Origin of the sequence: Haloarcula vallismortis ATCC 29715 (assembly GCF_000337775.1) — an archaeon.
In the GTDB taxonomy this organism is placed as follows: domain Archaea; phylum Halobacteriota; class Halobacteria; order Halobacteriales; family Haloarculaceae; genus Haloarcula; species Haloarcula vallismortis.
This window is the reverse complement of the sequence record NZ_AOLQ01000065.1, coordinates 163478-219945: the sequence shown is the minus strand read 5'-3', so window position 1 is coordinate 219945 and position 56468 is coordinate 163478. Positions and strand designations below refer to the sequence as shown.

Here is a 56468-nt window from a genome sequence, read left to right as displayed (position 1 = left end):
GCGAATCTTCGAAACAGACCCCGTACCGGTCGCGCGGAGTTCCCAGCGGCCGCCGTCGAGTTCCCGTCGACCGGTCGGCTCGAGGTCGATGAGTGCGCGGTCGTTGTCGGCCCGCTCCTCTGGCGTCTGTTCCCAGAGCTTCGCGTACTCGCGGTGGACGGCCCGGCGCTCGGCCTCGATGGCCGTGTAGAACTGCTCGAAGTAGTCCAGTTCCTCGTCGGGCACTGCTCGACCGACCGTTCCCGCCTTCGATTCCTGGTCGAGGCGGCCGGAGACGGCCATGCAGGTGTCCTGCTCGAAGCAGTACTCGCATTTCGCGTTGGCCTCGTAGCCCGTCGGCACGCCCGAGCCGTACTCCATCGCCGCAATCGCGTTCCGGGTCCGGACGACGTAGTTCAACAGCCCGCTCCCGATGGAGAACTCCTTGGCCGGCGAGAGATCGCCGCTCTCCTCGTTACGGTCGACGGCAGCGTTCTTGGTATAGAGGAGCGTGCCGGTGTCCGGGGCCGCGTCGACGGCGCTGCCAGCGCCGGCCGTGCGCTCGCCGAGCATCAGCGCGTACGCCGTGGCCTGGATCTTGTCCTGAAACCGGGGCTCCCGCTTGGTGTTCTTGCCGGTCTTGAGTTCGACGGGCATCCCGCGCCGGACGGCGTCGGCCCGCCCCTTCATGCCGAACCGCTCGGAGATGAGCGTCATCTCGGAGCGCCATTCGCTCTCCGCGGGACTGAAGTCCCGCTCCGAGTTGTCAGCGGCTGTCGTCGCTCCATCTGTCTCGGTCAGCGTCCCCTGCTGTAGCCATCCTTGAATCGCCGATGCGTGATCGCGCACGTCGCCGGCCACTTCGCCGGCCTCCCGGCCGAGCAGCCCGATGTCAAGCCCCGCGGCGTCGACCTGTTCTTCGATGGCGGTGTCGAGGTCCCGACCCCGAAGCAGGTCGCCGAACACCTCGTGGACGACGGTCCCTTTCACCAGCGGGTAGGCATGCTCCGCGCCATCGAGTTTCCGGAGGTAGTACATCCGCGGGCACTGTACCCACGCCCGGATGTCGGTCACGTCGACGAGGAAATCCGGCTGGACGACGAGTGTGGCGTCGCCACCGACGGAGTACTGCTGTTCGCCCTGGTACTCCCGCTCGTCGGGATTGTAGACAGCAATTTCCATCCCCGTCTCGATGACTTGAGCGTTCTCGGTCCACTTCCCCCAGAGCGTCACCGTCGTCGGCTCGCCGGCCCCGCGGTCGGGGCGTATCGTCACCTCACAGAGCTCGCTCTCGCCGTACTGGGTGTTCACCGTCTTCGGCTCCTCGACGTCGACGACGACGCCGCGAACGCGGTCCGCGCTCATCGCTTGGCCCTCCCCTGTTGCACGGCCCAAGCGACGGGGCAGCCCCGCAAAAGCCGTTCGCGCCGCAACTCACTCACTGGCTGTGTCGGCATTAGTCTCAGTATCAGCAGCGTACTGCTTCAGCGTCTCCAGCGACACGTCTTCGAGGACGTCCTCGCTCGTCGCTTCGAGATTCACCGGCGGGGCGTGCCCGGCCTCGTGGGCCTCTATCCAGCGCGGGACGCAGACACACCAGCTGTCACCGGGGTCGAGGCCCGGAAAGTTCAGCTCCGGCCGCGGCGTCACGAGGTCGTTGCCCTGTGCCTTGCTGTACTCCAGAAATTCGGCGGTCATCACCGCACAGATTTCGTGCCGCCCCGGGTCGCGCTGGAGCGGGTAACAGTAGCCGTCGCGCATGAACCCTGTTTCCGGGTCCATCGAACAGAGGGCCAGCTCCCCGCCGAGGACGTTGCGCTCGTTTTCCATACCACGTCTGGCTGTTCCGTGGAGTAAAGCCGTTCGGCTGTAAGGCTGGCTTCCTGATTGTCACGCGGCTATCATCAGCTGCCGCTGTGCCACTCAGGACCGATGGGTTCATTCTGGCCCAGTCCGAACAAGAGACTGACAATGCGCGTTCGCGACTGGCAGGACATTCTCGAAGACGTGATGGAGAGCAATGCCAATCCGGGGGACTGGCGTGCCGTCGGGGGCGACCGCGCGAACGGAATCGGCGAGGACATCTACTTCGGTCACCCCGACGCCGGCGTCTACCAGCTCAAGACCTACGCGAAGAACCCCTTCGAGGTACAGGGCGTCGGGTCGCAGGTGGCCCGCCGCATCGACGACGACATCGACCCGCTGTTTCCCAACGACGGCTCGGGCATCTTCGGCGTCCAGCAGGGACCGGAGGACGAGGACGACGCCAAGGAGAAGGCGAAGAACCTCGAAACGGTGCTCGAAACCCACGCGGACGCACCGACGTCGCCGCAAGCGCTGCTTGAGGATATGATGGATGCGATGGACTCCCCGGCCTACGGCCCGATGGAGTTCGACCACCACGACCGCCCCGACCAGATGACCGAACTCACCGAGACGTTCGAGGAGGCGGAGGAGCTACTTGATGCGGAGTTCGAGGATGTCATCGAGGAAGACGTAGAACGGGGCTTTTACTGATGGCCGAATCGACAGACGCTGTCCGGCTTGGGGGCCGCTGATGGTCGGTCCCTCGATGACAGACGCCGACCGAAAACGGTTTCTCAGATACACACAGGTCGGGTTCGCGCTCCTCATCGGTGGGTCGATGGGACTGGTGACGTTGTACGGCGGTGCCGAACTGTTGGTTGTCATCGGCGTTTTTGCCGGCGGCACTGCTGTCGGCGGCGGCCTCGCGTGGTACCTTATCCCAGAGAGCATCGCAGAGACCCCATACGAGTCGGTCGACAGAGGTCCGAAACCCGGGGCAAAAATGAAGCAACGTCGACAGGAAAACGACGGCTCCGGACAGCGGGCAACCGAGGACGACGGCCGACTCTCACAGAACCGCGACTAGAGGAAGTCGTCCTGCATTGCCGGGTCCTGCTGTTCGGAGGCCGTCTGGTCGAAAATCTCTTCATCGAGTGTCTCGGTCTCTTCCGTCGTGGTATTATATGCCGAAATCCCTCGCTTCAGGAGGTCTTCGACGGCCTGGTCGCGGTTGAGGAACTCGCCCTGTTCGACGAGTCGCTGGATATCCGAGTCCACCTGGTCCGGGAGTGACACCTTGATCTTGCTCACACTTGCCGCCTATACTGTTCGGACATAAAAACCCACCCCTGATTTTGGGAGGGTTCAGAGAGGCGCACGCGTGGATGCGCAGAACCGTCACACACTTGCCGGCGGCCGACACGAACCAGAGTGTGAACGCGAACGACCGAGCGATCACCGCGCTGGTCATGCTCGCACACGGCCTGGTCCACACGTACGAGATGGCGGTCCCGATATTTGTCGTCATCTGGCTCACCGAGTTCGACCTCATCAACCTCGGCGTCGCACAGTTCGACGTGACGACGGCGACCGTCGGCGTCATCGTGACGCTGGGCTATGGCCTGTTCGGAGCCGGCGCGCTCCCGGGCGGTATCGTCGTCGACCGAATCGGCTCCCGGCGGCTCATCACGGGCTGTCTGCTCGGCATGGGCAGTTCCTACATCCTGCTGGGACTGGCTCCGAGCATGGTCGTCATCGCGCTGGCGCTTGTCCTCTGGGGCCTCTCTGCCAGCGTCTACCACCCGGCCGGGCTCTCGCTCATCAGCAAAGGCGTCGAACAGCGCGGGACCGGACTGGCCTACCACGGTGTCGCCGGCAACCTCGGCATCGGCCTCGGCCCGCTCGTCGCCGCGATTCTCCTACTGGTCGCCGAGTGGCGGACGGTCGCACTCGTGCTTGGCGTCCCTGCGTTGCTCGCCGCCGTTTATGCCTCGCGGGCGAGCTTCGACGAGACGGCGGCGGTGACGACCGCGACCGACGGGGGCTCGAAAGCCAGCAGCGGCATCGACTCGCTCGGGGAGTTTTTCACGGAGAGCAAACACCTACTGGCTGGGAGCTTCCTGCTCGTGTTCGTCGTCGTCATGTGCTCGGGGCTGTACTACCGCGGCGTCCTCACCTTCCTTCCGGAACTGCTTCGGAGCCTGCCGGGCTTCGAACCCATCCCGATTGAGAGCCTGTTACCCCCCAACGTCCTGTCGGCGCTCGGTATCGAGGCCGGGACGGGGCAGACGCTCAAGCCACAGGACTACTTCTACGCCGGCCTGTTGCTCATCGGCGTTCTCGGCCAGTACGCCGGGGGCAAACTAAGCGACCGTATCCCCGTCGAGTACGGCATCGCCGGCTCGTTCCTCGTGCTTGCGCTCCTTGCGGTCCTGTTCGTCCCGGTGTCGGGGATGGGCTTCGGGCCGCTAGCGGTGCTTGGTGCGCTACTGGGCGTTGCCCTCTTTGTCGTCCAGCCGATGTATCAGGCCGCAGTCGCGGAGTACACGCCCGCCGGAACGCGCGGCCTGTCGTACGGCTTCACGTATCTGGGTGTGTTCGGGGTTGGCGCGCTCGGCGGTGGTCTCGCGGGGTCGATTCTGGCCTTTGCGAACGCGACGGCGCTGTTCGGGACGCTCGCCGGCATCGCCCTCGTCGCCGTCCTCGCGGGGACTGTCCTCGCGCGGCGTTCGTGACAGGCCGGCGCATCGCTTGCTATTTCTGTCTGTGCGGTGTACCTGACTCTCAGATGGACGCCGCAGTCATCGTCCCGGCCTACAACGAGGCGGAGTCGCTTGCCCGCTGTCTCGCTCCCTTCGAGTCACAGCCAGTGGAACTGGTCGTCGTGGTCGGCGGCGACGACGGGACAGAACAGGTGGCCCGCGAGACGCCCTTCGTCGACACCGTCGTTCGGTGTGACGAGGGCGGGGCGGGGCTCGCCAGGAACCGCGGAGCAGCGGCCGCGGAAGCCCCGATTCTGCTGTTTACCGACGCCGACACTGTCGTTCCAGACGACTGGGTTCGCCTGCATCTCAGGCACTACACCGACGACAATGTAGTGGGGGTCGGTGGCCCCGCACGTCCACTCGAAGACAGCCGCAAACACCGCGTGCTGTTCAAACTGCTGTCGGACTACTGGTACCGGGTGTCCTGGCCGCTGGGCTTCGTCCAGCAACCGGGCTTCAACTGTAGCTTCCGGGCCGAGGCGTTCGAGGCCGCGGGGGGCTTCGACGAAGACATCCCGTTCATGGAGGACACGGAGCTCTCCCTGCGGATGAAAGACTACGGCCGAATCGTCTACGACGCCGACTCCTGTGTCGATACATCTGCTCGCAGAGAGGCCGACGAGGGATATGTCTCACTGTTCGCGAAGTACGTCCGTGGCTACGTGAACCATTACATCCTCCGTCGGGAGTTCGATGCCGACTACTTCTGAGAAGGGCAACCTTTTCAACGCACACCCCGGAGCGATGACAGGATGAGTGGCTGGCGGTCACTGCCCCGACGTGCTGTCGAACAGGTACGGGCTGACGTTCGAGAGGACCCGTATCTCCGGTATATTCTGCTTGTATCGACGGTCATGGTCGGGTTCTGGTTCTGGCACCGAATTCCGAACTTCGCGACCCGCGACGAGTACAGCCGCTTGCTAGACGCGATGGTCACCTACGGCGCTGTCCTCGAAGACCCGAGCTTCGAAGGCCTCAAAGCCGGCGTGGAGTGGGGCCGGGCTCCCTTCGGCGCGACGCTGTACCTCTACGGGCTGGCTATCCTCCCTGTCGTGCTCGTCGCCGTGGTCACTGGCGACGGAGGCGCGTTCACGTCACTGCCATTTCCGGGCTGGGAGTTCGGACACTACGAGGTCTGGGCCGCCACGCCAGAGTGGATCTGGACCTGGAGCCTCATCGCTATCCGCCTGACGAACGTCGTCGCCGCACTCTGTGCCGTCTACCTCACATATCGCCTCGGCGTCATAATTGAGGGACGGAACGCCGGCCGACTGTCGGCTGTCGTGCTCTCGCTGACGTTTGGCTTCCTTACTATTTCGAAGGAGGCCGGCGAGGATATGCCGGCACTAGTGTTCGTCCTCCTCACGCTGTACCTGTTAGTCCGGTATCTCCGGACGGACGACAGCACACTGTTTCTGGCGGCTAGCGCCGCCGGCGGCGTCGCTATCGCGTTCAAGCTGACGGCCGCGCCGGTTATACTGCTTATCGGCGTTGCCTTCCTGCTGCGTGCCCATGCTGCTGATGCGCCGCTGACAAAGACGCTGTACCGGCCGAAACTCCTGCTGGGTGGCGCGTTACTCGGGTTCGCGATGATCGTCCTCGGGTTCCCAACCGCGCTTGTGGCGGGGCCCGAGCCGTTCATCCAGCGGGTGTTCGGCGGTTCGACCTCGCGGATGAGCCATCCGACGGGACCCGATGCCCCGATGTGGTGGTGGTTTCTCCGGGGCTACTTCAGTGCGCTGGGGCTGCCGCTGTTCGCCGCGGCCGTGGCCAGCGTCGTGGCATCCGTCGCCACGTTGCGCGACCGCGGTTCCGCATTCCACGGCACTGTCCTCGTCTTGACTGGACTGGTGGCCTACGTCGCGATGTTCTCCCAGTGGCACGACTTCCGTGTGCATCACCTCCTGCCGACGTTCCCGCTCATCGCCGTACTCGTTGGCGGGCGACTGGTGCAACTCCGCGAGCGCTCGTCGTCGCTGGCCCGGCCGGTAATGGCTGTTCTGTTGGTCACAACGGCGGTCTACGCCGGTGTCGGGACGGCGCAGTTCGCATCCATGCCCCGGGACGAAGCGACGGCGTGGCTGGAGGACAACAGTGACGACGGCGACGTGGTGGAGACGTACCGCGTCCACATTCAGGACACCGCAATCCCGCACTCGCTGACCGCCCGACACGTCGCCGGTCAGGACTCGGCGGCCGAAGAAGCGATGGCGTGCCCGCGATACATCCAGATCGGCTACCGGGACCTCCTGTATCTCAAGGAGGACACCTACTACCGGAACGGCGACGCACAGGCTGCCTACCTCCGTGGCCTCCTGAACGAGGAGTCTAACTACGAAATCGTCGCCGAGTTCGGGGAGCGACCGACGAACTTCGTCCCTCAGCGACCGACGCCCGGCTCGTTCACCGACCTGCTCAGGCTCGGGATCGTTCCGCATACGGACCAGTTCGCCGACGAGCAGGAACTCGCAGCGAACCAGTACACGCTCATTCTGGAACGCGACGGCGAGTGCGACCCGGACCGTCACCCGCCGTTCTGAATCCCTGTTCGGGTCTGCCAGTTTCCGGCTGGCTACTCCGCCGTCAACGACGAGAGGTCAAGCTGAACGGAGGGATACCAGCCCGCAAGCGACGGCAGATAGATGCCGAGGAACCGGTCGACGAAGATGATGGGGATGATGACCTCTGCCGGGATGCCAAGCGCGACGAACACCGCCGTCGCCGTCGCCTCGGTGACACCGATGCCACCGGGCGTCAGCGGGAGGAGCGTCACCGTGTACGCAACGAGGAGATACAGCGGCAACGCAACCAGTGGTTCGAACGCCACGCCGAAACTCCCCAGCAACAGGCCGACGCGGACGCCGGGAGCGAGGACGAGGTCGACGGTCCAGCCGACCGCGTAGCGGAGCCATACTGCCGGCTCACTCACGAGCGTTCGAAACGTCGTGGTCGAGCTGTCGGTAAATTCGAGCAGGCCGTCGAGGCGCGACGCGAGCCCCTCGCCGATGCGTGGAATCCGGACGGCCGCCCCGGACAGCCAGTCGATGAGCCGGTCCAGATAGGCGAGGTTGAGGCCGCCAAACAGTATGGCGAGGCCGGCCACAAGGTAGAGACTCGTCGCGAGCGCCAACAGCAGGAGGAGTTCGACCCGCAGGAGTGGAATCGCCAACAGAAGACCTGCTGTGGCCGCGACGCCGTAGTAGAGCGCAAAGATACTGGTGTGCAGTGCCGACGCGGCCGCGGCGTCGCTGTAGGCCATCCCGGTCTGGCTCCGGAGGACGAACGGTGCGGCCAGCCGCCCGGAGAGTCGAGAAGGGAGCAGCTGATTGACGAAGTTCACGATGAGCGTCGTCCCGGCGGCGGTCCGGAACCGGACGGGTGCAAGCGGGGTGATAACCGCGTACCACGAGTACACGCGGCCACAGATACCGAGGGTGCTGACGGCAATAATCGCAAGTGCTGTCTCGATGTTAACGTCCGCGAGCAGGCCGACTGCTCTCCTGATATCGAACTGTGTGAGCAGCCACGCCACCGCCGCGACGGCGAGAGCGTACTGGGCGACCGTGATGGCAAGGTCACGGACGCGGTTCGTCACGCCGTCTCGCCCCTGTGTCGCTGTGTCGCGGCTGTTTCGCCGTCCTCAAGCACCGCCCGCGCGGTCGTGAACTCGAAGTCCTGCTGCAGAATCCGCTCGACGGCCCGGCGCATCCAGTCGCCGGTCCTGACGTACACCCGCGTCGGCACCCCCTCGACAGCCGGCAGGTCCACCAGTTCCCACGGGTGGACGTACAGCATCGGCGTGATACCCCGGCGGGCCAGCAACTTCATGCCCAAAATTGTGTAGCGCGGGCCGAAAAACCGGAGCCAGGTCCCGGTGAGGGGCAGCTGTAGCCCCGGCATGACGCTCGCCGGGAACTCGGTAATAGTGTCCGGCGCGTTCGGGTGTACCGTCGACGCCGCAACCGGCTCGTGAACGTCGTGCTCGCCGCCGTACCACCCCGGAATCGACCGGCTGGAGACCACGCTGGAGTCGTACGTGTACCCGATATCGGCAAGCAGACCGAAGTGGTCGTCGGTGATGTCGAAGGCGGGTGCGCGGAACCCGGACACGCGTTCGTCCGTGACTCGCTCCAGCATGTTCTTCGACCTAGACAACTCCTCTCGTCGCCCCTCGCTATCGAGGGCAGAGAGCAACTGGTGAGTGTGCGTGTGGGAGGCGATTTCCAGTCCCGAATCGGCGAGCGCCCGCACGGCGTCGGGATGAGACTCGGCGACTGCCGACACGACGAACGCGGTCGCCGTGGCGTCGTACTCCGCGAGTGTCTCCCTGAAAAACCGGCCGCCGTCGAGGCCGACGCCGTCGCGGTCGGTCGTCCCCGAGGCGCTCCGGTAGGCCGGTGTCTGGGTGAACAGTTCGAAGTCTATCGACAGCACCGCCCGGTCAGTCATCCTGCTCGTCCTCGGTCTGTAGCTGGTGTTCCTCCAGTTCGCTCCGCAAGAGGCTCAGCTCCTCGTTCAGCCGCGACAGCCGGTCGTACATATGCCCGATTCGGTTGAGCAGGTACGTCACCGCGACGAACAGCGTCAGGTTCGAGATAACGAGGATGGCCCGGGCTTTCCACTCCAGGCCCAGCAGCCGCGCCACCACCTCGAAGACGTTGGGGACGATGGCGACGACGATGAGCCCCGCCCCGAGCAGTAGCGACATCACAAACAGCTCCAGCGATTCGCGTTCGCTTCTGACGATGATGTACCCGTTCGCGAGGAACGCCAGGCCGACGGCCAGCGACAGGAGATTGACCAGTGAGTAATCGAATCCAAAAACCATGATTAGCGAAAGAGGAGGACGCGAAACACGGTGTCAGTCATGCGGAGCGGGTAGAGCACGAGCGTATCGAGGCTGAACTGCGACTCGCCCTCGTCCCGAATCGGCATCTCGATCGATACTTCTTCGATGCGCTGGCCGCGCTGGGCCGCCTCAAGCGTCTGTTCGACCGCCCAGTGGTTGTCCGAGCGGTGGAGGATATCCTGTAGCGCGGAGACGCGGTAGACGCGGAAGCCACTGGTCACGTCGGTGATGTCGATACCGCCGAGTTTGCGAACGACGGTCGTGAAGAACGTGATGCCCAGCCGCCTGATGAGCGGGTAGTCGTCGATGCTCTCGTTCAGGTAGCGGCTGCCGATGACCATGTCCGCGTCCTCGGCGTGTTCGAGCAGGGTCGGAATCTTTGCCGGGTCGTGTTGCCCGTCGGCGTCGACCTGGACGACGAAGTCGTAGTCGTGCCGGATGGCGTACTGGTAGCCCGTCCTGACGGCCCCGCCGACACCGGTGTTAAAGACGTGTGTGACGACGTGTGCGCCGTGCTCCCGGGCGATAGCCGCGGTACCGTCTGACGACCCATCATCGACGACGACGACTTCGTCAACGTAGCGGCTCGTCCCATCGACCACCGACCCGATGGTGCTCGACTCGTTGTACGCAGGGATGACGGCGACTGTTCGCACTGGTGGAAACGCCGCCGGCGGCGAACTTAGAATTGTCGTTCCGTGAACTCGTCTTGACGTGGTTCACTCGCTCGCGCTCTACCGAGTACGGTCGGGCAAACCGACCGCAGTGGCGGTTGCTGGTAAATAACATGGTTCATCATGAACATGGTAAGAATGAAAACACGCCGCGCGGTACGTACTGCCATGAGTGTCGAGCAGGAGCAGACGGAACGGACCATCAGGTGTCTGGTGGCGAAAGTTGGACTCGACGGTCACGACCGGGGCGCACACGTCATCGCGCGGGCGCTCCGTGACGCCGGCTTCGAAGTGATTTACTCAGGGCTCCATCGAGCGCCCGACGAAGTCGTGCAAGCCGCCGTCCAGGAGGACGTTGACGTCGTCGGCATCTCCATTCTCTCGGGGGCACACAACACGCTCGTCCCGAAGATTCTCGACGGGCTGAAAGAGTACGACGCCTTCGACGACCGGCTCATCCTCGTCGGCGGCATCGTCCCGGACGACGATCAGGACGAACTCCGCGGGCAAGGTGTCGACGAGATATTCGGCCCAGGTGCGTCGATGGAGGAGATGATCGACTACATCCACGAGAACGCGCCCGAGCGATGAGCGACCTCGTCGCTGACCTGCTCGCGGGCAAGCACAGTGCCCTCGCCAGAGTCATCACACAGATCGAGAACCGCTCGCCGGGGTACCGGGAGGTGATCTCTGACCTCCACCAACACACCGGGACAGCTGACGTTATCGGCGTCACCGGGAGTCCCGGCGCGGGCAAGTCCACGCTGGTCGATAAGGTCGCAGCGACCTACCGCGAGCAGGACCAGACTGTCGGTGTCATCGCTATCGACCCGTCCTCGCCGTTCTCCGGCGGCGCAGTGCTCGGCGACCGGATACGGATGGCCTCGAACGCGGGCGACATGGACATGTTCTTCCGGTCGATGTCCGCCCGTGGCTCGCTGGGCGGGCTGTCGACGGCAACGACCGACGCCGTGACCGCGCTGGACGCCTTCGGCAAGGACAAGATCATCGTCGAGACGGTCGGTGCGGGCCAAAACGAGGTCGACATCGTTCGCACGGCCGACACCGTCGCCGTGCTCGTCCCGCCGGGCAGTGGCGACGACGTGCAGATGCTCAAGGCCGGTATCCTCGAAATCGGCGACGTGTTCGTGGTCAACAAGGCCGACCTCGACGGGGCCGACCGGACGGTCCAGCAGCTCCGGGAGATGCTCCAGGGCCGGAGTGGACGCCCGGACGCCGGCCATCACGGCGCGACAGAACTCGCCGGGGACCACGGTGACGCACACGCCGGCGATTCCGATGACGGGGACGACGAGCCGGAGACGTGGGACCCGCCAATCGTCGAGACGGTCGCCAACCGGGGCGAGGGAGTCGAAGACTTCCTGAACGCGCTGGCCGACCACGGGGACTATCTGGACCGGACCGGCCGCCGAGAGGGGCAGGCACGGGAGCGATTCGCCGCCGAAATCCGAACCCTGCTTCGGGAGGACGCCAACGAGCTACTGGTCGAGGAACTCGACCGCCGCGGCGGCATCGAACAGTACGTCGACGCCGTCATCGAGCGCCACACTGACCCGTACACCGTCGTCGATGAAGTCCTCACGCCGCTTCGTGAGTGTGTCGACCAGCGGCGTGACGAGAGCTGAGTTCGGGACTGTCGCGTCCCCGGAACTCCGTCTGCCCGGGCCGATAGCGACAGCCATCTAACAATCTTCCAGCATGTATAACATACTCCGGGTTCCAAGTTAGCAGTATGAAACTCCGCAAGGCGTTCGGTGCGGTCGTCGGAGCGGTCGGCGCGACAGCCGCTGCCAACCGCGTGCTGCAGTCACGAGCCGGCGCGTTCGAACCGATGCTCGACGGTGAACAGGGGACGTACCGCTGGCGCGGGTTCGATATCGCGTACACTGAGGCTGGCGACCCCGCAGACCCGGACCTCGTGCTGTTCCACGGCATCAACGCCGCTGCCAGCAGCCACGAGTTCCACACGGTGTTCGACGCGCTGGCTGAGGACTACCACGTTATCGCGCCGGACCTGCCGGGCTTCGGGCACACGGACCGGCCGCCGCTGCTGTACTCAGCGTCGCTGTACACGGCGTTCGTCCGTGACTTCATCGAGGACACCACCACCGACGCGACCGTCGTCGCGTCGTCGCTGACCGGAGCCTACGCCGCCAGCGCGGCCCAGGAGGTGGCGGTCAAAGAACTCGTCCTCATCTGCCCGACGGATACCTCGATGGGCAACCGTACTGTCTGGCTCCGTTCGCTGCTGCGCGCCCCCGTCGTCGGCGAGGCCATCTACAACCTCACCGTCTCGAAACCCTCCATCCGCCACTTCCACGCCGACCACGGCTACTACGATATGGACAACCTCACTGAGGCAGTCGTCGACTACGAGTGGCAAAGCGGTCATCAGCCCGGCGCGCGGTTCGCGCCGGCATCGTTCGTCTCCGGCTTCCTCGACCCCGAAGACGACCTCGGCGAAACACTGGCCAGCCTCGACGTGCCCGTAACGCTGGTGTGGGGTGAGGACGCCGACATCACACCGCTGTCGAAGGGTCGCGACATCGCCGACAAGGCGGACGCGATGCTCGTCGTGTTCGGTGACTCGCTGCTCCTGCCCCACGTCGAACACCCCGGGGAGTTCGTCGACGTGGTCCGCGACAGAGTAACGTCGGTAACGGTCGAGAACTAAGCGCTAACGCGGCCGGAACACGACGGCCCTGTCGCCGGTCGTCACGCGCTCGCCGACGTCGAGACCGACCACGTCGCCGATGGCGACGTCGTCCGGGTCCACGTCACGGACAAGTCCCGTAACCGAAACCGGGCCGAAATCGGCGATAGCGGTGACGTACGGCGCGTCGTCTTCGAACTGCGGCGTGGGGACCGTGATCGTCGTGTGACTCGCGATTTCGCCGGATTCCGGTAGGTCGACCGCCGAGAGGTCCTGGTCGTGACAGCGCGGACATACCCGCCGGGGCGGGAGCCAGCCGTGGCCGTTGGAACATTCGAGGTAGTAGCCCTCACCCGATTCGATGCTGTCGAGCCACTCGTCGTACTCGCCGTCTTGTGCGGATTCCGTCATTCTTGTACCTCCATCACGTGGACGGTCGTAGACGCGACCGTGCCGCCCGCGTTGTGTGCGACGCCGACGGTGCTGTCCGGGACAGCATCGGCCCGCGGATGCGACCCGTCCAGAAGCCAGGCGACCGTTGCCAGCTGTGCGACGCCGGTCGCGCCGACCGGGTGGCCCTTGGCTTTCAGCCCGCCCGAGAGATTTATCGGGCGGTCGCCGTCGCGGGTCGTCTCGCCGTCCCGGGCCGCGGCGATACCCTCCCCACGCTCATAGAAGCCAAGCGATTCGATTGCGAACACTTCGGCGATCGTGAAACAGTCGTGGACTTCGGCGAAATCGACATCGTCGGGGCCGACGCCAGCGTCGTCGTATGCCTCTTCGGCGGCCTTGTCGGCGGCTGGCGTCTGTGCCAGATGCGGGCGGTCCTGTAACGCGAGATTGTCGCCGCCCTGACCAGTCCCGGTGATTGCGACCGGTGCATCGAGGTCGTGCTCCTCGGCGTAGGCTTCCGTCGTCAGGACAGCGGCCGCAGCGCCGTCCGTAATCGGGCAGGAATCGTACAGACCGAGCGGGGTCGCAATCGTCGGCGCTTCCAGCGCGTCCTCGACCGTGATCTCCTGTTGAATCTGTGCGTGTTCGTTGACCAAGGCGTGTTCGTGGTTCTTGACGGCGATGTGAGCGAGGTCCTCGTGGGAGCCGCCGTACTGGTCGAAGTACGACCGGGCCATCAGCGCGTACGCCCCGGGGAACGTCATCCCAGCGCGGACCTCATAGAGGTCGTCGGCGGCGATAGCGAGCGCGTCCGTCGCGGCTGCGGTCCCGATGTTAGTCATCCGCTCCGCGCCGCCGACGACGACGACCTCCGCCTCGCCGTTCCGAATCGTCTTGACGGCCTCACGAACGGCTGTACCGGCGGATGCACAGGCCGCTTCGACGCGAGTCGCTGGAACGTCCAGCCCGATGGCCTCGGCCATCAGCGGCCCCTGATGGCCCTGATGTTCCGCGAGCTCTCCCATGAAGTTGCCGTAATAGAGTGCTTCAGCGTCCTCCGGATCTATTCCAGCCTGCGATAGCGCTTCGAGTCCCGCCTCGGCGAACAGGTCTCGGCCGGTCCGTTCGGGGTGTTTCCCGAACTTTGTCACGCTGGCCCCGGCGATACGTGGGTCTGACATTATCACCCAGTGTGCGCTGACGGCTTAAATGCCTACTGCTCGGATGCTTAATTAGCGCATATTCGCCTGTTTAAACGCCTACAAACAGGATATTGGTTTTCAGCAGGGATTAATTCTCACAACGGAATTGCAGCCTTCGAGGGAACTACTTCACGTCAGTTCACGATTTCGGCGATGCGCTGTGGCTCGCCCGACAGCGCCGGTTCCGGTTCGACCATCTGCAACACCTCGTGATCGGTTACGTTCGGATACGACTTCTGGATAGCATCCTCGATGAGGGCTTTTTCGAGGCGGAACTCTGTCCCCTCGTAGACGACATCCACGCCCTGTTCGTCAAACGATAGTACAGTCATACCGCGAAGTACGCACGGCACGAATAAAAGGATAGTCTCTCGGGCGGCCACTCCAATCCGGTGACTGCTCGGGGAAACACGCGTTCAGAGCGGTTAGACAGGACAGTTACGAGTCGCCGTCGCTCCCGACTCGGATAACCTGCAGCAGAGAGTACACTGGGACACCGCGGATGTCGCCGACGCCACGCTTGTCAGCCAGCACGACGCAGGCCACGGGGTTGCCGCCCTGCTCGTGGATCGCGTCGATGGTCTCGCCCATCGTCTTCCCACTCGTGATAGTGTCGTCGACGACGTAGCAGTCGCGGTTCCGAATCTGCGCGAAGTTACGGGAGAACGAGCCGTCGCTCGTCTCACTCTCGTCGTCGTCCCACTGGTGTTTGGTCGGTGCGTACGTCCCGAGGTCGGTTTCCAGTTCCCGAGCAACAGTCGTCGCGAGCGGCGCACCGGCCTTCTCGATGCCGATAGTGAGGTCCACGTCGTCGCCTTTTTTCGACAGGAGGTCCGCCATCGCCGCTCCCGCGTGGTACAGCCGGTTGCTGTCACGCCCAACGGCGGACCAGTCGACGTGGATGTCGTGGGGGCCGCTGTCGTCGCTCGTGTCCGGTTCCGTCCCGGTGCCGCTGCGTTCGACAAGCCAACTCGCTGTCTCCCGGGAGACGTTGAGCTCGTCAGCGATTTCGCCCTTAGAGAGGCCACGCTGTGCCAGGTCGGACGCGCTGTCGACGAGGTCGTCGATGTTCTTCATACCACCATCTCCGTGTGCGAGGATTTAATAGGCAGTGTTCTACAGCCACCGGAATCTATTTACAACAGCAGTTGTACTATTCTTGTGGCTGGGTACGTTTCCCCTGCAATCCGGGACTATGTGAGGCCGCTGTTCGGTCGCCATCGTTCCCACCACCCGACCCGGCCGACGCCAACTGTCTGCCACGCAGCATGGTTGTCCACGAGACCGCACGCACCAGCGGTCCAGGCGGGGCTTCTCCCCCCGTTCGTCGTCCGGTGTCGCTTAATTCGAACCCCGAGAGCGTCCCGAATGCCGGATAGCCGGTGGGTCGCCGGCTTTGAGTGACCGGTTTCAGGTGTCGTTCACTTCAAACGTGTAGAGTCGCTGCTCGCAGGTCGGACAGACCAGCGTCTCATCGGGGTCTTGACGCGGTCCAAGGTGGCCGCCACAACACGACACCGACGACGACTCGACCAGTTCGGCGTCACAGACCGGACACCTGTCGAGAAATATTCGGAACGCTTCCGCGCCAGCGACTCTGACCCGGTCGTCGTCGAGACGCTCGCCGAGGGTCTCGTAGGCTGCGAGTTCGGCGACGACCACCGGACGGGGGAGGAGCTGCTTGTGGTCCGAGCCGAGAGCGACCCACTCCGTGTCGTCGACGTACGGTTCCGCATCGTCAACGCTCGGGAGCGATTCCTCCAGCGCCGCGGCGAGGGCGTCAAGCGAGTCGCTGGCCAACTCGTCCATCCGCTCGTGCCACGCTGCGTCTACAGCCGTCGTGAGAAACAGTTGCTCCCCCTCGACTTCGATGACGCCGGCTGCCGAGAGCTCCCGGAAGACGGTTTCGCCGTCAATCTCTACGTCGTCGGCCAGCGATTCGTTTTCCCGGCGAGTCGTGTCTTCCCGGGACGTGTCTCTGTCTGGTGGCTCCCCGTGGAACCACTCGTCAGGGACCGGTGACGCCGCCACCAGCCGCGGGGCAAATCTGGGCGTGTACGGGACCAGATACCCTCGGAGATAGACCGCTGTGACACCGACAGTGGCGACCAGTAGGCTCGACCGCGGACGGTTGCGCCCGCGCAGGAACACGGCAAGCGCTCCAACGAGGCCGAGATTCAGTACCGTGCATGGCCAGCATCTGTTCGCTCCGGTGTGTGACTCGTCACGGAGGGCTTCAACTGGCTCCATCGGACTCGGACCCTGCGGTGGTGATTCCCGGCTCACGTTCGGACAACGGTACGCAGTCCCAAAATTCTTTAACAACAGCTGTGGTATGAGGTGTCATGAGCGATTCGCCGGTGACATACACCACGCTCGGGTCGACAGGGCTCGACGTGTCCGAACTCTGTCTCGGGACGATGAACTTCGGGAGCGCCGAGCCGTGGATGTTAAACGACGAGGCCGAAAGCCGCCGGATACTCGAACAAGCACTCGATCTTGGCATCAACTTCTTCGACACGGCCAACGCGTACTCGAACGGCGAAAGCGAGCGAATACTGGGTGACGCCATCGACTCCGCTCGCCGCAGCGAACTGGTTCTGGCCTCGAAGGTGTACTTCGATATGCACGACGGACCAAACGGCAGCGGGCTTTCGAAGAAACACATCATCGACCAGTGCCACGCCACGCTGGACCGCCTCGGCGTCGACTATCTCGACCTCTACCAGATTCACCGGTGGGATGACGACACGCCCATCGAAGAGACACTGGACGCGCTGACGTATCTTGTCGACGAGGGGCTGGTACGCTATATCGGCGCAAGTACGATGGCCAACTGGCAGTTCCAGAAGGCGCTGTACACCGCGGACATCGAAGGGTACGAGCGGTTCGTCTCGATGCAGCCGGAGTACAACGCCGTCGACCGCCACGAGGAGGCGAACCTTCTGCCGGTGTGTGAGATGGAAGGGGTCGGCGTCATTCCGTGGTCGCCGCTGGCCGGCGGCTTTCTGGCCGGGAAGTACGAGCGCGATGGCGACCCATCTGAGGGCCGCGCGAGTTCGGACGAGTACACCGCAAACCGGTTCAGCGACGAAAACTGGGCGGTCCTCGACGAGATACGAGCGATCGCCGACGCGAAGGGCGCAACGCCGGCACAGGTCAGCCTCGCGTGGCTCTGCCACCAGGAGGTCGTTGACTCACCCATCATCGGTCCGCGGACGATGGACCAGCTTGAGGAGAACGTCGGCGCGCTCGACGTCGACCTGACCGACGAGGAGTGCGCCCGAATCGAGGCCCCGAAACACCCACAGTGGCCCGTCGAGGGCAAAGACTGACTCATGATCTCGATGGATAACCATGCACGTTAACTGCGTACTCAGTTTCCCTGTACACACATGGACGACAGCGAACTAACCGATGTCCTCGAAGATGCCGGTCTCTCCCCGTATCAGGCGGAGGCGTACGTGGCGTTGCTGGGGCTGGGGACCGCATCGGCGACCGACATCGCTGACTCCTGTGACGTTCCAGACCCGCGGATCTATGACGTGCTCAGGGACCTGGAAACGAAGGGGTATATCGAGACGTTCCAGCAGGATAGCCTGACTGCTCGGGCGCGAAATCCCGACGTAGTGCTCGAGGATTTGCGGTCACGGTCGAGCAAGTACCTCGACGCGGCCGAAACGATCGAGGAACGCTGGAACCAGCCCGAGATATCCGAGCACGAGGTCAGTATCGTCAAGCGGTTCGAAACGGTCGTCAGTCGGGCCCGGGAGCTCATCGAAGCGGCCGAAAACCAGATTCAGGTCGGTGTGGACCCGGAGCAGTTCTACGCGCTTCGTGAGGAACTCATTGCTGCCCACGACCGCGGTGTGAACATCAAACTCAGCATCTGTACGAGTCCTGGCGAGGACGTTCCGCCGCTTTCCGACATCGAAGGGACCTGTACCGAGGCCCGGAATCGTAATATTCCGGCCCCGTTTTTCGTGCTCGTCGACCGGACCTGGACCTGCTTTGCGCCCCATCACGACTCAGTCAACGAGTACGGTGTGCTCGTCAAGGACCGGACCCACACCTACGTTTTCCACTGGTTTTTCCTGACCTGCCTGTGGGAGATCTGGGACACACTGTACACCGAGCGGACGCCGGAAACCCCGACGACGTACGTCGACCTCCGTCACGCTGTCCGCGATATCGAACCGCTACTGAACGAGGACGCGATTATCGAGGCTGTCGTCGAGGGGTACGAAACGGAAACGAAGGAGTCAGTCGAACTGACCGGGCGTATCACCGCCGTCGACTACACCGGGAGTAGCATCGGACGGACGGACCCGGTCCCGCTTGCACAGATGGCCGGCCGGATCAGTGCGACGCTGGTCACCGACAACGGGACATACGAAGTCGGCGGCTGGGGGGCCGTCATCGAAGAAATCGAAGCTACCGAGATTACCATCACGGACGTCACGTACGAATGACAGAGACGCCGCTTTTGTCGACCAGTAAACTCACACTCAGTTTGCGCGTTTGAGAACCTCCGTGTGGCAAGCGGGTGTTTGACCTATCCCTGCGTATATATACTGAATGATTTATGCAATTCCAAACAGTCAACAACATATCACGTCTACGGGGCTGAGGGCGACCGTTAACAACACCTGTGGTTAATTATGGACAACCTTTAAGGTGTGTCCGGGATAGCTCAGAATAGATATGTCGGACAATGGCACAAGCGGCGAGCGGAACTCGACAGGCGTCTCCCGGCGACGGTTCGTCCGTGCTGCCGGAGCAGCAGGTGTCGTCGGAGGACTAGCAGGCTGTGCTGACTTCGTCGGCGGTGGCGAAGGCGGCGACGGTGGCGGTGACGGCGGCGACGGCGGGTCGACCGGTGACGGTAGCAGCGGTGAGACGACGACGGTCCAGTGGGGCTTCGACCCGGTGGCCGTCCAGAACAACGGCGACGCGATCAAGCAGGCACTGCACGACAACGGACTGTCGGACAACATCGAGATAGAATTCGTCCCGCGCGACCAGGACACCGGTGCGGCCCGGGCCAACTACAACCGACTGCTCTCGGCCGGCGAGACGAATCCCGATATGTTCCTGATGGACAACGGCTGGACGAACATCTTCATCCAGCGGGGACAGCTCCAGAACCTCTCCGAGACGCTGCCGGAGGACCTTCTCTCGGACGTCTCGGACAACTACTTCTCGGCCTTTACCGACACGGCGCGGAACCCGAGCAACGGGAACCTGTTCGGCGTCCCGGTGTTCCCGGACTTCCCGACGATGCAGTACCGCAAGGATCTCGTCGAGGAAGCCGGCTACAGTCCAGAGAGCAACAACTGGGCGACCGAGCCGATGACCTGGGAGGAGTGGTCGAACATCGCCGCGGACACCTACGACAACGCCGATGTCGACTTCGGATTCACCACTCAGTGGGACATCTACGAGGGAACCTCCTGCTGTACATTCAACGAAGTCATGTCCTCGTGGGGCGGCGCGTACTTCGGCGGCCGCGACAACCTGTTCGGCCCGATTGGCGAGCGGCCGATCACGGTCAACAACTCCGAGGTCCACAACGCGTTGAACATGATGCGGAAGTTCGTCCACGACGAGGACTTCGGCGGCCAGTTCGAGGGCTATGGCGGCGGCTTCACCCCGACCGAAATCCTCGGCTGGAAGGAGGAAGACGCTCGCGCGCCGTTTGTCAACGGTAACGCCGTTTTCCACCGGAACTGGCCCTACTCGCTGGCACTCGGTGGCCGCAACCCGGACGAAACCGATGATCCGGCGCTCGGCGAAAACCTCGGTGCGATGCCGATTCCGTACGCTGTGTCCGAGAGCGAAGCGGCACAGCCCGGTACGGGTGGCTCCACGGCTGCACTCGGTGGCTGGCACATGACGGTTAATCCCAACAGCGAGAACATAGACGCCGTGACGGAGGTCATTCGAGCCGCCATGCAGCCGGACTTCCAGCTCACGTTGCTGTCCGTTCAGGGCTGGCTGCCGCCGCGGCCTGAACTGTTCAACTCCAGCGAGGCGCAGAACGTGCCCGTCGTTGGCCGGTACATGGACACCCTGCAGGTCGCGGGTGACAACTCGATGCCGCGCCCGGTGACGGCTGTCTGGAGCGACCAGTCCAGCAAGATCGCACAGCAAGCGAACCGCGCAGTCGGTCAGGAAGCCTCCTCGGCCGACGCGATGGCGACGCTCGAGTCCGCGCTGGAAGAGACCGAGCAAACCTGAAGCCACGGGCAAGCGTTACAAAACCATCCCTGTGATTATTTACCATGACACATTCAAACGACGGACGGAGGTAACCAAATGAGCACAGAAACCGGCCGTGAATCCAGACGCTCGGGGGCACTCGTCAGCGTGATGCGGTGGATGGAGAACCTCAGCGACACGCAGTACGCGTATCTGCTGTTGATACCCGTGTTCGTGCTTTTGGGTATCGTCGCGTTGTACCCGCTGTTGCGGACCTTCGAGCTGTCGCTGTTCAAGCTCTCGGCGGACTTTTCGAGCACTACCTTCGTCGGCGCTGGAAACTACATCGAGCTGTTCACCGGCGAGAAAAACCGGTTCCTCCCGGGCGGAACGACGTTCCTCCCCGATGGGTTTAGCATGAGCGCGATGCTGAACAGCGCACTGGTCGTCACGGTAATTTTCGCCGTCGTGAGCGTGCTTTTCGAGACGCTTATCGGCCTTGGGCAGGCGCTCATTCTCGACCAGGACTTCTACGGCCGGCGGTGGATTCGCGCGGCTATCATCATCCCGTGGGCCGTCCCAATCGTCATTCAGGGGATGATCTTCTTCCTGATGTTCAACGCGAATGTCGGGTTCCTGACGCCACCGCTTGCTGACCTCGGACTGCTCGCGCCGACGAACACGCTCAACGACACGGCGAGTGCGACGTTCATCATCATCGTCGCCGACATCTGGAAGACATCGGCGTTCATGGCCCTGCTCATTCTGGCGGGGCTACAGAGCATCGACCGGGGCCTGTACGACGTGGCGAAGGTCGCCGGCGCGACGAAGTGGCAGCAGTTCAAGCTCATCACGTTCCCGCTCATCCTGCCGACTATCGGCGTTGCCGTACTGTTCCGATCAGTGCAGGCGATGCGGGTGTACGGCATCATCGATACGGTGTCGAGCTGTACTGTTGTGCCGTCGCTGTCGTGTATGGTTGTCGCAACGTTCACCACCCGTGAAGGGACATCCGCGGCTATCGCGTTTGTGACGGCCGCTATCATCGGGGCGGTCGTGATGGGACTCATCGTCTGGCAAGGGGAGGACGCGATCTAACATGGCGACGCCAACTGACACCCAGGAGCAGCCAAGCGACGGACCGCTACAGCGCTGGACCCAGAGCGCCATCCAGGACCCGGAGAAAGTGTACCGGGCGCTGTTCTATGCGGCGATGGTGTTTTTCCTGGTGACGACGCTGTTCCCCTTCTACTGGCTCGTCGTGCTGGCGGTGACCCCCGAAGGGAGACTGCTATCGGGCAGTTTCCTCCCGACTGTGGATCTCTTTGGCGTCAGCGGAACGTTCCCGCTCCCGGTTCCGAAAGGCTTCAACCCGGGCGCGTTCGTCACGGTCTTCGAACAGGTGCCGTTCCACCTGTACATGCTGAACAGCTTCGCGCTGGCGGTCACGACGACGGTCATCGTCCTGTTCGTGGCGAGTCTCGCCGGCTACGTGTTCGGGCGGCTCCGCTTCCCCGGCCGCGCACTGCTGATGCTGGGGATTCTGGCGATCAGCTACTTCCCGCCGGCCGCGTTCGTCATCCCGCTGTTTCAGGCGTTCGCCGGCAACGCGCCGATTACGGTACCGTTTACGTCTATTCCGCTGTTTACCCCACCGCGGCTGCTGAACACGCCGGGGTCGATGGTACTGCCGTTCAGCGCGCTGTTCATGCCGCTGTCCATCTTCATCCTGACGACGTTCTACGGCCAGATTCCGGACGGGCTGGAGGACGCCGCCCGGGTCGAAGGAACGACACGACTGGGCGCGCTGTTCCGCGTCATCATGCCGCTGTCCGCGCCGGGCGTGGCGACCGCGGCCGTGCTGACGTTCATCGCCGTCTACAACGAGTACTTCTTCAGCTCGATTATGGCGACTTCCCCGGAGGCAGCCAAGTGGTCGCCTATCGTCGGCGGAATTCTCAGCTACCAGACCCAGTACACGACGCAGTTCAACCTCATGGCGGCCGCGAGCATCGTCGGGGTCCTCCCCGTCGTCATCCTCGTGATCGTCGCACAGGAACGCATCGTCAGCGGACTGACCTCAGGCGCACTCAAGGAGTAACACAATGGCACGAGTACAACTCGAACACGTGACGAAACGCTACGACGACCAGGGTGACGTGGTCACCGCGGTCGACGACATGAACCTCGACATCGCCCACGGCGAGTTCATCTGTTTCGTCGGCCCATCCGGTTGTGGGAAGTCGACGACGATGGAGACCATCGCCGGGCTCACCATCCCAACCGAGGGTGAGATTTATATCGGCGACCGCGAGGTGACGAACCTCCCGCCGAAGGACCGCGGCATCGCGATGGTGTTCCAGAACATCGCGCTGTTCCCGCACATGGACGTGTACGACAACATCTCCTTTGGGCTGCGGCTACGGGACTACCCACAGGACGAGATCGACCGCCGGGTCGAGCGGGCAGCTGACATTGTCCAGCTAGAGGGGATGCTCAACCGGATGCCCGAAGAGATGTCCGGCGGGCAGCGCCAGCGCGTCGCCATCGCCCGCGCTATCGTGCGCGAGCCCGACGTGTTCCTGATGGACGAGCCGCTGGCGAACCTTGACGCGAAGCTCAAGGTCCACATGCGGACGGAGCTCCAGCGCCTGCACAAGGAACTGGACACGACCATCATCTACGTGACCCACGACCAGGAGGAGGCGATGACGCTGTCGGACCGCATCGCCGTCCTTGATTCGGGGCAGCTCCAGCAGATCGACCCGCCACTGACCTGTTACAACGAGCCGGACAACCTCTTTGTCGCCGGGTTCATCGGCTCGCCGTCGATGAACTTCGTCGAGGGGCAAGTCACCGAGAACGCGCTGGAGACGCCGAACTTCGATCTTGAGTTCAATCCGTCGTCTATCGAGGGCGTCGGAGTGGGTGACAGCGTGACACTCGGCATTCGCCCGGAGGACATCTATCCAGGCGAACTCAAGTCGGAGGTCCCGGACCCGTCGGGAATGATAACTGCCAAAGCCGACATTCTCGAACCGATGGGCGACGAGATATTCGCCTACCTCCTGCTGGGTGAGGGCGAGACGTCGATGTCGCAGGAACTGGCGACGAACGACCAGTTACTGATGAGCATCGACCCCGACTCTGATCTCGAAGAGGACGATGAGATCGGGGTCGTCATCGACCGACGAAACGTTCACCTGTTCGACTCAGCCAGCGGCGAGGCGATTGTTCACGACCTCATTCCGTACGAGGCGGGCAGCACGGCTGCCGGCAGCGAAGTGGAGACCGACGACTGATATGAGCAGTCATCTCGCGATGCTGTACTGGAGCGGGATGCTCGTGCTGTTTTTCTTCTGGGCGTACGGCATCGTGTCGTTCATCCTGGACCTGAAAAACAAGATTGTCCCGGGCATCATCCAGTATCGGCGCGGCCGACGCCGCGAGAAGGCAAAGCAAGAACACGAAGAGGAACGCGAAGAGCGTGAAAAGCAGTTGTATTAACCCGACACCGGGCGCAGTCTTCGAGAACAATGACTGAGACAGTTCGGATAGGCATCGTCGGACTGGGCAACATCGCGGACATCCACTGTACGAATCTCCGCCAGCTCGATCAGCCGGTTTCGATAACGGCGGGCGTCGACATCGATGCCGATGCGCGCCGCCGGTTCGCCGAGACGTACGACGCGGCAGTGTACGAGGAGGCCGCGGCGATGTTTGAGACGGTCGATGCCGTGCTGGTGACGACGCCGAACAGCTACCACGAGCAGTACGTCGTGGCGGCGCTCGAAGCGGGGCTAGACGTGCTCGTCGAGAAGCCGCTAGCGCACACGTTCGAAAGCGCTGAGCGAATCGCCGCGGCCGCTGACGCGGCTGACGGGTTCTGCATGGTCGGCTTCCACAATCGGTTTGCTGACCCGGTCCAGACGCTCGTGGGCTACCGCGACGCGGGCGACATCGGTGAGGTGTCACACATCGAAGCGAACTACATCAGGCGTCGCGGCGTCCCCGGACGAGGGTCATGGTTCACGCGCAACGACGTGGCCGGTGGCGGCTCGCTCATCGACATCGGAGCTCACGCTATCGACCTGTCGCTACACGTCGCCGGCCACCCGGAAGTCGTCGAGGTGTCCGGTGACACTCGCGCCCAGTTCGGCGTCGACGAGGAGTATGCCTACGTCCAGATGTGGGGCGAGGACAAGGGTGCAGACGAGTTCAGCGTCGACGATTCCGCGAGTGCGTTCATCCGCTGTGATGACGGCACGACAATCTCTCTAGAGGTTGCGTGGGCAGCGAACCGGCCGGACAGTCAGGCGTACTATGTCCGCGGAACAGACGCGGGCGCGAAACTCGACCTCACAGACCAGTCGCTGGCACTGTTCGAAACGGCTGACACTGGCCGGATGCATCATCGGACGACCGACATCGAGACACAGCAATCGGACCCACAGCGAAAAGAGCAGGCACGGTTCGTCTCGGCGGTCCGGGACGGGACGCCACCGTCGGTGAACACCGTCGAGCAGGCATTGCGGGTCCAGCGCGTGATGGACGGTATCTACCGCTCCAGCGAATCTGGCGCGGCGGTCACCGTCAGCGAGACAGAGACCTGAAGAAAGACTTAATCCCCAGTGTTCTCACTCTCTGCCTGGCATGAAAGTGATTGGTGTTACGCGGGACGACGACGGCCCACAGCTCTTAGAGCGGGAGCGACCGTCGCCTGACCCGGGCGAGGCGCTTGTCCGGACCCTCCGCGTTGGTGTTGACGGCACAGACCACGAAGTCCTGAACGGCTCCCACGGTGGGTTTCCCGACGGGACAGACCACATGGTTCTCGGACACGAGGCGGTCGGCGTCGTCGAAGAGCCCAATGGCACGGGGCTTGAGACGGGGCAGGTCGTCGCGCCGACCGTCCGGCGGAAGCCGAACGGCGAAACGAACGAGTATTTCCGCCGGGGCGAACCCGACATGGCTCCGGACGGTGAGTACACGGAACGTGGCATCGTCGGCGACCACGGCTTCATGGCCGAGTATTTCACGTCGCCGGCGGACTTCCTCGTCCCGGTCCCCGAGTCAGTCGCGGAGTACGGCTTCCTCGTCGAACCGCTTTCGATCACGGAAAAGGCGAACGAGCACGCGTACGCGACGCGGGAACCGTTCGACTGGCGACCAGAATCGGCCTGCGTGCTGGGCAACGGCTCACTCGGCCTGCTGACGCTGTGGATGCTCGAACAGGAGTACGACCGGACCTACTGTGTCGGCCGGCGGGATCGGCCCGACCCGACGGTCGACATCATCGATGACATCGGGAGCACGTACGTCGATTCCCGTGAGACGCCAGTAGACGAACTCCCGGACGCACACGAGGCGATGGACTACATCTACGAGGCGACCGGGTTCGCCCCGCACGCGTTCCAGACCGTCAAGGCGCTCGACCAGAACGGGGTCGGCGTGTTGCTCGGTATCCCGGAGCCATGGGAGTTTGAAGTCGATGGCGGCTCGCTGCACAACGAAATCGTCCTGCACAACAAGTGTCTCATCGGGACGGTAAATTCACACGTCTCGCACTTCGAGGACGCCGTCGAGACCTTACAGGAGCTTCCGGAGTGGCTGCTCGACGATCTGGTCACGACGGTTACCGACCCGGAGCATGTCGAGGCCGCCTTTGAAGATGGAGATGACCAGATAAAAGCGGTCGTCGAGTTCGATTCGCTGTAAGTCCCCGGGTCGAACCGCGCCCGAGCTTTTTGTCGCAATATGGGCTTGATATACCCCTTCTTACAGGGGTGATTTCGGGGACATATAAGATAATAGATGTAAATTAGCTAGGTATTTACTCACATATGATTAATTTGTTCCACCGCTCAAACACGGAAAATCGGGAAATATGGATGATTTACCGGGATTGACCCGAATGTCAAATGCTGACTTTCCCTATACAGAAGTATTAAGTGCGAATCTTCAATAAGGAATTATGAGGTATTGGTGCAACCATGACTGACGACAATTCAAATAAACGGTTGACGCGGCGTAACGCTCTTCGGATTGCTGGCGCAGCAGGTGCGGCCTCGCTGGCTGGCTGCGGTGGGAGTGACGGTGGTGATGGCAGCAGCGGCGACGGCAGCAGTGGTGACGGTAGCGATGGCAGCAGTGGTGACGGCAGCAGTGACGGCGGCAGTACTGACAGCGGTTCGCAGTATAGCACACTTGAAGTCGCCCACTGGTGGGGTGAAGGCGACGGACTGGAAGCGATTCAGTCCGTTATGGAGGCCTTCAAAGAGCAGCACCCGGACGTTCCGTTCGACGAGAACCTCATCGCCGGCGGTGCGGGTGACAACCTGCAGGCGAACATCCGGACACGGGTACAAAACGGCAACCACCCGAGTACGTGGCAAGCCTGGCCCGGAAACAATCTGCTCCCCTTCACCGATGCGAACCTGCTGAAGGATATCGGTGACTCAGTGTGGTCAGAGAACAGCATGGAGGACGCGTACCTTCAGGGTGTCAAAGACGCGGCCCAGCCTGCCGGAAACTACGTGACGGTGCCGCTCAACATCCACCGGATCAACAACCTCTTCTACAACGTCGAGGTCGTCGAAGACGCCGGAGTTGACCCGGCATCCATCGAAACGCCGTCTGACCTCGTCGACGCGCTAGCGACGGTCGACGACGCCGGCTACACCGGAATGGCACACCAGACGGGTGCGCCGTGGTCCAGCTTCCAGATGTTCGCGACTGTTCTCCTCGGCGAAACGGACGCCGAGACCTACAGCGCTATCTTCGTCGACGGTGAAGTCGACGCCAACAGCGACGCGCTGGAGTCAGCAGTCGAGACCACACAGGCCTATCTCGACTACATCCCGAGCGACGCCGGTTCGATTTCCTGGACCGAGGCCAACAATCAGGTCATCAACGGCGAAGCGGCGTTCCTCCACCAGGGTGACTGGGCGGCCGGAACGTACATCACGAACGACCTCACCTATGGTGAGGAGTGGGACCATGTCCCGTTCCCGGGAACCGAAGGGAACTACGCGCTCAACATGGACTCGTTCCCGTATCCGGTCAACAACCCGTCGCCTGAAGCGACCACGCTGTGGTGCCAGTTCGTCGGTACGACTGAGGCACAGGAAATCTTCAACCCCAAGAAGGGGTCGATTCCGCCACGGACTGACGTGAACACCGACCCGTTCAACGACTTCTCCAAGGACCAGATAGAGGACTTCCAGAACAGCGATGCCCAGCCGCCGTCAGTCGCACACGGCCTGGCCGCACCGCCGGCAGTCAAGTCCTCGCTCGAGTCCGCTATCTCATCGCTGAACTCCGGTGCTTCGCCCGCGGACGTCGTCTCCCAGATTTCCAACGCCTACTAACACCGCACCGACAGCGCACATTTTTTCGCCGTGGTGACTCGAACTGGCGAATCGACTCGAACAATCGGAGTCACAGGGTAAGCAGCCGCTGTGACAGGACAGTGAACAGTGGCAGACACACGCGACCGATCCTGAAACTGTCTGCTGAATAGAGTGCCGAAGTTCTTAGTACTCGACTCGCAAACGCCCAACCATGTCTAGTGACGACTTGGAAGCATCGCTCGAACAGGTAATTGCGCGGTTCAATCTCGGCGAGTACGAGATTTCAGCCTACCTGGCCGTGTTGCAACACGGCGAGCTGACAGCGTCGGAGATATCGGAGAATACGGACATTCCACAGCCGCGGGTGTACGATACGGTTCGAAGCCTCAGCGACGTCGGGCTGGTTGAACTCAAGGAGTCCCGGCCGATGAAAGTCCTGGCTATCGACCCGCGGGAAGCCTTCGAGGGGATACAGGACTCACTCGATGACCTCGTTGACGACCTGTCCTCGCGCTACACAGCCCCCGCACGGGAGCCCGAGGCCGTCTCGCTCGTTAAATCCCGGCCGACAATACTCCGGTACCTCGAAGATATCATCGAGACGGCCGAGTACGAACTGACGCTGTCCCTGACCCCAGCCCTGTTGGAGCGGTTCGAAGACAGACTCGCGGCTCGGAAGCAGTCCGGCATCGCTATCGAAATCCTCATTTCGCCGGAGGTGGACGCCCCCGACCCGGCACGGTTCGATTACGAATCCATCGCGACTACGGTGAAGGCACGCCGCGGTATCACGACGCCGGTCGTCGCCGTCGCCGACGGGAACTACTCGATGTACGCGACCCGTGAGAGCGTCCGCGGTGACACGGACCGATACGGCGTCATCTTCAACCGGTCGGAACTCGGGTTCCTGGTGTCCGGGTTCCTCAACACGGTGCTGTGGACGACTGCTGAAACGATTGCTAGTGACGGAGAAGGGCTGCCGTTCCCGCGCCGCTACGGGACGATCAGACGCTGTATCTCCGATTTGGTGACGCTGGACGGTGAGTTCTATGCGACCATCGAGGGTCGGGATGTCGAGACGGGCGACCACCGAGTCGTCGAGGGCAAGGTAGACCAGGCGTCGTTCAGTTCGAACCGCGAGGTCGCGACGCTGGTCGTTGAAACGGCCGACGGGCCAGTCGAAGTCGGTGGCCAAGTCGCTGCGTTCGAAGATATCGAAGCGTACGAGATCCGGATTGGGACGGACGAACCCCCCGAGAACTGATTCGATACCGTCGGTTGTGGCTGTTTTTCACGATGACTGCCCGTGCGCGGACGGGCGAGACGGAACTGAGGGACGGTAGTCTCTGTTACGAGGACGCAACTGGACGAGTCGACAGCGGAGACAATGAGCACCGTGGATGGGCAACCCACGGTGATTGCATGACCCTTCGGGCTGGCGACATATGTCAGAGGCACGACATCGCCTGACCCGAACGTGGCAACTCCACAAGACCAACGTGCTCCATTGCGTTCAGCGGGGACGTGGCCTTAGGTGGACAGCAACAGTCACTGCGTCGTGAGCGATAAAAAAGATGGACACATTGGCTGCAATAATATCCAATGCCCGAGAGAATAGTGTCCTATCCAAAGAGAATTCCATTACAAATGGAAACTGATATGTGGGAAAAATATGAGCTACACAGTATGGGGACAGTATGGGCGTAGAATCGCTAATACAGTACGTCCGAACGTCGTCCGTCCGGACGGACATCATCGGCTCGCTATGTCCCGGAGCCAAGGCCACCAACGAACTGCTGTCAGCGGTGACTGCAAGCGAATCAGCGATTTACGATGCGCTCTCGAATCTCGAAGGCTGCGGTCTGGTCACATCGATGGATGACGGGTGGCAACTTACCGGTACCGGCCGCCTCGTGGCAGATACGATTCACCGCCAACGGCGGCTTGAGGAACTCTTTGCCGTCGACTCCCGGTACTGGGAGTCTCACGATACGTCAGTGTTACCGCAGCCGTTCCGGTGTCGCCTGCCTGAACTTGACGACTACACGGTCATCCGTGGCACACAGACCGATATCAACCGCCCCGTCCGCGAGGTCGTCACTCGCGTCGAGAGCGTCCGGAGCTGCGATGTGGTCTCGCCTGTGTACCACCCCGAATACGAGGCGGCTATGCCAGACAATGCCGATTCGAGGCTAGTGGTCAGCTGTGCTGTAATCGACGAGATGCGCGACAAGGAGTCCGTCTCCCTCGATATGAATCGCTACGAGGAGACGACTGTTCGCGTCACGCCAGTCCCGTACGCACTCGCCGTCGCCGACGACTGGATGATCCTGACGCTTCCAGAACTCGACGGGGCCTGGCCGTCGGCGAAGATTGTCTCCGAAACCGATGGCGCTATTTCGTGGGCACGGGACCTGTTCGCGCATCTCTGGGCGGATGCAACCCCGATAGAAATGTATCTCGCTGATCACTGATTTTGGTAAACCTAAACATTCAAGAACCGTGGGTGCTGACGGATGAGCAATGGCTATTCAGGGCACACGGGCTGACGATTCAGCCGGGTACACGTTTGACGACCTCGCAGTCGTCATGGGGACGTACAACGAGGAAGAAGCAATCGGCACTGTCCTCGACGATATCGCGGCGGTGACCGACAGGCGTGCCGAGGTCGTCTGCGTCGACGGCTCCAGCGACCGGACGCCGGAGATCGCCCGCGAACACGGTGCGACAGTCATCGAACAGGAACCGCAGGGATACGGTGTGGCGGTCCGCGAAGCCGTGCTGACGCCGGATCGACCGGTCGTCGTCACGACGGACTGTGACGACACGTATCCGATGGAACGTCTCCCCGACTTCCTCGCAGAAATAAACGACGGGGCCGATGTCGTCAGCGGCGACCGGCTGTACTACGGGGCCGAACAGATGCCGTCGATGAACAAACTGGGGAACGAACTGTTCGCCTTGCTTGCAAGCGTCCTCATGGGCAAGCGCGTCCACGACACGACCACCGGAATGCGCGCGTACCGCCGCGACGTCCTCCAGAAGATCGTCTGGACGGAAAACACCGGACTCTCGGCGGAGCTGCTCATGCGGCCGCTGATGCGCGGATACGACGTTCGTGAGCGCCCCATCGAGTACGACGAGCGGAAAGGCGAGACGAAACTCGATCCGTTTTCCGGCGGGGCCGCCATCGCAAAGTCAATCGTCCGAGTCGCGCTTGAAGAGCGGTTCCGATAACACCGCCGACGCAGTCGGCGACGGACTCCGGCTTACCGCTCGTCCGGTGGCTGCTGATAGCTACTCGCCCCGCCAGGGTAGCCCTGCGGATTCTCGATACCAACGAGCGTTCCGCCGGTCGGCGAACTGTACAGCGCAAACAGAAGATCGTTGACGAGGTAGTAGCGGACGCGGTGCCGCGGGTCGCCATGTGGGTCCGGGTCGGAGGCCTTGACGCCCATGCCTCGCAGCGTTTCCTCTTGCGTTTCTGTGTCCAACGCGGCGAAGACTGTGTCCTCCCATTCTTGGGCGTACGCGTCGAGGTCTGCAACGGCGGTCGACATTTCTGTTGCCCGCTCAGGGTCTGCCTCGACTCGCCCGGTGACGTAGCTGTCGACGAATTCCTGTACGCCCGTTACCTCGCTCGGATAGACAATAGCGGCGACGGCGCGGTACGTCTCGCGCTCGTGGTCGCCGAACTCTGATTCGGCTGTAGCAGTGTCGTTTTCGGCTGAATCGGCCGTCTCATCGTCTCCCGATTCGTTCCAGACGAGCGCCGCCGCGCCGCCGGTAACGGTAACACCCGCCGCACCGAGCGCTTTCAGCGCGTCACGTCTGGTGAGTTCGTAGTCAGTCATCGTTGCGTATCACGTCCCTTCGGCTGTCGTTGTCGCGTTCATGCTGATTCCGTCGCGGTGTGTGCCCGGCACGTAGGCTGCTTCGCCGCCGCAGCGGCGCTGATCCTTACACACTTCGAGCCGTGGCGTCAGCGCCCGCACGCCGTCGTCCGTCTGGGTGACCGGGGTTTCCGTCCGGTACTCGAACCCCGCGCCGGTGCCGTAGTCGACGAACATGACCAGCGTCACCGTCCCGTTTTCGGGCGTCGGCACGCTGACCTGCTCGTCGATTCCGTCGCCGGTGAGCCGCGTCCGCTCCCGGTCCATCGAGAGCTGCAGATTCAGCCTGTCTGCGCCGGTGACGGTCGCGTAGTCGTTCTCGTCCTCGCTTGTGAGCCGCATCGAGACCAGCTCGGCCTGCGCCGGAACTGACGCCGACACATCTGTCCGGACCGTCCCGCCCTCGGCAACTGACACCGGCTGGAGCCGCGGCTCGACCGGCAGGCCCAGATAGGGGACCCACTCGCCGCGGAACACGTAGCGGTAGTAGGTCCGGTCGGGATAGGCGTCGACCACGTCGAACTGTCGGTGTTGCATCGCGTAAACGGTATCGCCGTCAAATCCGGGGTCGTTGCGGACTGACTGGAACGGGTGGTTGAGCCAGTCGCCGTACGGCGTCGGAAGCAAGATGAGGCTGTCGTCGAGGTCGCGCTCCTCGAAGGGCTCGTAGGCCTGTGCTAACTGCTGGGTCGTCTCGTAGTTGTCCGAAACCGGCTCGGCCGCTGTCGCGGCGGTCACGCCACCGCCAAGCGCCGCGCCACACAGCGCTACCGCGAGCAGGACCGGACGCGCCCGGTCGGCGCTGATCCGCTCGGTGACCAGCCGATGAGCCCGCTGGGCGACGGCGACGACACCGACGGCACCGAAGGCCGAAAGCGGGACGAGCATATCGACGTGGTAGAACGGTCCCAGAAAGGTGACCAAGCCGTCTGTCGGGTCCGAGAGGTCCCCGAGCATGTTCACGGTGCCCCAGAAGTAACCGTTGCCGAGCGGGACCGTCAGGAGGACGCCGGCCAGCGCTGCCTGTCGGCTGTCTATCCCGCGGCGCACGACGGAACCGAGGCCGACGGCCGCGGCGACTGTCCCCAGCGGACCGGCGACGACCCACTGGGTGAGGAGCTTCCAGAGGAGTTCGGCGTTCGCGTCAAGCGACATCGCCGGCGTGAACTCACGCGAGTAGCCCTGAATCTCCCGATAGCCAAAGCCCGGCCCGTCCAGTGGGGCGAACACTTCGTACGGGAACAGCAGGGCGGAACCGGTGACCACGCGGTTGTATGCGAGCGTCGCGGCGACACCGGTGAGCCCGCCGACGGCGGTCAGCGACAGGCGCGTGAACCGTGTCGGGTCGCGTGTCCGAAGTGACCACAGGGCATGGGCGATAAACGGCGACGCAAACAGCACGGCCGTGTACGGCCGCGCGAAAAAGGCGATGCCGATAGCGAGGCCGGCACAGGCCGCCGTCTTTCGGCTCCCGGTCCGGTCGGCGTGGAGGTACGCCGCGGCGAACCCGAGATTCCACAGCGTCGTCGGCACGTACGAGAGGAACACCGAGGCCTCGACGAGGAACAGCGGCGACCCGAACATGAGAAGTGTCGCCACCACGCCCGTTCGTGCGTCGAAGGCTTCGCGGACGGTGTGATAGGTCAGTGCCAGCACGCCGGTCGAAATCAGGCCGAGCGCGACGCGGTAGCCGCCCAGCAGTTTCCCGACGGCGAACATCGCCGCTGGAACCGGCGCGTACTTCGGATACAGCCGTTCGCCGTCGGCCACGAAGAACCATGGGCGGAACGCCTCCTCGACCGGCGGGTAGATGAACAGTTGCCCCTCAAGCAGCATGGCGGCCTGCTGGAGGTAGACGCCCTCGTCGTGGTTGGTGGTGTGATGTGGAAAGACGACGTGGGCCAGCGTGAAGATGACGAGCCCGCCGAGCAGCGCCACCAGCCCCGCCTGTACCCCCGGCCGGCGCAGCCGCGTCATTCCGTCGGATACCAGGCCAGGTCGTGGTCGGCGACCAGATCAACTTCGACGGGCTGGCCCGGTTCGAACGTCTCGACGTGGTTGTGCATGCAGTGGACGACGTCGCCGCTGTGGAGTTCGACCCGGTAGACGAACGAGGGGCCGTTGTACTGGCGGTGGACGACGTAGCCGTCGGCCTTGGACTCGTTTGTCGGCATCGCCTGCAGGTCGTCGGGCCGGACGAGCACATCTACCATTGCCCCGTTGTACGCTGCGACTGGCCCGTTCAGCAACTCGACATCGAACGAGCCCAGCCCTGTCTCGATACGGTCGTTGGTCACCCGGGCCGAGAGGAAACTCGCCTGGCCGAGGAAGCTCGCGACGAAGCGGCTCTCGGGGTTCTCGAACACCTCCGCGGGGTCACCAATCTGAGCGATGGTTCCATCGTTCATGATGGCGACGCGGTCGCTTATCGAGAGGGCCTCCTCCTGGTCGTGGGTCACGGAGATGGCCGTGACGCCGGCCCGCTTCAGTATTTTGCGGACCTCCTCGCGCATCTCGACGCGCAGGCGCACGTCCAGGTTCGAGAACGGCTCGTCGAGCAGGAGGACGTCCGGTTCCGGGGCCAGTGAGCGTGCGAGTGCGACGCGCTGCTGCTGGCCGCCCGAAAGCTGGCTCGGCATCTTGTCGTGATGGGCCGAGAGGTCGACTAGTTCGAGCAGTTCGTCGACCCGTTCGCCGACGGCCTCCTCGTCCATCTCGGTCAGGCCGAAGGCGATGTTCTCGGCGACGGTGAGGTGCGGGAACAGGGCGTAGTCCTGAAAGACGATGCCGACGTTGCGTTCCTCGGGCTTCCGGAACGAGGAGCCGTCGGCGATGACCTCATCGGCGATTGATATCTGCCCGCCCGAGGGGCGTTCCAGCCCAGCAATCATCCGGAGCGTCGTCGTCTTCCCGCAGCCAGACGGCCCCAGTAGTGTCAGCAGTTCGCCATCTTTCACGTCGAGCGAGAGGTTCTCGACGGCGAGTTCCTGCCCGTAGTCCTTGGAGACGCCGTCCAGTTCCAAGACGGTCCGGTTCGGGTTGGCTACCGCTGCGTCCACGTCGTCGAAGTCCGATGTTTGCTGTGTGCGTGTTTGTCGAGACATTAGCTTGTGTCCTCCCGTCGAAGAATGACCAGCATGGAGAGTCCGGAAAGGCCAACGAGCACGAGAGCCGGAACCGCAGCCTGTCCGTAGTAGCCGGCACCCTGGACGAGCCAGATGTACGTGACGAAGGTTTCGAAGCCCGTCGGGCGTAACATCAGCGTTGCCGGCAATTCCTTCATGGTCGTCAGGAACACCAGCGCGGCTCCGGCGGCGATACCCGGCGCGACGAGCGGTAAGACGACCTTCCGAAACGCCGAAAGTGGGTGGTAGCCAAGCGACCGCGCCGCCTCGATGTAGCTCGGATCGACCTGAAGAATCGAGGATTCAGTCGTCCCGACGGCCTGCGGGAGGAACCGAATCACGTAGGCAAACACCAGCAGGATGACGCTCTGGTACAGGAAAGGGACGTACCGGAGTCCGAGATACACGAGCGCCAGACCGAGCACGACACCCGGGACGGCGTAGCCGACGTACGTGGCCCGCTCGGGAAGCGACGAGAAGCCCGAACTCCCGCGGGCGGAGAGATACGCTATCGGGAGCGCTGCCACGACACAGATGGCGGCCGCGGCGGCCGCAAGGCCGACCGAGTTCCAGGCATAGGCGGCATCGAACGCGAAGCCACCGCCACTGTAGCCCGTCCCGGACCGGAGGAGCCACTGAACCAGAATACCGATCGGCAATACCAGACACAGCGACGCGATAGTACCGCAAAACAGCAGTGCCGGGACCTTCCAGTACCCGAGCCTGATGAGTCCGGGCCGGCGCGAACCGCTGCTGACGTAGGCACCGTCTCGCCCGGCATTGAGGCGGGACTCGACAGCGAGGATACCGAGCGCCATCACGAGCAACAGCATCGAAAGCACGGAGGCGTAGTCCAGTCGGCGGGCCCCGAACTCGTTGTAGATCATCCGGGTAAACACGTCGTACTGCATAATCGCTGGTGTCCCGAAGTCCGAAAGCGCGTACAGCGCCACCAGCAGGGCGCCGGCGGCGATACCCGGCGCGATCTGTGGCAACGTGACGCGACGGAACGCCTCCCAGCGCGTGTGATTCAGCGTCCGGGCGGCCTCGACGACGGTCCCGTCGAACGACAGCAGCGACGCGCGCGTGGTCAGGAACACGTACGGGTACGTAAACAGTGTCAGCACAAGTATCGCGCCGTGCAGGCCGTATATCGTCGGTATCTGATCGATACCGAGCGGCGCGAGTAGGTCCGCGAGGACGCCACGGGGGCCAAAGGCCGAAACGAACGCGAAGGCCCCGATGTAGCTCGGGACGACCAGTGGCAGCGCGGACGTAATCGTCCAGAACCGCTTGAACGGCAGGTCTGTCTGGGCGGTGAGAATCGCCAGCGGGACGCCAATGAAAATCGACGCGACGGTGACACCAGTCACCAGCGCCAGCGTGTTCAGCGTCACCGAAACAGTCGTGTCGCTGGTCACCAGTTCCATCGCACGCGCGAACTCGATTTCGCCTGCTCGGAGAAACACCCAGACCAGCGGTGCCAGTAACAGCAGCGAGATCGCGAGCGAGACCACTGCGAGCAGCGTCTGCGGAGACGAGTCTCGTTCCGACGCCGTCGCCTGCTCCCGAAGCCGCTCGTAGCGGTCCTTGGTGCCCATATTAGAGGACGCCTGCGTCCCGTAGTAAGTCGACTGTTCCGGCCACGTCAGCCAGTTCGGTCAGGTTGATGTCCGGCGGGTTCAGCTCGTCGATACGCGGCAGGTCGCCGACCGGTGCAACGCCCGGAATCATCGGGTACGCGAACGTTCGGGTGGCGAAGAACTCCTGTGCCTCAGCTGAGAGGACGTGCCGGACGAAGTTCGATGCCAGGTCCGCGTTGTCGGTTCCGTTGATGATTTCGAGGCCCGAGACGTTGACGAGCGCGCCGGCGTCCCCCTCGGTGAACGCGAGGCCGATCGGCGAGCTTTCGCGGGCGGACTGGACTCGAAGCGTGTAATAGTGGTTGGCGAAGCCGGCGGTGAGTTCCCCGTCGGCGCAGGCGTTGGAGACGCGGAACTCGTCGTCGTAGGTGGTGATACCGTGGTCCTGCATCGCCTGGAGCCACGACATCGTCTCGTCGTCGCCGCGGATGAGCCGCATCGCGGTGACAAAAGACTGGAACGCGCCGTAACTCGGCGCCCAGCCCATGCTGTTTTCGAGTGCGGCTGCCTCGGGGAACTCCTGGACCGTCGACGGGATATCCGATTCAGCGACCTCGTTCGTGTTGTACGGAATCGCTCGGGCGCGGCCGGCGATACCGACCCAGCGGCCCTCGCTGTCCTGATACGCTTCGGGGACCGTCGAAAGGGCCTCCTCGGGGAGGCTCGCGGTCGCGCCGGCGTTCGCCACGGCACCGAGCGAGCCGGCGTCGATGGACATGAACACGTCGGCGGGGCTTGCACCTGCCTCGTTTTCCTCGATAATCGTGTTCGCGAGGTCGCCGGAGGCTTCGAGCCGGTGGTTCGCCGTGAAATCCGGATACCGCTGTTCGAGCAGTTCGATGAGATCGAGATACAGTCCACCTTCACCACCGCCGAGATACAGCGTCAGTTCGCCGCTGAGGTCCGGAAGCTCCTCGATAGAGGTGCCGCCGGGGGCGTCCCGCTGTGCCACTAAGGGGCCGGAGCCCCGGAAATCAGATAGGGAGACCTGACCGACCCCGGTATCAGTTTCACCACTTCCACCGTCACCGCCGTCACCACCACCGAGAATACTGGAACAACCGGCAAGCGCTGCCGCGCCAGTTGCACCGCCCAGCGCAAGGAAGCGTCGTCGTGACTGCGTCGAGTTACGTTCCGTCATATCGTTAGAATCACTCATTGTTTGATTTAGGGTTGCCTAAACAACTTAGGCCTTTCTAGTCGTCGGCGGTCGCGGGGACCTGTTCTGCCGCAGCGGCGTCCAGTTCGTCGAGACATTCCAGCCAGTCGAGCATGAATTCGCCGCAGTAGTTAAGGAACGCACCGTTTTCCCAGTCGCTGAAATCGCCGTTGGCCATCGCCGTGGCGATTGCATCGAACACCTCGGCGTAGGAATCGGCACCGGCGCCGGCATCGTCGACGATCTCCCAGACGTGCTCGTTGAGTTCGAGCCCGTGAACCTCGTTCGTGAGGTCCGAGAACGTCGAACGGGGCGCTTTATTATGCTCGCACAGCGGGTCGCCGTTGTAGATCTGTTTGCCCAGCACGTCACAGGCCCGCTTGAGGAACACACCCGACCAGATGTCGTCGAAGCGGCCGACGTCCCACTCGTTGTCGTCCATCGGGAGCTGGTAGAACGCCGGGATGACTTCGCGGCGGAACGCGAGGTTCATCGAGCAGACGGTGAGGTACTGGCCCTCGGCGGCGACGAAGTCCTCGCCGAAGTCCGCTCCGCTAGTACGGGTCTGGGCCTGTCCCTTGAGGTCGCCGTCCATCAGGATGCGAACGGCGTCGAGGTCGGGCACGTTCGTCCAGAGGCCCTGTGAGGCGACCACGTCGTCGACCTCGGTAGTTTCGGTCTCGACCGCCTCGTCCATCGCGGCGTAGGGGTACCCGCGCGGGTAGAGGCCGTGCTCGTCTTCGTTCTGGTAGAGAACGTTGACCCACTGTTCGTCAGAGCTGACCGTCTCGATCTCGCCCTCGTAGGCGAGGTTCTCCATGTGCGTCCCGAAGAAGTCAGCGTCCTCGTGTGGCAGCGTGTCGTCGTCGATGAACACGCCGTACTCGTAGTCGTTGGCCCACATGTAGAGGAGGCCAAACGAGGTCTGGGCGTGACTTGCTTCGGGGATAAGATGCGAGTATTCGCTCGCGCCGTGGGTTTCGAACCACGTCTCGCGCGCGGTCCCGTCGTAGACGGCTCCGTCGACGCCCTCCTCGTCGAGCATCTGTGCCATTGCTTCGGTGTCACAGAAGTCCTCCGTGATGAGTACGACGAACAATCGGTCGAGATCGAAGCCGTGGTCCCGGGCGTTCTGGAAGTACGACCGCATGCATTCGTGATTTCGAATCGTCGGCACCATTACGCAGATGTCGGCTGTCATGTACTGACTCCACCTCTTTAGGCCATCCTAAAAGATTTGGCGTTCTCACTTTGCTTCCCTCGTGAGTTTGTCTTCTGGCCGTCATTTCTCCTGTAATAGGGATATCATTATATTCTAAATCTGTCGTTTAATGTTGTATTAGGAGAACTATTATCTGGCTGTGCTTTGCCAGATTAGGTGATGAGCGTACGAAGCAACAGGGCTCCTATCAATCACAAATGAACCTGGATAATCAAACCTGTGTCGTCACTGGGTCCTCACGCGGTATTGGCCGCGGCATCGCCAAAGATCTCGGTGCTCACGGGGCTAACGTCGTCGTCAATTACCGGTCCTCGGAGGCGGAAGCCCGTGCCGTCGTCGAGGACATCCGCGAAAGCGGCGGCACTGCTATCACGGCGCAGGCCGACGTGGCGAAACTCGAGGAAGTCCGGGCAATGCGTGAGAGGGTGGCTGACGAGTTCGGTTCCGCGGACGTGCTCGTCAACAATGCTGGTATTACTATCGATAAGAAGTTCGAGAACATGAGCCGTGACGACTGGGAGACGGTGATCGATGTCAACCTCGGTGGTGTGTTCAACGGGACAAAAGCCTTCTACGATGACATTCGCGACGCCGAACACGGCCGACTCATAAATATCTCTAGCGTCGTCGGCCAGCAGGGCAACATCGGGCAGGCTAACTATGCGACGACGAAATCCGGGTTGTTCGGATTTACACGGACGCTTGCACTTGAATTAGCACACACGGGCTCAACCGCGAACTGCGTCGCGCCGGGCTTCGTCAAGACCGATATGTTAGAAGAGGTGCCCGAGCGCGTTCAGGAGAAGATTCTACGGGAGATTCCGCTCGACCGGTTCGCACGCGTCGAAGACATCGCCGGTATCGTGCGGTTCGTTGCCAGCGAGGAATCGAGCTACATGACAGGACAGGTACTTGGTGTCAACGGCGGGATGGAGTGGTAGGATGAGTCAACAGGAAGAACCAGAGGACGAGACTGGGGTGCCTGACGACGCAGTCGAAGAGTTGCGACAGAAACGAGCCGAAGCCGAACTCGGGGGCGGTGAAGCACGTATCGAGTCCCAGCACGAGAAAGGCAAGATGACCGCCCGCGAGCGCATCGACTTTCTCGTCGACGACGGCACGTTCAACGAGGTTGATCCGTTCGTCGAACACCGGTCGACGAACTTCGGCATGGAGGAGAAGCGTTTCGCCGGTGATGCGGTTGTCACCGGCTACGGTGAGGTCGACGGTCGGAAGGTGTTCCTGTTCGCCCACGACTTCACCGTGCTCGGTGGCTCGGTCGGCGAGGTCGTCGCCGACAAAATCTGTAAGGTGATGGACCGGGCAATCGAGAACGGTGTTCCGGTCATCGGACTCAACGACTCCGGTGGCGCACGCATTCAGGAGGGCGTTGACTCGCTCGTCGGCTTCGCCAAGATCTTCGAGCGCAACACCAAAGCCAGCGGACTTATCCCACAGATTTCGGCCATCATGGGGCCGTGTGCCGGCGGCGCGACCTACAGCCCGGCCCTGACTGACTTCACCTTCATGGTGCAGGACACCAGCCATATGTTCATCACCGGGCCGGATGTCATCGAGACGGTGACCGGCGAACAGGTGTCGAAAGAGGAACTCGGCGGCGCGGGCTCGCACTCCACCAAATCCGGCGTGGCTCACTTCTCGTACCCGTCAGAGGAGGAAGCACTCGAAAATATCCGCCGCCTCCTGTCGTACCTCCCCGCAAACAACATGGAGGACCCGCCGCGGGTCAAGCCGTGGGACGACCCTGACCGGGAAATCCCCGGCGTGACTGATATCGTTCCGTCGGCCCCACGCAAGCCCTACGACATGACGAAGGTCATCGACTCGATTGTCGACGAAGACTCCTTCTTCGAGGTCCACGGCAACTGGGCGCGCAACGTCGTCGTGGGCTTCTCTCGGATGGACGGCAAGTCGGTCGGCGTCGTCGCCAATCAGCCACGCGTGAGCGCGGGAACGCTGGACATCGATGCGGCGGAGAAAGCGGCCCGGTTTGTCCGCTTCTGTGATTCGTTCAACATCCCCATTCTCACGCTCGTCGACGTGCCCGGATTCATGCCCGGCACGGATCAGGAGCACAACGGTATCATCCGACGGGGCGCAAAGCTCATCTACGCATATGCTGAGGCGACGGTCCCGCTGTTGTCGGTCGTCGTGCGGAAGGCCTACGGCGGCGCGTACATCGTCATGTCTTCGAAGTTCCTGGGCAGCGACGTGAACTACGCCTGGCCCGGCTCGGAGATGGCGGTGCTCGGTCCCCGCGGGGCGGTCAATATCCTCTATCGGAACGAAATCGCGGAGGCCGACGATCCAGACGCTAGGCGTCAGGAGCTGATGGACGAGTTCCGCGACGAGTTCGCCAATCCGTACGGACCGGCAAAGCGGGGGTATCTCGACGACGTCATCGAACCGAAGGACACGCGCAAGCGCCTCATTCAGGACCTCGAACTCTTAGAGCGCAAGCGTGAGGACACCCCGCCGAAAGACCACGGCAACATCCCGCTGTAACATGGCGACTCGGGATACACCACAGTCGGACACGGAGGCGGCGCTGCCCACTGACAGCGCGGACCCGGCGGAGCTGTCGCTGTCGATACCGGCGGACGCATCACAGGCAGAGGCAGCGGCTATCACTGCCGCGATTAGCGCCCACGTGACTGACTGCCAACGGGCCGCCGTGGCGACAGCACAGCGACAGACAGCTGAATACGTCGACGAGTGGACGCTGGCCGGACGGGTGGCGAGCGCAGGCAAACGCCGCCTTCCAGCCAACGTCAAACGCGGCGAGGAGTGGAAGGCGGCGGCGCGAGCGCGGTACTAAGATTCGGTAAACTCCTGCAGCACTTCGAGGTCACGGGCGGTCCGCATAAACTCCGACAGCGACCGCTCGCTCCCACAGTCGTCACAGACGAACTGTGCCTCCGGAGCCGAGAGGTCAGACACTTGCGCTTCCCAGGCAACTGAACACGCCGGACATTGCAGTTGGAGCCAAGCCTCCTGCATATTCCGTGTGTGGTTAGCACACACGGATATACTTTGTGTGGATTCTCACTGCCGGGGGCTGTAGTGCTGTTTGGCGATTCAGGGAACTTTTGGCTTGCCTAAATATGGGAAGATTTAAACCAATTAGGCAAGCCTAAAAACACATGGACCGACGAGAGTACATCGTTGCGGCCGGTGTTGGGCTGGCAGGTGCCGTTGCCGGCTGTTCAGGGCAGTCAGAGGCCGGGACCAATAGTGATGGTACGACTGATGAACCGGCCGAGTCCAGTACGTCGGCCGCGGAGTCGACTCCGACCGCGGAACCGACCGAATCAGGCTACGCGGTCTCGATGGAGCCAGTCGGCGAGGTCACCTTCGAGTCAGTGCCGGAGGTCTGGGTCGCAAACAACGGAAGCTGGGCCGATATGGGAATCGCGCTCGGCCTCGATGCACCAGAGGGAGTCTGGCTCCCCTCACGGTACCACACCCAGTACTACGACGGGATCCCGGGCGTCAGTGTCGACGGGAACTCGATTCAGGAGCTGTGGGGAGACAGCGGTGTCGGCAAGGAGCAGTTCTACGAAATCGACGCCGACATCCACGTCATGGACCCGAATTTCCTGCAGCGCCGCGGCTCCTGGGAGCAGTCGGATATCGACGAAATCGAGTCCCAGGTTGCCCCCTTCTTCGGGAACAGCATCTTCTCGACCGGCTACGAGTGGCACGATTACACCCACTACACGCTGTACGAAGCCTTCGAGAAACTGTCTCAGGCATTCCAGCGGACCGACCGGTTCGAGGCGTTCCAGTCCCTCCACGAGGAGTTCCAGACAAGTCTGGACGACATCGTTCCGGAAGCAAACTCCGACCGGCCTGAGGTAGCCATCATGTGGGCCGGGAGCGACGAGCCCACCAGCTTCTCACCATATCTCATTGAGGACGGGACCAGCTTCAAACAGTGGCGCGACCTCGGGGTGCGCGACGCCTTCGCGGAGACTGATGTCCGGGACTTCCACTCCGACCGGGGAAAAGTCGATTTCGAGACGCTGCTCGACATCGACCCCGAGTATCTGCTCTTGCGTGGACAGGAGACCAAGACGCGAGCTGAGTTCGAGGACACAGTCGTCAGTTTCCTCGAATCGGATGAGACCGGAAGCGAACTGACGGCAGTACAGAACGGGAACGTGTTCCGTGGTGGCCCGTTGTATCAGGGGCCGATAACAAATCTGGTCGTCACCGAGCGGGCCGCATCGCAGGTGTACGATGTGGACCGGGAGCTATTCGACCGCCAGCGCGTCGCCGACATCGTCGCCGGAGACCTGTAAGGACTCATGGTCGGACGAACGCTCGCAGACATCCGTGACAGGCTCTCGGAACTCAGCGTGGCTGTCGGGCCGTATCGTATCGTCAGCGCTCGAACGGGAACGCCGCCGTTCCCGGTGTCGGGAATGCAGTTCCCGGACCGAGAGACGGCCGCCGAAGCGGCCAGCGTCGCGACCGCCTACCGGAGCGCTCTCCGGCGCTACGACCCACGTGTCACCGTTCACGGCCTCATCGTCTGTGAAGCGCCGTGGGGGACCGACGCCGTCAGGACTGGGCCGTCGTCACTTCCAGAGTACTGCCACACAGTCGCCGGGGCGCTGTTCGAGGTGTTGTCGGGCCGTCATCGCTCTGTCGAGCAGGCAGTCATCGACAGCTACCTCGAAGCGGCCGAGGAGACTGAGAACCGTGAGCGCCTCTGTCTGGCGATGCTCGAAAGCATGGCCACGGCACTCGCAGAACACCTCGACCCGGAGGTACAGGCAGATACCCTCCGCGAAGCCGCCGGACAGTTGCCGCGAAAACCAAGCGGTCCTGAGCCGGTTCGGGACGCCGTCGCCGACCTCGAAGCAGCGGGGCTTGTCGACGAGGCGGCAATCGAACCCGCAGCCGCCGGTCCCGGCCGCTGTGCCAGATATATCACATTACAGAACTATCGCCCGTCACTGTCGGACCTTCGCTGTCCGGTGTTGCCGATTGCCGTCGAGCTACTGCGTCGGACGAGTATCACGCCACAGATGGCACAAGCGGAGCGAACTGCGGACGGCTGGCGGCTGCTCGTCTCACTGGCCGGTGACCAACCCGCCGAAGGACTGTCGGTCGTTACGACGACTGTCTGAACATTCTCTTCGTTCTACAAGTAGACCGTAATACATACACGAGACCCCTGTGACGGCACAGGTATGGGAGTCGCAGTAATCGGCGCGTCAATGACGAAATTCGGGCAACGCGACGCCTGGATCCGTGAGTTGCTCTCACAGGCGGGCGAGGAGTGCCTCACGGACGCCGGCGTCGCGCCCGATGACGTAGAGCATCTGTACGTCTCGAACATGGCCAGCGGCGAGTTCGAAGGCCAGACGGGAATCATGAATCTGCTGGCCCACGACCTCGGGGTGCTTCCGGCCTACAGCGAACGGGTCGACCAGACCTCTTCGTCGGGCGGGGCGGGCATCTACGAGGCCTGGCAGTCCGTCGCCAGCGGGGCCAGCGAGATGACGCTGTTAGTCGGCGGGGAGAAGATGACCCACAAGACGACGGGCCAGGCGACGGACATCATCGCCTCAATCACCCACCCCGACGAGTACAAACACGGCGTGACGCTCCCGTCCTTTGCCGGGATGACCGCCCGGCACTATCTGGAGCGGTTCGATGCCCCGCGAGAGTCACTTGCCCGAGTGGCCGTCAAGAACCACCGGAACGGCGTCGACAACCCCAAGGCGCAGTTCCAGAAAGAAATCACGATGGAGAAAGCGCTAGAATCGCCCATCATCGCGGACCCGCTGCGACTGTATGACTTCTGTCCGATCACGGACGGCAGCGCCGCACTCATGTTCACGACAGAGGAGCGGGCCAAGGAGATCACCGACGAGTACGCCCTCGTCTCCGGCATCGGCGGGGCGACCGACACCCATGTCGTCCACGAGCGTGACGATCCGACAATCATGGGCGGGGTCGTCGAGTCGAGCAAGCAAGCCTACGAGATGGCCGGTCTCAGTCCCGATGACCTCGATGTGGCTGAACTGCACGACATGTTCACCATCCTCGAGTTCCTCCAGCTAGAGGGTATCGGCGTCGCCGAGCAGGGTACAGCCTGGGAGCTGGCGATGGACGGCGCAACCGCCAAGGACGGCGACCTGCCGATCAACACCTCTGGGGGACTCAAGTCCAAAGGCCACCCCCTCGGCGCGAGCGGTGTCGCACAGGGCGTCGAAATATACGAACAGCTCGTCGGCGAGGCCGGGCCACGGCAGGTCGATGCCGACACCGCGCTGGCGTGTAACGTCGGCGGCTTTGGCAACTGTGTCATCACCACCATCATGGAGGCCGCAGAATGACGCTGGACGCAGGCATCTGCTCGAACGGCCACGTCTCGTATCCCACCCATCCGCTGTGTCCGGAATGTGGTGAACCACAGGAAGAGACTGTCGACCTCTCGGACCGGACCGCTGAAGTCGTCACCTGGACCCATTCGACGGCGACCCCGCCGGGCGTCCGCGAGCCGAACACGCTCGCTATCGTCGAGTTCGACATCACGGACCTCGACGAGGCGAGCGACGAATTCGTCCGCGCGCTCGGGCAGGTGACCACGGACGAGGTCGAAACAGGTGACACGGTCGAACCCGTCTACGTGGAGGAACTCCGCGACCCCGAAGCGGGTATCAAAGTGCCCGAGAGCCAGGACTGGGGCGGTTACCGCTGGGACCCCGTCTGATCAGCTTCCTTCGCCCTGCCTGGTGATACGTCCCTCCGTCGTCGGGGAAATCGTTTCCTGCTCGCTGATGGTCCTGATGACGAGGTCGGAGAGGAGTGCCCCCTCGTTCGACGAGACGAGGACAGTCGCGTCACTGAGCATGCTGTAGCCGTCGCCGCCGCCGGAGACGAAGTCGTTCGTCGCGAGCGTGTAGGTCGCTTCCGAGTCGATCGGGTCGCCACCGGCAGTCGCTTCGGTAATCCGGTCGCCGCTCTCGGCGGTTGGGTCGTAAGTGTACGTGATGTTGCTCACCTGCGGGAACCGGCCGGCCCCCGCCTCGACGCGGCTGACGCCGTTTTCCAGTGCCGCGAGCAGCGTTTCGCCTGTGACTTCCAGTTCGACAACGTTGTTCGGGAACGGCAGGATATCGACGACGACGCGTCGTGTGATGTCGGCAGGATTGTCCTCGCTCGCGTCCTCGAAGTACAGCCTGTCCGTTCGAATTCCACCGCCGTTCATGAGCGCGACATCGGCCTCGACATCAGCCCGAATGGTGTCGGCCACGAAGTTCCCCATGTTCGACTCGCGTGCCCGAACGACTGACTGTCTGGTGTCAAGCGGTTCGGTTGTTTCCCCGATGACGACATCCAGTTGCCGTTCCAGTTGTGTCTCGTAGTGGTCCTGAACGAGACTGACGAACGGGTCCGTTCCAGCAGACGACGCGCTGACATCGTGCAGTGCGAACTCGTGGTCCGTGACGCCGCCGTCGCCGACACCGAGCGCTAGCTCTCCGAGATACGCGTATTCGTCGCCGACGAACGAGAGCACAGTGTCGTTGATGACTTCCGGTTCTTCGAGCAGTGTCGCGGCGTGGTCCCCGATGATCGCGTCGACGCCGTCGACCTCCTCGGCGACGGTTCGAGCGGTCTCACTCGCGAGATGGGAGAGCACGATAACCGCGTCAGCGCCGTCGGACTGCATCTGTTCTGTCACGTCCTCCAGCGCCGACGCCGGCTCTAAGACGTCGGTGTTCTCTCCGATAGAGGTGACTTCGGGCGCCTCCGGCGTGATGAGGCCAGTAATCCCCAGCGTCACATCCCCGACGTCCGTGAGGACGTACTGCTGTGCGCCCTGGTCGGCGGCGAAAACATCGCCGTCCTCGCGGACGTTCGCGCTGACCCACGTGAACAAGCTGTCTGAGACGCGGTCGCGGAGGACCTCCGGTCCCATGTCGAAGTCGTGGTTGCCGTAGGTGTCGAAATCCAGCCCGCCGGCGTTGAACGTCGACACGACGTGTCGCCCCTCGAACACCGCGGATAGCACCGACGACGCCAGGTCGTCGCCGTTGCCAACCCGAAGTGTCGTGTCCGTATCCTCGGCGATGTCGTTCATCAGCCTGAAGTACCGGGAGACGCTCAGCTCCGCCGCAGAAGCGTTGGCAAACCGTCCGTGGACGTGCGTATCGTGCAGGAACGTGACGGTGGTTCCGTCGGTCTGTAATGCGCCGCTGGCGGTCGTCGAACCGACTGCGAGGCTGCCCAGAATAGCCGCACCCGCACCGAGTACGTCACGGCGTGTCGCCTGATATGTCATATATTCTTGTTATATAATGAACAGAACTTCATGCTTTGTGTCGCGGCAATAGTGCTGACGGGCCACAGACGCGGCAACGCGGGGCGAATTACACGGTCGAGACGGTCGTCGAGCCGGTGTCCGGGAGTGACCCCGTCTCGGCTAGCCCTGCGATGCACCCCTCGACGGATTCAGTGCGCCCCGCGTCGGCGAAGGGGGCCACCTGTACGAGTTTGTCGTCCTCGTAGACCGCAAGACAAACCGCCGGCATGACGAGTTCGCGCCGTTTCTCGCCCGTCTCCGAACTGTAACAGAGCCGGGTGTCGAAAAACGGGGCGAGACAGACACCTGCCTCGCGGGCCCACTCCGCGAAGTCGTTGTACAGGTCCCGTTCGGTTCCGTTACAGGGGCCTTGCAACGGAACGCGCTTCTCCCATTCCACCGTTTCGGTGTCATCGAGTACGCCACGGCACACCAGCTCCTGTAGCTCACGTTCGATGGCGGTACAGCGTTTCTGTGACGGCGCTGGGAGGTCAGACCGGACGAACAGGCTCGCCCGGCGACCGCCCGGAGCGGAAGAGCTGGACATGAGTAACCATATCTAGACCTGTGCGATAATAAATCATTATGTTTGATATAATGAAGGTTTCACACCGCGCTAGCGTTCGTTACCCTCGTCGCTCCCGTCCCCGTTTTCGGTTCCCGTGTCGTCTGTATCAGGGCCGTCGATATCGTCCTTAATCGACCGTAGTTCGGCGTCTACGTCCACGGGAACGTCAGTACCCCGGTCGGGTCCAGCGTCCCCACTCGCTCCTGTTTCGTCGGGCAACCGATCCTGAATCTGGCCCCGTAATTGTTGGGCTTCCTGTATAAGTTCGCGGGCATCCTCATCTTCCGGCGTCCCTTCCACAGCCTGCTGGAGGTCGGTCAACGCGGCGTCGAGACGAGAGAGGGTGGCCCGGCTCAGGTCGCTCGCGCGCTGTCGGACCTCGTCTGAGGCGGAACCGGTCGAGGTCGGTCGCCCCTCAGCCATCCGGAGGGCACGTCGGAGGAGTTTCAGCGCCTCGATATTGGTCTTCAGGATGAGGATGACTGCGGGGATAGTCACGTCACTGGTAAACCGGAGGAGTTCGCCCGGCGTCGGCGGCCGCGGCAGGCCGCTGTCGGTCGTGGGCTCGACCTCAGTCTCAAGCTCCTGTAGCGTCGTAACGAGGTCCGTAATCAGGGTGGTAAGGTCGTCGTCCGAACTCATACCTTTCTCTTGTCGCCTCGGGTACTAAAGGTCGCGCCGTGTCGGTGCCCGGACCGAACCGTCGTTGCTGTCGGCGCAGGGCTCGTGTCCGCAGATGATTAGGCTAACCAAAATCCTTTTAGCTTTAGGGGTGCCTAACCCAAGTAATGCCATCCCAGACGGACGATGTCGAGGCCTCCGAGGACCGCCCGGACGTTGCAGCACTGGACAGCGGTGCTGACAGAACCGTATTTACCGAAGACGGAAACCGAGACGGCTGGATTTCGACCGACGTAACCGTCGACCTCCGACGGTAGTCCGTCCCCCCGCGTCGCGTTTCTCTTCCCTTCGATTCTCGACTTACTTTTTATCAGATCGGTCTGCACCACACTATACACCCTGAGTTAGGCAGCGACGCTACCCGGCAGAAGAAAACGAGAGAGAAAGCGGTGTCCTGACGTTAGTCCAGCACGAGCGTGTCGTCTTCGAGGTAGTGCTCGATGTGGTGGGCGTCTTCCTCGGTCTGCACGATGATTTCACGGAGGATCTGGGCCGTGGCGTGGTCACCGAGGTTCTCCGCAAGTTCGATGTGGTCACGGAGCGACTCGATGATGTCGCCGTACATCTCGAGGTCGTTTTCGAGCGACGTCCGGATGTCGTACACGTCCTGCCCCTCCGGTTCGACCGACGCGTGCTCCTTCCTGTGCCTTGCCGCTGGAGATGGGCGTGCCACCGAGGGCCTGCGCCCGCTCCGCGAGTTCGTCGGCCGCTTCTTCGGCGTTTTCGGCCGCTTCACCGAGGAACAGGTGGAGGTCGCGGAACTCGGCGCCCTCGACGTTCCAGTGGTGCTTCTTGACCTGATGGTACAGTGTGTACGTGTCCGCCAGGTCCTGATTCAGCGCGTTGATTACCTGCTCGGACTTCTCCTTGTCGAGGCGGAGTTCGTTCTCTTCGACCTCGCCGAACTCGCGCCGGACGTGCTCTTGTGTTGCCATAGTCATCTTATTGTACACATGGAAGCCACTTAAAGATTGTTTTGTGAAAATATGTTTTCGGGAACCCAAAAATTATGTTCTGAGATGGAATGGCTGATTACCTGAGCTGAAATATTATCCGATATTAACAACCACCCTTCAGGTCAGCACTCCGTACTTGAAAGAAGAAGGAGCGGGCCTACTGAGATGGCACCCGGGAAACGACGAGTGCGACAGCGTGTTCACCGATAGCGCTGCTCTCGACCGCTGTTTCACGAAGGACTTGCTCCTGGTGGACCGCAACGACCGCGGCGAGCAGGTACTCGTCGAGTTCAAGATACGTGCCATACTCTTCCCAAACACTCTCTCTGACGGCCATGAAAAACGTCTCGGGCGTGCGGTGTAGCACTGCGTCGTCGAACCGCTTTCGCCACTCATACACGAGGTCCTCGACGCCAGGGTTCTGCCGCATCGTCCGCTGGTGATCGGCGAGCGCGGAGCGTAACTGTTCTTCGTCGACGCTGTTCGTCTCCGCGACTCCACGGATTACTCTGTCGTCAAACGGTGCCAAGAGTGCTGTGTCAGTCATCGAACGCCGCTACGGGGGTGACGAACTAAAACACCGCCACACCGAAATCGCGGTAATGAATCGTCTAGATTCCCGCTCGCTGGGAGTTCCCCACACATATATTCGGGCCCATCGTAACCATCGACTAGAGGCATGGGACGATTATCGACGTTGTTTGCGCCGGAACGTGTCGCAGTGGTCGGGGCGACCGATTCGGAGGGATCCGTCGGTCACGCGGTCACCACGAACCTGCTCGACTCCTTCACAGGGGAGGTTCTGGCCGTGAACCCGAACAAAGAGACAGTACATGGATTGCCGTGTTACGACAACCTCGCCGCCATAGAAGACCCTGCGTCCATCGATGTGGCCGTTGTCGTCGTACCGCCGACAGTGGCGGTCGACGTTATCGAAAACGCAGGGGAAGCGGGTATCGAGAACGTTGTGGTCATCACCGCCGGGTTCGGTGAGACCGGCAGCGACGGGGCCGAACGCGAGCGACGGCTCCGCGAGGCGGCCAGCGAGTACGACCTGAATCTGGTCGGCCCGAACAGCCTCGGCGTGATGTCGACGCCCGTCGGGCTCAACGCCACCTTCGGCAACGAGATGGCCAGCGACGGCGACATCTCCTTTATGAGCCAGTCGGGCGCGTTCATCACCGCCGTGCTGGACTGGGCCGCCGAGCGCGATGTCGGCTTCAAGGACATCGTCTCGCTCGGGAACAAGGCGGTGCTGGACGAGAGCGACTTCGTCGCCGAGTGGGGCGACGACCCCGATACCGACGTGATTCTGGGCTACTTGGAGGACATCGGCGACGGGTCGTCGTTCGTCCAGACCGCCCGGGAGGTAACACAGGACACACCCATCGTGCTCGTCAAATCCGGCCGCACAGACGCGGGTGCGAGTGCGGCGGCCTCCCACACCGGTGCGATGGCCGGCTCCGAGCGGGCCTACGAGGCGGGCCTCGACAAGGCCGGGACGCTCCGGGTCGAGTCCGTTCAAGAACTGTTCGACTACGCGCAGATTCTCGCCGGCCAGCCGCTCCCGGACGGCGACGAGATTGCTATCGTCACGAACGCCGGTGGCCCCGGCGTGATGACGACCGACGCCGTCGGCGACTCTGACCTGCAACTCGCCCAGTTCGGCGACGAGACGTTCTCCCGGCTCCGCGAAGAGATGCCCGACGAGGCCAACATCTACAACCCGGTCGACATCATCGGCGACGCGCCAGCGGAGCGCTTCGAAACGGCGCTTGAGACCGTATTGGCGGACGACAGCGTCTCGATGGCTGTCGTCGTCGCCTGCCCGACGGCAGTGCTTTCCTTCGAGGAACTCGCAGAGAGCGTCGTTGAACAGCAGGAGCGATTCGGGAAACCCGTCGCGGCGACGCTGATGGGCGGGAAGTCGGTCGATGCCGGTGCGAACGTCCTGAGCGAAGCGGGCGTGCCGAACTACTTCGACCCGGCCCGCGCCGTTGGGAGTCTGGACGCTCTCAGGCGTTATCGCGAGATCAGGGCAACCGAGTACGAGGAGCCGACGACCTTCGACGTGGACCGCGAGCGGGCCCGTGAGATACTTGAATCCGGTGCCCGACGCGGGTCGAACCGACTCGGCGTTGAAGCGATGGAACTGCTCGACGCGTACGGGATTCCGACGCCACAGGGCGATGTGGTCTCCTCACCCGTCGAAGCGGAGGCTATCGCCGAGGATATCGGCGACGACGTGGTGATGAAAATCGTCAGTCCGGATATCCTGCACAAGTCAGACATCGGCGGCGTCGAGGTCGGTGTCCCGGTCGAAGAGGTCCGTGACACCTACGAGGACCTCGTCGTCAGGGCGCGGAACTATCAGGAGGACGCGACGATTCTCGGCGTCCAGGTTCAGGAGATGGTCGACCTCGACAACGGCGTCGAGACGATTCTCGGAATGAACCGCGACCCACAGTTCGGGCCGTTGCTGTTGTTCGGCCTCGGCGGTATTTTCGTCGAGGTGCTCGAAGACAACACTGTCAGTGTCGCCCCCGTCAGCGAGAACGAGGCGAAGGGGATGCTCGATGACATCGACTCTGCACCGCTGCTGCGCGGTGCCCGTGGCCGCGACCCCGTCGACGAAGCCACGCTCGTCGAGACCATCCAGCGGCTCTCGCAACTCGTCACTGACTTCCCCGCTATCGTCGAACTGGACATCAACCCCCTCGTCGCGACGCCCGACGGGGTACAGGCGGTCGACCTGCGGCTCACCCTCGATCAGGAGAAACTATGACCGACACGAACACGCTACTCGTCACGTCACTGGAAGAAGGTATCGGCAAGACGGCTATCACGCTCGCGCTAGCGACGCGTGCCCACGACGCGGGCTACGACGTCGGCTACATGAAGCCCAAGGGGACGCGTCTGCGAAGCGCGGTCGGCAAGACGCGGGACGAGGACCCGATGCTCGCCCGCGAACTGCTCGATCTGGAGACCGACCTCCACGATATGGAGCCCATCGTCTACTCGCCGACGTTCATCCAAGAAGCCATTCGCGGGCGTGAGGACCCGGCCGAGCTCCGTGAGCGACTGCAGGAGGGCATCGAGACGTGTTCGGACGGGACCGACCTGCTCCTTGTCGAGGGGAGCAGCGACCTGACGACTGGGAGTATCGTCGACCTCACGGACATCGATATCGCTGAACTGCTCGACGCCCGCGTGCTGTTAGTCACTGGCTACGATACGCCCAGTGATACGGACGAAATTCTGTCAGCGGCCCGGGCAATCGGCGACCGACTGGACGGCGTCCTGTTCAACGGCGTCACCGATGCGACAGTGGACGAACTCGCCGACGACGTGGTTCCGTTCCTCGAAGGCGAGGGAATCCCGGTCCACGGAATCCTGCCCCGTGACCGCTCACTCGCCGGTGTCACCGTTGCCGACCTCGCCCGGAACCTCGGCGCGGACATCCTCACTGGCGATGCCAACACCGACGTCCACGTCGAGCGGTTCAGCGTCGGTGCGATGAGCGGAAGCAGCGCGCTCGAACGCTTCCGGCGGACGCGCGATGCCGTCGTCGTCACCGGCGGCGACCGCTCGGAGGTCCAGACCGCGGCACTCGAAGCGTCCGGTATCAAGGCGCTGCTTCTCACAGGCGGGTTCCAGCCTCCCAGTGCGGTCATCGGACAGGCGGCCGAGAAAAACGTCCCAGTGCTGTCGGTCCAGTCGGACACGCGAACGACGATAGACAGAGTCGAAGAGGTGCTCCGAACCGGGCAGACGCGTAACGAGGCAACGGTCGACCGTATGCAGTCGCTACTGGACGACGGTGTCGACATCGAAACGCTGCTGTCGATCGATCTGTAGAACCGTCGTTTCGGCTGGGAAGTAGTCCGTTCCTAACGGAACGCGGCCCCGTGCTACGGGGAAATCTCCAGATGAAACGTGCCTTACTATTTTAGTGATCGGTAGCCAACCAACAGATGGAGCCTTATCGGCTCCGTAGTGTCACACGACGGGGGTTAGCCCCCGTTCTATCCCCTTGGGTCACGGACTGACGGTTACTGATCGATAGCCGGCCGTAATACCGACTGCGGGAGATCCGCTCTGAGGCCGTCAATCACGCCGTCTGGCGATTCGATATCAAGTGGTGGAACTGGCCAGACAGAGGACCCAGTCATCCGTTCGATACTGTCCGGGTTCGTGCGCTCTGCGGTCGTCGCGCCCTCGTACTCGTTGAGAACGACGCCGACGACTGGCACGCCTCTCTGGCGGAGCGTCTGCACTGTCAGCGCGGTGTGATTGAGCGTTCCAAGCCCCGAACGAGCGACGACCAGCGCGGGAAGCCCGACATCTGCAACGAGGTCAATGACCTCTCGACCGTCTGCCAGCGGGACACGCAGACCGCCGATGCCCTCGACGACAGCTGTCTCGCGCCCGGCAACGACATCAGCGACCCCGTCGCGAATCGACTCGTAGGAAAGCGTGACATCGTCATCTGCTTCTCTCGCAGCCACTTCCGGTGCCAGTGGTGGTGACAACCGCTCCAGACAGACTGCAGCGTCTGCGGTCCCACAGATGGACTCGACGAACGCCGCGTCGTCGTCCGGCGGATACCCGGTCTGGCAGGGCTTGACGGCGACCGCGTCCGTTTCCATATCCCGCAGCCAGCCCGTCAGTCCGGCAGTCACGACTGTCTTGCCGACGCCGGTATCGGTCCCGACGACGAAGACGCCCTCATCTGCAATGTGGCCGGTCCCGTGCTCAGGTTCCGAGTCTGCCGCCCTATCGCTCACAGCACACCCACCTCTATGCCAGCAGTTCGGAACGCGTCGAGACACTGCGCGATATCGTCGGCGGTGTGTGTCGCCATCGGCGCGACCCGGATACGAGAAGTCCCCTCTGGCACCGTCGGCGGCCGAATCGCAGGGGCAACGATACCGTGCTCACGCAGGCGGTCGGCCAGTTCCAGCGCGTCGCCGCGGTCACCGACGACGACCGGGAGGATATGTGTCTCGCCAAGCACCTCATAGCCCATAGTCTCCAGGCCGTCCCGGAGCGTGGCCACGGTGTCCCAGAGTTCCGCCGCGCGGTCGGTCTCCCGGGCGATTCGCAGCGCCTCGCGGGCCACCGCGGCGTTCGGTGGGGATAGCCCGGTCGAGAAGACGAACGACCGCGCGGCATTCAGAAGGTACTCCACAAGTACCTCGTCGCCAGCGATGTAGCCGCCCTGGCTCGCCAGCGCCTTCGAGAGGGTGCCCAGCTGCACGTCGACACGGTCACTTAGCCCGTCGCGCTGGACGACGCCACCGCCACTATCGCCGAACAGTCCTGTTGCGTGTGCCTCGTCGACCATCAGCCACGCACCGTACTGCTCGACCACGTCACAGATGGACCCCAGCGGTGCGATGTCCCCATCCATGGAAAAGACGGAGTCGGTGACGACGAGCCACTGTTCGTCCTCGTCGGCGTCAGCCGCTCGTGCGTCCATCTTCGCCCGTAAATCGTCAGGGTCGCAGTGGTCGTACACAACCGTCTCGCTCGCCCCGACCCGGCAGCCGTCGATAATCGAGGCGTGGTTCAGTTCGTCTGAGAAGACGACATCCGGAGCCAGCGCGTCGATGGTTCCGATATTGGCCGCATAGCCCGACGAGAACACCAGCGCTCGCTCGGTCCCTTTCGAGGCTGCGAGGTCGCGCTCCAGCCCGCGGTGGACCTGCGTGTCACCAGTGACCAGCCGTGAGGCCCCTGCACCGGTCCCGACGGTCCGTGCGCCCAGTTCGGCCGCTCGCTGGACCCGGCTGTCGCCGGCCAGTCCGAGGTAGTTGTTCGCGGCGAAGACGACTGCGCCGTCGCCGAACTCCGGCGAACCGCCTTTCGGGTCGTCGGCGAAGCGGGTCCGCGCCGAGACGGATTCGGCGACCTCCAGATGCCGGCGGAGGTTCTGTGCCTCGCGCTGTTCGAGTCGGTCGCTCAAGTCGAAGCCATGAGTCATAAAAAAAGGGTCAGGCTGTCTCAGAAACCGGGCATGAGGTCGGCAGGGCCGAACACGCCGTAGTGGCCGGCGCGGTTGTTGCGGACACCGGCTTTCAGATAGCCCAGCGCAGGCCCGTTGACGTTTGCCTCCATGCTCGTCACGTCGTCCAGTTCGAAGGTGTTCGTTCCCGTCTCCCCGTCGAAGGTCGTCCCTGTCACGCTGACCGTGGTCGTGGTCGGTTTCTCGTCCGAGCGCACGTCGAGGACGCCGCCGACGTGGACGTTTTCAGCGTCACAGATGCCAGCCCGTTCGAGGAGTACGTCGTCGGCGTGTTCCATGTCGTGGAACTCAAGCACGCCGTCGTGGTCGTCGATGAGTTCCTCAATTTCCTCTTCGCTCATCTCCCGGGCCGTCTCGATGTCGTAGCCGTCGAGATGGGCGATGTCCTCCCGGACGGTGCCGCGGTTGTCCTCGTAGCCCGATTTGAGGCCGACGCCCCACCAGATTTCGACCTCCTCGACTTCGACGAACGACTGGGCAGCGAGCGCGGCCGCGCCGGTCAGGAAGCCGGGCGTCGCGCCGGCACCGCAGACGAACGTGATGCCGGATTCCTTCAAGAGGTCCTCGCGGTCGTCAAGCATGCCGATGACGCGTGAGCGCTTGAGCACGTCGATCATCACGCCCTCGTAGTCGGCTTCCGCGAAGCGCTCGGCAACGCGTGGGATGAAGTCGTGTTCGAGGTTCGGCAGCGCCAGCAGCACGGCGTCGATAGCGTCGCTCTCGGTGATGATATCGTCGATAGGCGTCTCCGTCGGCTCGCCCTGTTCGCTGGCGACGATACCGGACTGGTCGCCGTGCTGTTTGACCCCGTCGGCTTTGGCGGCAGCTGCACCGCCGTCGGTCGCAACGTCGCCAGGGCCGTCATCTTGCGGCCCGCTCGCGATGTTGCCTTCCGTCGCCGCCAGCAGTTCGTCCACGTCGAGGCCGCCGTGGTCGATGGCCACGCCGTTGCGG

At 62.9% G+C, this 56468-nt stretch carries 57 protein-coding genes and 1 pseudogene (2 of these 58 running past the window's edge); 31 read left to right on the top strand and 27 right to left on the bottom strand.

All coding sequences use genetic code 11. The annotated features are described in order from the left end of the window. Positions 1-1344, bottom strand: partial view of an AAA domain-containing protein gene (locus C437_RS16065; protein ID WP_004518047.1) — the start only. The gene continues 1398 nt to the left of window position 1, outside the view; the window shows 1344 of its 2742 coding nt (coding positions 1-1344); it begins with the start codon at positions 1342-1344; its stop codon lies off the left edge, out of view. A 69-nt stretch (positions 1345-1413) separates the two neighbouring features. After that, positions 1414-1809, bottom strand: a complete 396-nt coding sequence (locus C437_RS16060) for a DUF2237 family protein (protein ID WP_004518046.1) — start codon at positions 1807-1809, stop codon at positions 1414-1416. A 141-nt stretch (positions 1810-1950) separates the two neighbouring features. On the opposite strand from C437_RS16060, the gene C437_RS16055 reads away from it, so the two are divergent. Together C437_RS16055 and C437_RS16050 are read left to right on the top strand one after the other, a co-directional pair. Further along, positions 1951-2496, top strand: a complete 546-nt coding sequence (locus C437_RS16055) for a hypothetical protein (RefSeq protein ID WP_004518045.1) — start codon at positions 1951-1953, stop codon at positions 2494-2496. Between the two features lie 55 nt (positions 2497-2551). Next, positions 2552-2872: a hypothetical protein gene (locus tag C437_RS16050; RefSeq protein ID WP_241431697.1), complete on the top strand. Its 321-nt coding sequence runs from the start codon at positions 2552-2554 to the stop codon at positions 2870-2872. Here the strand turns inward: C437_RS16050 and C437_RS16045 are convergent. After that, positions 2869-3096 carry a ribbon-helix-helix domain-containing protein gene (locus C437_RS16045; RefSeq protein ID WP_004518043.1) on the bottom strand — a complete coding sequence of 76 codons (228 nt, stop codon included), beginning with the start codon at positions 3094-3096 and terminating at the stop codon, positions 2869-2871. The two genes, C437_RS16050 and C437_RS16045, sit on opposite strands and share 4 nt — an antisense overlap. 74 nt (positions 3097-3170) lie before the next feature. Here C437_RS16045 and C437_RS16040 point away from each other — a divergent pair, with 74 nt between their 5' ends. Genes C437_RS16040 through C437_RS16030 form a run of 3 tightly spaced genes read left to right on the top strand, consistent with a single transcriptional unit; the run spans position 3171 to position 7090 of the window. After that, a complete protein-coding gene (locus C437_RS16040) occupies positions 3171-4520 on the top strand; it encodes an MFS transporter (RefSeq protein WP_004518042.1) in 1350 nt (449 codons plus the stop codon). 53 nt (positions 4521-4573) lie between these two features. Continuing rightward, entirely contained in the window at positions 4574-5260 is a 687-nt protein-coding gene (locus C437_RS16035) for a glycosyltransferase (protein WP_004518041.1), read from the top strand. A 42-nt stretch (positions 5261-5302) separates the two neighbouring features. Beyond that, a complete protein-coding gene (locus C437_RS16030) occupies positions 5303-7090 on the top strand; it encodes an ArnT family glycosyltransferase (protein WP_004518040.1) in 1788 nt (595 codons plus the stop codon). Positions 7091-7122: 32 nt separating this feature from the next. On the opposite strand, the gene C437_RS16025 is transcribed toward C437_RS16030, so the two are convergent. From C437_RS16025 to C437_RS16010, 4 genes are read right to left on the bottom strand one after another with little or no spacing between them, the layout of a single operon-like run. Then, entirely contained in the window at positions 7123-8145 is a 1023-nt protein-coding gene (locus C437_RS16025) for a lysylphosphatidylglycerol synthase transmembrane domain-containing protein (protein ID WP_004518039.1), read from the bottom strand. Further along, a complete protein-coding gene (locus C437_RS16020; protein ID WP_004518038.1) occupies positions 8142-8999 on the bottom strand; it encodes a polysaccharide deacetylase family protein in 858 nt (285 codons plus the stop codon). Before C437_RS16020 ends, C437_RS16025 begins: the two co-directional genes overlap by 4 nt. Next, positions 8992-9378, bottom strand: coding sequence for a DUF2304 domain-containing protein (locus C437_RS16015; RefSeq protein WP_004518037.1), 387 nt, complete (start codon positions 9376-9378; stop codon positions 8992-8994). Before C437_RS16015 ends, C437_RS16020 begins: the two co-directional genes overlap by 8 nt. Before the next feature lie 2 nt (positions 9379-9380). Then, on the bottom strand, positions 9381-10055 hold the full coding sequence (locus tag C437_RS16010) for a glycosyltransferase family 2 protein (RefSeq protein WP_004518036.1): 675 nt from the start codon (positions 10053-10055) through the stop codon (positions 9381-9383). Positions 10056-10241: 186 nt separating this feature from the next. On the opposite strand from C437_RS16010, the gene C437_RS16005 reads away from it, so the two are divergent. The 3 genes from C437_RS16005 (at position 10242) to C437_RS15995 (ending at position 12768) form a co-directional block, all read left to right on the top strand. Continuing rightward, a complete protein-coding gene (locus tag C437_RS16005; RefSeq protein WP_004518035.1) occupies positions 10242-10664 on the top strand; it encodes a cobalamin B12-binding domain-containing protein in 423 nt (140 codons plus the stop codon). Further along, positions 10661-11719: a methylmalonyl Co-A mutase-associated GTPase MeaB gene (gene meaB, locus C437_RS16000; RefSeq protein ID WP_004518034.1), complete on the top strand. Its 1059-nt coding sequence runs from the start codon at positions 10661-10663 to the stop codon at positions 11717-11719. The genes C437_RS16005 and meaB overlap by 4 nt, the downstream gene beginning before the upstream one ends. A 107-nt stretch (positions 11720-11826) precedes the next feature. Further along, a complete protein-coding gene (locus C437_RS15995; RefSeq protein ID WP_004518033.1) occupies positions 11827-12768 on the top strand; it encodes an alpha/beta fold hydrolase in 942 nt (313 codons plus the stop codon). A gap of 3 nt (positions 12769-12771) precedes the next feature. Here C437_RS15995 and C437_RS15990 read toward each other — a convergent pair whose 3' ends face one another. From C437_RS15990 to C437_RS15970, 5 genes are all read right to left on the bottom strand, one after another. Further along, positions 12772-13158, bottom strand: coding sequence for a Zn-ribbon domain-containing OB-fold protein (locus C437_RS15990; protein WP_004518032.1), 387 nt, complete (start codon positions 13156-13158; stop codon positions 12772-12774). Further along, positions 13155-14321 (bottom strand): thiolase domain-containing protein, encoded by a 1167-nt coding sequence (locus tag C437_RS15985; protein WP_004518031.1) that lies wholly within the window; start codon positions 14319-14321, stop codon positions 13155-13157. The genes C437_RS15990 and C437_RS15985 overlap by 4 nt, the downstream gene beginning before the upstream one ends. Before the next feature lie 155 nt (positions 14322-14476). Next, positions 14477-14674 (bottom strand): DUF5800 family protein, encoded by a 198-nt coding sequence (locus C437_RS15980; RefSeq protein WP_004518030.1) that lies wholly within the window; start codon positions 14672-14674, stop codon positions 14477-14479. A 106-nt stretch (positions 14675-14780) separates the two neighbouring features. Continuing rightward, complete coding sequence (gene gfcR / locus C437_RS15975) at positions 14781-15419, bottom strand: transcriptional regulator GfcR (protein ID WP_004518029.1); 639 nt, start codon at positions 15417-15419, stop codon at positions 14781-14783. A 333-nt stretch (positions 15420-15752) separates the two neighbouring features. Beyond that, a complete protein-coding gene (locus C437_RS15970) occupies positions 15753-16628 on the bottom strand; it encodes a hypothetical protein (protein WP_049919857.1) in 876 nt (291 codons plus the stop codon). Between the two features lie 59 nt (positions 16629-16687). On the opposite strand from C437_RS15970, the gene C437_RS15965 reads away from it, so the two are divergent. The 13 genes from C437_RS15965 (at position 16688) to C437_RS15905 (ending at position 31132) form a co-directional block, all read left to right on the top strand. Further along, positions 16688-17677, top strand: coding sequence for an aldo/keto reductase (locus tag C437_RS15965; protein WP_004518027.1), 990 nt, complete (start codon positions 16688-16690; stop codon positions 17675-17677). 60 nt (positions 17678-17737) lie between these two features. Beyond that, positions 17738-18814: a TrmB family transcriptional regulator gene (locus tag C437_RS15960; protein ID WP_004518026.1), complete on the top strand. Its 1077-nt coding sequence runs from the start codon at positions 17738-17740 to the stop codon at positions 18812-18814. A 232-nt stretch (positions 18815-19046) separates the two neighbouring features. Then, the gene (locus C437_RS15955; protein WP_004518025.1) at positions 19047-20582 is read left to right on the top strand and encodes an extracellular solute-binding protein; all 1536 of its coding nucleotides are present in this window, start codon (positions 19047-19049) and stop codon (positions 20580-20582) included. Positions 20583-20660: 78 nt separating this feature from the next. Then, positions 20661-21641: a carbohydrate ABC transporter permease gene (locus C437_RS15950; protein WP_004518024.1), complete on the top strand. Its 981-nt coding sequence runs from the start codon at positions 20661-20663 to the stop codon at positions 21639-21641. Position 21642: 1 nt separating this feature from the next. Beyond that, positions 21643-22644, top strand: coding sequence for a carbohydrate ABC transporter permease (locus tag C437_RS15945; protein WP_004518023.1), 1002 nt, complete (start codon positions 21643-21645; stop codon positions 22642-22644). 4 nt (positions 22645-22648) lie between these two features. Continuing rightward, positions 22649-23845, top strand: a complete 1197-nt coding sequence (locus C437_RS15940; RefSeq protein WP_004518022.1) for an ABC transporter ATP-binding protein — start codon at positions 22649-22651, stop codon at positions 23843-23845. A gap of 1 nt (position 23846) precedes the next feature. Next, positions 23847-24050 (top strand): hypothetical protein, encoded by a 204-nt coding sequence (locus tag C437_RS15935; RefSeq protein WP_004518021.1) that lies wholly within the window; start codon positions 23847-23849, stop codon positions 24048-24050. Between the two features lie 29 nt (positions 24051-24079). Next, positions 24080-25156 carry a Gfo/Idh/MocA family protein gene (locus C437_RS15930; RefSeq protein WP_004518020.1) on the top strand — a complete coding sequence of 359 codons (1077 nt, stop codon included), beginning with the start codon at positions 24080-24082 and terminating at the stop codon, positions 25154-25156. Between the two features lie 40 nt (positions 25157-25196). Next, the gene (locus C437_RS15925) at positions 25197-26261 is read left to right on the top strand and encodes a glucose 1-dehydrogenase (protein ID WP_004518019.1); all 1065 of its coding nucleotides are present in this window, start codon (positions 25197-25199) and stop codon (positions 26259-26261) included. 275 nt (positions 26262-26536) lie between these two features. After that, a complete protein-coding gene (locus C437_RS15920; protein WP_004518018.1) occupies positions 26537-27913 on the top strand; it encodes an ABC transporter substrate-binding protein in 1377 nt (458 codons plus the stop codon). Positions 27914-28106: 193 nt separating this feature from the next. After that, positions 28107-29159: an HTH-type sugar sensing transcriptional regulator TrmB gene (gene trmB / locus C437_RS15915; protein WP_004518017.1), complete on the top strand. Its 1053-nt coding sequence runs from the start codon at positions 28107-28109 to the stop codon at positions 29157-29159. A gap of 433 nt (positions 29160-29592) precedes the next feature. Then, positions 29593-30369 carry a helix-turn-helix transcriptional regulator gene (locus C437_RS15910; protein ID WP_004518016.1) on the top strand — a complete coding sequence of 259 codons (777 nt, stop codon included), beginning with the start codon at positions 29593-29595 and terminating at the stop codon, positions 30367-30369. 49 nt (positions 30370-30418) lie between these two features. Continuing rightward, the gene (locus tag C437_RS15905; protein WP_004518015.1) at positions 30419-31132 is read left to right on the top strand and encodes a dolichyl-phosphate hexose transferase; all 714 of its coding nucleotides are present in this window, start codon (positions 30419-30421) and stop codon (positions 31130-31132) included. Between the two features lie 32 nt (positions 31133-31164). Here C437_RS15905 and C437_RS15900 read toward each other — a convergent pair whose 3' ends face one another. Genes C437_RS15900 through C437_RS15875 form a run of 6 tightly spaced genes read right to left on the bottom strand, consistent with a single transcriptional unit; the run spans position 31165 to position 38916 of the window. After that, positions 31165-31749: a gluconate 2-dehydrogenase subunit 3 family protein gene (locus tag C437_RS15900; protein ID WP_004518014.1), complete on the bottom strand. Its 585-nt coding sequence runs from the start codon at positions 31747-31749 to the stop codon at positions 31165-31167. Positions 31750-31758: 9 nt separating this feature from the next. Next, complete coding sequence (locus C437_RS15895; protein WP_004518013.1) at positions 31759-33765, bottom strand: DUF7846 domain-containing protein; 2007 nt, start codon at positions 33763-33765, stop codon at positions 31759-31761. Continuing rightward, positions 33762-34892, bottom strand: a complete 1131-nt coding sequence (locus C437_RS15890; protein WP_004518012.1) for an ABC transporter ATP-binding protein — start codon at positions 34890-34892, stop codon at positions 33762-33764. The genes C437_RS15895 and C437_RS15890 overlap by 4 nt, the downstream gene beginning before the upstream one ends. Then, positions 34892-36514 (bottom strand): ABC transporter permease, encoded by a 1623-nt coding sequence (locus C437_RS15885; protein ID WP_004518011.1) that lies wholly within the window; start codon positions 36512-36514, stop codon positions 34892-34894. The genes C437_RS15890 and C437_RS15885 overlap by 1 nt, the downstream gene beginning before the upstream one ends. 1 nt (position 36515) lies before the next feature. Then, on the bottom strand, positions 36516-37697 hold the full coding sequence (locus C437_RS15880) for an extracellular solute-binding protein (protein ID WP_004518010.1): 1182 nt from the start codon (positions 37695-37697) through the stop codon (positions 36516-36518). Between the two features lie 55 nt (positions 37698-37752). Next, on the bottom strand, positions 37753-38916 hold the full coding sequence (locus C437_RS15875) for a hypothetical protein (RefSeq protein ID WP_004518009.1): 1164 nt from the start codon (positions 38914-38916) through the stop codon (positions 37753-37755). A 218-nt stretch (positions 38917-39134) separates the two neighbouring features. On the opposite strand from C437_RS15875, the gene C437_RS15870 reads away from it, so the two are divergent. The 3 genes from C437_RS15870 to C437_RS15860 are packed head-to-tail and all read left to right on the top strand — an operon-like array spanning position 39135 to position 41776. Further along, on the top strand, positions 39135-39878 hold the full coding sequence (locus C437_RS15870; RefSeq protein WP_004518008.1) for a beta-ketoacyl-ACP reductase: 744 nt from the start codon (positions 39135-39137) through the stop codon (positions 39876-39878). 1 nt (position 39879) lies between these two features. Continuing rightward, a complete protein-coding gene (locus C437_RS15865) occupies positions 39880-41463 on the top strand; it encodes an acyl-CoA carboxylase subunit beta (protein ID WP_004518007.1) in 1584 nt (527 codons plus the stop codon). Position 41464: 1 nt separating this feature from the next. Continuing rightward, on the top strand, positions 41465-41776 hold the full coding sequence (locus tag C437_RS15860) for a hypothetical protein (protein ID WP_004518006.1): 312 nt from the start codon (positions 41465-41467) through the stop codon (positions 41774-41776). Here C437_RS15860 and C437_RS15855 read toward each other — a convergent pair. Further along, positions 41773-41958, bottom strand: a complete 186-nt coding sequence (locus C437_RS15855; RefSeq protein WP_049919856.1) for a DUF7836 family putative zinc-binding protein — start codon at positions 41956-41958, stop codon at positions 41773-41775. The two genes, C437_RS15860 and C437_RS15855, sit on opposite strands and share 4 nt — an antisense overlap. 143 nt (positions 41959-42101) lie before the next feature. On the opposite strand from C437_RS15855, the gene C437_RS15850 reads away from it, so the two are divergent. The 4 genes from C437_RS15850 (at position 42102) to C437_RS15835 (ending at position 45688) form a co-directional block, all read left to right on the top strand. Next, positions 42102-43262 (top strand): ABC transporter substrate-binding protein, encoded by a 1161-nt coding sequence (locus tag C437_RS15850; protein ID WP_004518004.1) that lies wholly within the window; start codon positions 42102-42104, stop codon positions 43260-43262. A 6-nt stretch (positions 43263-43268) separates the two neighbouring features. Then, positions 43269-44096, top strand: a complete 828-nt coding sequence (locus C437_RS15845) for a DUF7551 domain-containing protein (RefSeq protein WP_004518003.1) — start codon at positions 43269-43271, stop codon at positions 44094-44096. A 63-nt stretch (positions 44097-44159) separates the two neighbouring features. Next, the gene (locus C437_RS15840) at positions 44160-45311 is read left to right on the top strand and encodes a thiolase family protein (protein ID WP_004518002.1); all 1152 of its coding nucleotides are present in this window, start codon (positions 44160-44162) and stop codon (positions 45309-45311) included. After that, positions 45308-45688: a Zn-ribbon domain-containing OB-fold protein gene (locus C437_RS15835; protein ID WP_004518001.1), complete on the top strand. Its 381-nt coding sequence runs from the start codon at positions 45308-45310 to the stop codon at positions 45686-45688. Before C437_RS15840 ends, C437_RS15835 begins: the two co-directional genes overlap by 4 nt. Here the strand turns inward: C437_RS15835 and C437_RS15830 are convergent, their stop codons facing one another. The 3 genes from C437_RS15830 to C437_RS15820 form a co-directional block, all read right to left on the bottom strand. Beyond that, a complete protein-coding gene (locus C437_RS15830) occupies positions 45689-47260 on the bottom strand; it encodes a bifunctional metallophosphatase/5'-nucleotidase (RefSeq protein ID WP_004518000.1) in 1572 nt (523 codons plus the stop codon). Positions 47261-47348: 88 nt separating this feature from the next. Beyond that, complete coding sequence (locus C437_RS15825; protein WP_004517999.1) at positions 47349-47828, bottom strand: HTH domain-containing protein; 480 nt, start codon at positions 47826-47828, stop codon at positions 47349-47351. A 69-nt stretch (positions 47829-47897) separates the two neighbouring features. Next, on the bottom strand, positions 47898-48491 hold the full coding sequence (locus tag C437_RS15820) for a DUF7547 family protein (RefSeq protein WP_004517998.1): 594 nt from the start codon (positions 48489-48491) through the stop codon (positions 47898-47900). Positions 48492-48637: 146 nt separating this feature from the next. On the opposite strand from C437_RS15820, the gene C437_RS20700 reads away from it, so the two are divergent. Further along, complete coding sequence (locus tag C437_RS20700) at positions 48638-48787, top strand: hypothetical protein (RefSeq protein ID WP_004517997.1); 150 nt, start codon at positions 48638-48640, stop codon at positions 48785-48787. A 143-nt stretch (positions 48788-48930) separates the two neighbouring features. On the opposite strand, the pseudogene dpsA reads toward C437_RS20700, so the two are convergent. Both dpsA and C437_RS15810 read right to left on the bottom strand, forming a co-directional pair. Then, positions 48931-49465: pseudogene (gene dpsA, locus C437_RS15815) on the bottom strand (DNA starvation/stationary phase protection protein DpsA). Positions 49466-49643: 178 nt separating this feature from the next. After that, entirely contained in the window at positions 49644-50033 is a 390-nt protein-coding gene (locus tag C437_RS15810; protein ID WP_004517996.1) for a hypothetical protein, read from the bottom strand. A 132-nt stretch (positions 50034-50165) separates the two neighbouring features. Here C437_RS15810 and acs point away from each other — a divergent pair, with 132 nt between their 5' ends. Both acs and C437_RS15800 read left to right on the top strand, forming a co-directional pair. Further along, on the top strand, positions 50166-52271 hold the full coding sequence (gene acs / locus C437_RS15805) for an acetate--CoA ligase alpha subunit (RefSeq protein ID WP_004517995.1): 2106 nt from the start codon (positions 50166-50168) through the stop codon (positions 52269-52271). After that, complete coding sequence (locus C437_RS15800; RefSeq protein WP_004517994.1) at positions 52268-53344, top strand: phosphotransacetylase family protein; 1077 nt, start codon at positions 52268-52270, stop codon at positions 53342-53344. Before acs ends, C437_RS15800 begins: the two co-directional genes overlap by 4 nt. Positions 53345-53538: 194 nt before the next feature. On the opposite strand, the gene bioD is transcribed toward C437_RS15800, so the two are convergent. The 3 genes in view from bioD to C437_RS15785 are tightly spaced (at most 20 nt apart) and all read right to left on the bottom strand, a layout consistent with a single transcriptional unit that may run on beyond the window. Next, positions 53539-54273: a dethiobiotin synthase gene (gene bioD, locus C437_RS15795; RefSeq protein WP_004517993.1), complete on the bottom strand. Its 735-nt coding sequence runs from the start codon at positions 54271-54273 to the stop codon at positions 53539-53541. Beyond that, on the bottom strand, positions 54270-55472 hold the full coding sequence (locus C437_RS15790) for an aminotransferase class I/II-fold pyridoxal phosphate-dependent enzyme (protein ID WP_004517992.1): 1203 nt from the start codon (positions 55470-55472) through the stop codon (positions 54270-54272). Before C437_RS15790 ends, bioD begins: the two co-directional genes overlap by 4 nt. A 20-nt stretch (positions 55473-55492) precedes the next feature. Beyond that, positions 55493-56468, bottom strand: the 3' portion of a protein-coding gene (locus C437_RS15785; protein WP_004517991.1) for a saccharopine dehydrogenase family protein. It continues 104 nt past the right edge of the window; only the last 976 of its 1080 coding nucleotides appear in the window; the start codon falls outside the window, past its right edge; its stop codon occupies positions 55493-55495.

What these genes read in the sequence shown, in the direction of transcription:
- C437_RS15875 (WP_004518009.1), bottom strand. Translation starts at nt 38,916, where the DNA reads ATGACAGCCGACATCTGCGTAATGGTGCCGACGATTCGAAATCACGAA.
- C437_RS15925 (WP_004518019.1), top strand. Translation starts at nt 25,197, where the DNA reads ATGAAAGTGATTGGTGTTACGCGGGACGACGACGGCCCACAGCTCTTA.
- C437_RS16015 (WP_004518037.1), bottom strand. Translation starts at nt 9,378, where the DNA reads ATGGTTTTTGGATTCGATTACTCACTGGTCAATCTCCTGTCGCTGGCC.
- C437_RS15965 (WP_004518027.1), top strand. Translation starts at nt 16,688, where the DNA reads ATGAGCGATTCGCCGGTGACATACACCACGCTCGGGTCGACAGGGCTC.
- C437_RS15830 (WP_004518000.1), bottom strand. Translation starts at nt 47,260, where the DNA reads ATGACATATCAGGCGACACGCCGTGACGTACTCGGTGCGGGTGCGGCT.
- C437_RS15930 (WP_004518020.1), top strand. Translation starts at nt 24,080, where the DNA reads ATGACTGAGACAGTTCGGATAGGCATCGTCGGACTGGGCAACATCGCG.
- C437_RS16020 (WP_004518038.1), bottom strand. Translation starts at nt 8,999, where the DNA reads ATGACTGACCGGGCGGTGCTGTCGATAGACTTCGAACTGTTCACCCAG.
- C437_RS15790 (WP_004517992.1), bottom strand. Translation starts at nt 55,472, where the DNA reads ATGACTCATGGCTTCGACTTGAGCGACCGACTCGAACAGCGCGAGGCA.
- C437_RS15860 (WP_004518006.1), top strand. Translation starts at nt 41,465, where the DNA reads ATGGCGACTCGGGATACACCACAGTCGGACACGGAGGCGGCGCTGCCC.
- C437_RS15885 (WP_004518011.1), bottom strand. Translation starts at nt 36,514, where the DNA reads ATGGGCACCAAGGACCGCTACGAGCGGCTTCGGGAGCAGGCGACGGCG.
- C437_RS15900 (WP_004518014.1), bottom strand. Translation starts at nt 31,749, where the DNA reads ATGACTGACTACGAACTCACCAGACGTGACGCGCTGAAAGCGCTCGGT.
- C437_RS16055 (WP_004518045.1), top strand. Translation starts at nt 1,951, where the DNA reads ATGCGCGTTCGCGACTGGCAGGACATTCTCGAAGACGTGATGGAGAGC.
- C437_RS15825 (WP_004517999.1), bottom strand. Translation starts at nt 47,828, where the DNA reads ATGTCCAGCTCTTCCGCTCCGGGCGGTCGCCGGGCGAGCCTGTTCGTC.
- C437_RS15855 (WP_049919856.1), bottom strand. Translation starts at nt 41,958, where the DNA reads ATGCAGGAGGCTTGGCTCCAACTGCAATGTCCGGCGTGTTCAGTTGCC.
- C437_RS15880 (WP_004518010.1), bottom strand. Translation starts at nt 37,697, where the DNA reads ATGACGGAACGTAACTCGACGCAGTCACGACGACGCTTCCTTGCGCTG.
- acs (WP_004517995.1), top strand. Translation starts at nt 50,166, where the DNA reads ATGGGACGATTATCGACGTTGTTTGCGCCGGAACGTGTCGCAGTGGTC.
- gfcR (WP_004518029.1), bottom strand. Translation starts at nt 15,419, where the DNA reads ATGAAGAACATCGACGACCTCGTCGACAGCGCGTCCGACCTGGCACAG.
- C437_RS15870 (WP_004518008.1), top strand. Translation starts at nt 39,135, where the DNA reads ATGAACCTGGATAATCAAACCTGTGTCGTCACTGGGTCCTCACGCGGT.
- C437_RS15845 (WP_004518003.1), top strand. Translation starts at nt 43,269, where the DNA reads ATGGTCGGACGAACGCTCGCAGACATCCGTGACAGGCTCTCGGAACTC.
- C437_RS15840 (WP_004518002.1), top strand. Translation starts at nt 44,160, where the DNA reads ATGGGAGTCGCAGTAATCGGCGCGTCAATGACGAAATTCGGGCAACGC.
- C437_RS15810 (WP_004517996.1), bottom strand. Translation starts at nt 50,033, where the DNA reads ATGACTGACACAGCACTCTTGGCACCGTTTGACGACAGAGTAATCCGT.
- C437_RS15945 (WP_004518023.1), top strand. Translation starts at nt 21,643, where the DNA reads ATGGCGACGCCAACTGACACCCAGGAGCAGCCAAGCGACGGACCGCTA.
- C437_RS15980 (WP_004518030.1), bottom strand. Translation starts at nt 14,674, where the DNA reads ATGACTGTACTATCGTTTGACGAACAGGGCGTGGATGTCGTCTACGAG.
- trmB (WP_004518017.1), top strand. Translation starts at nt 28,107, where the DNA reads ATGTCTAGTGACGACTTGGAAGCATCGCTCGAACAGGTAATTGCGCGG.
- C437_RS15895 (WP_004518013.1), bottom strand. Translation starts at nt 33,765, where the DNA reads ATGACGCGGCTGCGCCGGCCGGGGGTACAGGCGGGGCTGGTGGCGCTG.
- C437_RS16050 (WP_241431697.1), top strand. Translation starts at nt 2,552, where the DNA reads ATGACAGACGCCGACCGAAAACGGTTTCTCAGATACACACAGGTCGGG.
- C437_RS15955 (WP_004518025.1), top strand. Translation starts at nt 19,047, where the DNA reads ATGTCGGACAATGGCACAAGCGGCGAGCGGAACTCGACAGGCGTCTCC.
- C437_RS15985 (WP_004518031.1), bottom strand. Translation starts at nt 14,321, where the DNA reads ATGTCAGACCCACGTATCGCCGGGGCCAGCGTGACAAAGTTCGGGAAA.
- C437_RS15890 (WP_004518012.1), bottom strand. Translation starts at nt 34,892, where the DNA reads ATGTCTCGACAAACACGCACACAGCAAACATCGGACTTCGACGACGTG.
- C437_RS15820 (WP_004517998.1), bottom strand. Translation starts at nt 48,491, where the DNA reads ATGAGTTCGGACGACGACCTTACCACCCTGATTACGGACCTCGTTACG.
- C437_RS15940 (WP_004518022.1), top strand. Translation starts at nt 22,649, where the DNA reads ATGGCACGAGTACAACTCGAACACGTGACGAAACGCTACGACGACCAG.
- C437_RS15800 (WP_004517994.1), top strand. Translation starts at nt 52,268, where the DNA reads ATGACCGACACGAACACGCTACTCGTCACGTCACTGGAAGAAGGTATC.
- C437_RS16040 (WP_004518042.1), top strand. Translation starts at nt 3,171, where the DNA reads ATGCGCAGAACCGTCACACACTTGCCGGCGGCCGACACGAACCAGAGT.
- C437_RS15950 (WP_004518024.1), top strand. Translation starts at nt 20,661, where the DNA reads ATGAGCACAGAAACCGGCCGTGAATCCAGACGCTCGGGGGCACTCGTC.
- C437_RS15865 (WP_004518007.1), top strand. Translation starts at nt 39,880, where the DNA reads ATGAGTCAACAGGAAGAACCAGAGGACGAGACTGGGGTGCCTGACGAC.
- C437_RS15905 (WP_004518015.1), top strand. Translation starts at nt 30,419, where the DNA reads ATGGCTATTCAGGGCACACGGGCTGACGATTCAGCCGGGTACACGTTT.
- C437_RS16060 (WP_004518046.1), bottom strand. Translation starts at nt 1,809, where the DNA reads ATGGAAAACGAGCGCAACGTCCTCGGCGGGGAGCTGGCCCTCTGTTCG.
- C437_RS16030 (WP_004518040.1), top strand. Translation starts at nt 5,303, where the DNA reads ATGAGTGGCTGGCGGTCACTGCCCCGACGTGCTGTCGAACAGGTACGG.
- C437_RS16035 (WP_004518041.1), top strand. Translation starts at nt 4,574, where the DNA reads ATGGACGCCGCAGTCATCGTCCCGGCCTACAACGAGGCGGAGTCGCTT.
- C437_RS16005 (WP_004518035.1), top strand. Translation starts at nt 10,242, where the DNA reads ATGAGTGTCGAGCAGGAGCAGACGGAACGGACCATCAGGTGTCTGGTG.
- C437_RS15850 (WP_004518004.1), top strand. Translation starts at nt 42,102, where the DNA reads ATGGACCGACGAGAGTACATCGTTGCGGCCGGTGTTGGGCTGGCAGGT.
- C437_RS15920 (WP_004518018.1), top strand. Translation starts at nt 26,537, where the DNA reads ATGACTGACGACAATTCAAATAAACGGTTGACGCGGCGTAACGCTCTT.
- C437_RS15990 (WP_004518032.1), bottom strand. Translation starts at nt 13,158, where the DNA reads ATGACGGAATCCGCACAAGACGGCGAGTACGACGAGTGGCTCGACAGC.
- C437_RS15995 (WP_004518033.1), top strand. Translation starts at nt 11,827, where the DNA reads ATGAAACTCCGCAAGGCGTTCGGTGCGGTCGTCGGAGCGGTCGGCGCG.
- meaB (WP_004518034.1), top strand. Translation starts at nt 10,661, where the DNA reads ATGAGCGACCTCGTCGCTGACCTGCTCGCGGGCAAGCACAGTGCCCTC.
- C437_RS15835 (WP_004518001.1), top strand. Translation starts at nt 45,308, where the DNA reads ATGACGCTGGACGCAGGCATCTGCTCGAACGGCCACGTCTCGTATCCC.
- C437_RS15910 (WP_004518016.1), top strand. Translation starts at nt 29,593, where the DNA reads ATGGGCGTAGAATCGCTAATACAGTACGTCCGAACGTCGTCCGTCCGG.
- C437_RS20700 (WP_004517997.1), top strand. Translation starts at nt 48,638, where the DNA reads ATGCCATCCCAGACGGACGATGTCGAGGCCTCCGAGGACCGCCCGGAC.
- C437_RS15935 (WP_004518021.1), top strand. Translation starts at nt 23,847, where the DNA reads ATGAGCAGTCATCTCGCGATGCTGTACTGGAGCGGGATGCTCGTGCTG.
- C437_RS15960 (WP_004518026.1), top strand. Translation starts at nt 17,738, where the DNA reads ATGGACGACAGCGAACTAACCGATGTCCTCGAAGATGCCGGTCTCTCC.